General features: G+C 52.1%; 53 protein-coding genes, 3 pseudogenes and 3 riboswitches (2 of these 59 cut by a window edge). Of the genes and pseudogenes, 31 read left to right on the top strand and 25 right to left on the bottom strand.

The features are described 5' to 3' along the window. The 3 genes from JQC72_RS04785 to JQC72_RS04795 all read right to left on the bottom strand — a co-directional run. Positions 1–344, bottom strand: the 5' end (the start) of a protein-coding gene (locus JQC72_RS04785) for a hypothetical protein (RefSeq protein WP_205493350.1). The gene continues 1744 nt to the left of window position 1, outside the view; the window shows 344 of its 2088 coding nt (coding positions 1–344); the start codon lies at positions 342–344; the stop codon falls past the left edge of the window. Between the two features lie 225 nt (positions 345–569). Then, positions 570–932, bottom strand: a complete 363-nt coding sequence (locus tag JQC72_RS04790; protein ID WP_205493353.1) for a hypothetical protein — start codon at positions 930–932, stop codon at positions 570–572. 342 nt (positions 933–1274) lie between these two features. Continuing rightward, positions 1275–2144: a metallophosphoesterase gene (locus JQC72_RS04795; RefSeq protein ID WP_302104506.1), complete on the bottom strand. Its 870-nt coding sequence runs from the start codon at positions 2142–2144 to the stop codon at positions 1275–1277. Between the two features lie 646 nt (positions 2145–2790). Between JQC72_RS04795 and JQC72_RS04800 the strand changes: the two genes are divergently transcribed. The 10 genes from JQC72_RS04800 (at position 2791) to rlmD (ending at position 15376) form a co-directional block, all read left to right on the top strand. Beyond that, positions 2791–4539: a cell wall-binding repeat-containing protein gene (locus tag JQC72_RS04800; protein ID WP_205493355.1), complete on the top strand. Its 1749-nt coding sequence runs from the start codon at positions 2791–2793 to the stop codon at positions 4537–4539. A 226-nt stretch (positions 4540–4765) separates the two neighbouring features. After that, on the top strand, positions 4766–5905 hold the full coding sequence (locus tag JQC72_RS04805) for an HAD family hydrolase (protein WP_302104524.1): 1140 nt from the start codon (positions 4766–4768) through the stop codon (positions 5903–5905). 442 nt (positions 5906–6347) lie between these two features. After that, positions 6348–6965: a superoxide dismutase gene (locus JQC72_RS04810; protein ID WP_205493359.1), complete on the top strand. Its 618-nt coding sequence runs from the start codon at positions 6348–6350 to the stop codon at positions 6963–6965. Positions 6966–7099: 134 nt separating this feature from the next. Continuing rightward, positions 7100–7248: riboswitch (cyclic di-AMP (ydaO/yuaA leader) on the top strand. A gap of 3 nt (positions 7249–7251) precedes the next feature. After that, positions 7252–7980, top strand: coding sequence for a spore cortex-lytic enzyme (sleB, locus tag JQC72_RS04815; protein WP_419179838.1), 729 nt, complete (start codon positions 7252–7254; stop codon positions 7978–7980). Positions 7981–8179: 199 nt separating this feature from the next. Then, on the top strand, positions 8180–8815 hold the full coding sequence (locus JQC72_RS04820; RefSeq protein WP_205493362.1) for an FMN-dependent NADH-azoreductase: 636 nt from the start codon (positions 8180–8182) through the stop codon (positions 8813–8815). A 144-nt stretch (positions 8816–8959) separates the two neighbouring features. Continuing rightward, the gene (locus JQC72_RS04825) at positions 8960–9247 is read left to right on the top strand and encodes an alpha/beta-type small acid-soluble spore protein (protein WP_205493363.1); all 288 of its coding nucleotides are present in this window, start codon (positions 8960–8962) and stop codon (positions 9245–9247) included. A 140-nt stretch (positions 9248–9387) separates the two neighbouring features. After that, entirely contained in the window at positions 9388–10509 is a 1122-nt protein-coding gene (locus JQC72_RS04830; protein ID WP_205493364.1) for an MGDG synthase family glycosyltransferase, read from the top strand. Positions 10510–10575: 66 nt separating this feature from the next. Continuing rightward, positions 10576–11595 carry a fumarylacetoacetate hydrolase family protein gene (locus JQC72_RS04835; protein ID WP_419179839.1) on the top strand — a complete coding sequence of 340 codons (1020 nt, stop codon included), beginning with the start codon at positions 10576–10578 and terminating at the stop codon, positions 11593–11595. Between the two features lie 159 nt (positions 11596–11754). Beyond that, positions 11755–11884: riboswitch (SAM riboswitch) on the top strand. An 80-nt stretch (positions 11885–11964) separates the two neighbouring features. After that, a complete protein-coding gene (locus JQC72_RS04840; RefSeq protein ID WP_205493365.1) occupies positions 11965–13278 on the top strand; it encodes a homoserine dehydrogenase in 1314 nt (437 codons plus the stop codon). Positions 13279–13987: 709 nt separating this feature from the next. Next, positions 13988–15376, top strand: a complete 1389-nt coding sequence (gene rlmD, locus JQC72_RS04845) for a 23S rRNA (uracil(1939)-C(5))-methyltransferase RlmD (RefSeq protein WP_205493366.1) — start codon at positions 13988–13990, stop codon at positions 15374–15376. Between the two features lie 150 nt (positions 15377–15526). Here the strand turns inward: rlmD and JQC72_RS04850 are convergent, their stop codons facing one another. Together JQC72_RS04850 and JQC72_RS04855 are read right to left on the bottom strand one after the other, a co-directional pair. Then, positions 15527–17092 (bottom strand): DNA-binding protein, encoded by a 1566-nt coding sequence (locus tag JQC72_RS04850; protein ID WP_205493370.1) that lies wholly within the window; start codon positions 17090–17092, stop codon positions 15527–15529. A gap of 368 nt (positions 17093–17460) precedes the next feature. Continuing rightward, positions 17461–18810, bottom strand: coding sequence for an Nramp family divalent metal transporter (locus JQC72_RS04855; protein WP_419179840.1), 1350 nt, complete (start codon positions 18808–18810; stop codon positions 17461–17463). 185 nt (positions 18811–18995) lie between these two features. Between JQC72_RS04855 and rnz the strand changes: the two genes are divergently transcribed. Further along, complete coding sequence (rnz, locus tag JQC72_RS04860; protein WP_205493371.1) at positions 18996–19922, top strand: ribonuclease Z; 927 nt, start codon at positions 18996–18998, stop codon at positions 19920–19922. 124 nt (positions 19923–20046) lie between these two features. On the opposite strand, the gene JQC72_RS04865 is transcribed toward rnz, so the two are convergent. Beyond that, on the bottom strand, positions 20047–20379 hold the full coding sequence (locus JQC72_RS04865) for an ASCH domain-containing protein (RefSeq protein ID WP_205493372.1): 333 nt from the start codon (positions 20377–20379) through the stop codon (positions 20047–20049). A gap of 14 nt (positions 20380–20393) precedes the next feature. Further along, the gene (locus tag JQC72_RS04870) at positions 20394–21899 is read right to left on the bottom strand and encodes a carboxypeptidase M32 (protein ID WP_205493373.1); all 1506 of its coding nucleotides are present in this window, start codon (positions 21897–21899) and stop codon (positions 20394–20396) included. A 200-nt stretch (positions 21900–22099) separates the two neighbouring features. On the opposite strand from JQC72_RS04870, the gene JQC72_RS04875 reads away from it, so the two are divergent. The 3 genes from JQC72_RS04875 to JQC72_RS04885 all read left to right on the top strand — a co-directional run bounded on the left by JQC72_RS04875 (position 22100) and on the right by JQC72_RS04885 (position 24729). Next, positions 22100–23704, top strand: a complete 1605-nt coding sequence (locus JQC72_RS04875) for an amidohydrolase (protein ID WP_335342395.1) — start codon at positions 22100–22102, stop codon at positions 23702–23704. A gap of 261 nt (positions 23705–23965) precedes the next feature. Next, the gene (locus JQC72_RS04880) at positions 23966–24385 is read left to right on the top strand and encodes a cell wall hydrolase (RefSeq protein WP_205493374.1); all 420 of its coding nucleotides are present in this window, start codon (positions 23966–23968) and stop codon (positions 24383–24385) included. 17 nt (positions 24386–24402) lie between these two features. Then, positions 24403–24729 carry a spore coat protein GerQ gene (locus JQC72_RS04885; RefSeq protein ID WP_205493376.1) on the top strand — a complete coding sequence of 109 codons (327 nt, stop codon included), beginning with the start codon at positions 24403–24405 and terminating at the stop codon, positions 24727–24729. A gap of 95 nt (positions 24730–24824) precedes the next feature. Here the strand turns inward: JQC72_RS04885 and JQC72_RS04890 are convergent, their stop codons facing one another. Then, positions 24825–25265, bottom strand: coding sequence for a YtoQ family protein (locus tag JQC72_RS04890; protein ID WP_205493377.1), 441 nt, complete (start codon positions 25263–25265; stop codon positions 24825–24827). Between the two features lie 354 nt (positions 25266–25619). Further along, positions 25620–25737, top strand: a riboswitch (SAM riboswitch). Positions 25738–25817: 80 nt separating this feature from the next. On the opposite strand from JQC72_RS04890, the gene JQC72_RS04895 reads away from it, so the two are divergent. From JQC72_RS04895 to JQC72_RS04920, 6 genes are all read left to right on the top strand, one after another. Beyond that, positions 25818–27446: a nitrite/sulfite reductase gene (locus JQC72_RS04895; protein ID WP_205493378.1), complete on the top strand. Its 1629-nt coding sequence runs from the start codon at positions 25818–25820 to the stop codon at positions 27444–27446. Continuing rightward, positions 27443–27721 (top strand): DUF3906 family protein, encoded by a 279-nt coding sequence (locus JQC72_RS04900; RefSeq protein WP_205493379.1) that lies wholly within the window; start codon positions 27443–27445, stop codon positions 27719–27721. Before JQC72_RS04895 ends, JQC72_RS04900 begins: the two co-directional genes overlap by 4 nt. Before the next feature lie 45 nt (positions 27722–27766). Further along, complete coding sequence (locus JQC72_RS04905; RefSeq protein ID WP_205493380.1) at positions 27767–28489, top strand: phosphoadenylyl-sulfate reductase; 723 nt, start codon at positions 27767–27769, stop codon at positions 28487–28489. A 1-nt stretch (position 28490) separates the two neighbouring features. Beyond that, positions 28491–29246 (top strand): sulfite exporter TauE/SafE family protein, encoded by a 756-nt coding sequence (locus tag JQC72_RS04910; RefSeq protein WP_205493381.1) that lies wholly within the window; start codon positions 28491–28493, stop codon positions 29244–29246. 14 nt (positions 29247–29260) lie between these two features. Then, positions 29261–30433, top strand: a complete 1173-nt coding sequence (gene sat / locus JQC72_RS04915) for a sulfate adenylyltransferase (protein ID WP_205493382.1) — start codon at positions 29261–29263, stop codon at positions 30431–30433. Between the two features lie 314 nt (positions 30434–30747). Next, the gene (locus tag JQC72_RS04920; protein ID WP_205493383.1) at positions 30748–31125 is read left to right on the top strand and encodes a hypothetical protein; all 378 of its coding nucleotides are present in this window, start codon (positions 30748–30750) and stop codon (positions 31123–31125) included. A 133-nt stretch (positions 31126–31258) separates the two neighbouring features. Here the strand turns inward: JQC72_RS04920 and JQC72_RS04925 are convergent, their stop codons facing one another. Beyond that, positions 31259–32584: a helix-turn-helix domain-containing protein gene (locus tag JQC72_RS04925; RefSeq protein WP_205493385.1), complete on the bottom strand. Its 1326-nt coding sequence runs from the start codon at positions 32582–32584 to the stop codon at positions 31259–31261. 196 nt (positions 32585–32780) lie between these two features. Continuing rightward, positions 32781–33338 carry a PadR family transcriptional regulator gene (locus tag JQC72_RS04930; protein ID WP_205493387.1) on the bottom strand — a complete coding sequence of 186 codons (558 nt, stop codon included), beginning with the start codon at positions 33336–33338 and terminating at the stop codon, positions 32781–32783. A gap of 168 nt (positions 33339–33506) precedes the next feature. On the opposite strand from JQC72_RS04930, the gene JQC72_RS04935 reads away from it, so the two are divergent. Beyond that, a complete protein-coding gene (locus JQC72_RS04935) occupies positions 33507–33989 on the top strand; it encodes a phenolic acid decarboxylase (RefSeq protein ID WP_205493563.1) in 483 nt (160 codons plus the stop codon). A gap of 206 nt (positions 33990–34195) precedes the next feature. Here the strand turns inward: JQC72_RS04935 and JQC72_RS04940 are convergent, their stop codons facing one another. Then, the gene (locus JQC72_RS04940; protein WP_205493388.1) at positions 34196–34912 is read right to left on the bottom strand and encodes a S1C family serine protease; all 717 of its coding nucleotides are present in this window, start codon (positions 34910–34912) and stop codon (positions 34196–34198) included. A 112-nt stretch (positions 34913–35024) separates the two neighbouring features. Between JQC72_RS04940 and speE the strand changes: the two genes are divergently transcribed. The 3 genes from speE (at position 35025) to JQC72_RS04955 (ending at position 37099) form a co-directional block, all read left to right on the top strand. Then, positions 35025–35903, top strand: coding sequence for a polyamine aminopropyltransferase (gene speE / locus JQC72_RS04945; protein ID WP_205493389.1), 879 nt, complete (start codon positions 35025–35027; stop codon positions 35901–35903). Positions 35904–35966: 63 nt separating this feature from the next. Next, complete coding sequence (locus JQC72_RS04950) at positions 35967–36428, top strand: hypothetical protein (RefSeq protein ID WP_205493390.1); 462 nt, start codon at positions 35967–35969, stop codon at positions 36426–36428. 116 nt (positions 36429–36544) lie between these two features. Further along, positions 36545–37099 carry a biotin transporter BioY gene (locus tag JQC72_RS04955; RefSeq protein WP_335342396.1) on the top strand — a complete coding sequence of 185 codons (555 nt, stop codon included), beginning with the start codon at positions 36545–36547 and terminating at the stop codon, positions 37097–37099. Positions 37100–37124: 25 nt separating this feature from the next. Here JQC72_RS04955 and JQC72_RS04960 read toward each other — a convergent pair whose 3' ends face one another. Next, a complete protein-coding gene (locus JQC72_RS04960; protein WP_205493391.1) occupies positions 37125–37517 on the bottom strand; it encodes a hypothetical protein in 393 nt (130 codons plus the stop codon). An 85-nt stretch (positions 37518–37602) separates the two neighbouring features. On the opposite strand from JQC72_RS04960, the gene JQC72_RS04965 reads away from it, so the two are divergent. Both JQC72_RS04965 and JQC72_RS04970 read left to right on the top strand, forming a co-directional pair. Further along, a complete protein-coding gene (locus JQC72_RS04965; RefSeq protein ID WP_302104508.1) occupies positions 37603–37809 on the top strand; it encodes a YqgQ family protein in 207 nt (68 codons plus the stop codon). Between the two features lie 169 nt (positions 37810–37978). Then, positions 37979–39388 carry an amino acid permease gene (locus JQC72_RS04970; protein ID WP_205493392.1) on the top strand — a complete coding sequence of 470 codons (1410 nt, stop codon included), beginning with the start codon at positions 37979–37981 and terminating at the stop codon, positions 39386–39388. 45 nt (positions 39389–39433) lie between these two features. On the opposite strand, the gene leuD is transcribed toward JQC72_RS04970, so the two are convergent. The 3 genes from leuD to JQC72_RS04985 form a co-directional block, all read right to left on the bottom strand. Continuing rightward, entirely contained in the window at positions 39434–40054 is a 621-nt protein-coding gene (leuD, locus tag JQC72_RS04975; protein ID WP_205493393.1) for a 3-isopropylmalate dehydratase small subunit, read from the bottom strand. After that, positions 40051–41487, bottom strand: coding sequence for a 3-isopropylmalate dehydratase large subunit (gene leuC, locus JQC72_RS04980; RefSeq protein ID WP_205493395.1), 1437 nt, complete (start codon positions 41485–41487; stop codon positions 40051–40053). The genes leuD and leuC overlap by 4 nt, the downstream gene beginning before the upstream one ends. Positions 41488–41828: 341 nt before the next feature. After that, complete coding sequence (locus JQC72_RS04985; RefSeq protein ID WP_205493397.1) at positions 41829–42587, bottom strand: DUF3153 domain-containing protein; 759 nt, start codon at positions 42585–42587, stop codon at positions 41829–41831. A gap of 142 nt (positions 42588–42729) precedes the next feature. Between JQC72_RS04985 and cobT the strand changes: the two genes are divergently transcribed. Then, positions 42730–43803, top strand: a complete 1074-nt coding sequence (gene cobT / locus JQC72_RS04990) for a nicotinate-nucleotide--dimethylbenzimidazole phosphoribosyltransferase (RefSeq protein WP_205493398.1) — start codon at positions 42730–42732, stop codon at positions 43801–43803. A 427-nt stretch (positions 43804–44230) separates the two neighbouring features. Here cobT and JQC72_RS04995 read toward each other — a convergent pair whose 3' ends face one another. The 7 genes and pseudogenes from JQC72_RS04995 to JQC72_RS05020 all read right to left on the bottom strand — a co-directional run bounded on the left by JQC72_RS04995 (position 44231) and on the right by JQC72_RS05020 (position 50317). Beyond that, positions 44231–45175 carry an L-lactate dehydrogenase gene (locus JQC72_RS04995; protein ID WP_205493400.1) on the bottom strand — a complete coding sequence of 315 codons (945 nt, stop codon included), beginning with the start codon at positions 45173–45175 and terminating at the stop codon, positions 44231–44233. A 60-nt stretch (positions 45176–45235) separates the two neighbouring features. After that, entirely contained in the window at positions 45236–46873 is a 1638-nt protein-coding gene (locus tag JQC72_RS05000; protein WP_205493402.1) for a lactate permease LctP family transporter, read from the bottom strand. A 406-nt stretch (positions 46874–47279) separates the two neighbouring features. Continuing rightward, positions 47280–48011: a cytochrome d ubiquinol oxidase subunit II gene (gene cydB, locus JQC72_RS05005; RefSeq protein WP_335342397.1), complete on the bottom strand. Its 732-nt coding sequence runs from the start codon at positions 48009–48011 to the stop codon at positions 47280–47282. Between the two features lie 2 nt (positions 48012–48013). Continuing rightward, positions 48014–48418, bottom strand: coding sequence for a hypothetical protein (locus JQC72_RS05010; protein WP_205493404.1), 405 nt, complete (start codon positions 48416–48418; stop codon positions 48014–48016). Between the two features lie 81 nt (positions 48419–48499). Beyond that, positions 48500–48991, bottom strand: coding sequence for an ATP-binding cassette domain-containing protein (locus tag JQC72_RS05015; protein WP_205493406.1), 492 nt, complete (start codon positions 48989–48991; stop codon positions 48500–48502). Positions 48992–49025: 34 nt separating this feature from the next. After that, positions 49026–49349: pseudogene (locus JQC72_RS16795) on the bottom strand (hypothetical protein); the annotation flags it as partial. Next, complete coding sequence (locus JQC72_RS05020) at positions 49346–50317, bottom strand: ABC transporter ATP-binding protein/permease (RefSeq protein WP_205493408.1); 972 nt, start codon at positions 50315–50317, stop codon at positions 49346–49348. The gene JQC72_RS05020 and the pseudogene JQC72_RS16795, both read right to left, overlap by 4 nt. A 391-nt stretch (positions 50318–50708) precedes the next feature. On the opposite strand from JQC72_RS05020, the gene hpf reads away from it, so the two are divergent. From hpf to JQC72_RS05035, 3 genes are all read left to right on the top strand, one after another. Beyond that, the gene (hpf, locus tag JQC72_RS05025; protein ID WP_205493417.1) at positions 50709–51257 is read left to right on the top strand and encodes a ribosome hibernation-promoting factor, HPF/YfiA family; all 549 of its coding nucleotides are present in this window, start codon (positions 50709–50711) and stop codon (positions 51255–51257) included. Between the two features lie 107 nt (positions 51258–51364). Then, positions 51365–52681, top strand: a complete 1317-nt coding sequence (hcp, locus tag JQC72_RS05030; RefSeq protein ID WP_205493418.1) for a hydroxylamine reductase — start codon at positions 51365–51367, stop codon at positions 52679–52681. Positions 52682–53354: 673 nt separating this feature from the next. Next, positions 53355–53897: a hemerythrin domain-containing protein gene (locus JQC72_RS05035; protein ID WP_302104510.1), complete on the top strand. Its 543-nt coding sequence runs from the start codon at positions 53355–53357 to the stop codon at positions 53895–53897. 296 nt (positions 53898–54193) lie between these two features. Here the strand turns inward: JQC72_RS05035 and JQC72_RS16430 are convergent, their stop codons facing one another. From JQC72_RS16430 to JQC72_RS16800, 3 genes and pseudogenes are all read right to left on the bottom strand, one after another. Further along, positions 54194–54964 carry a cbb3-type cytochrome c oxidase subunit I gene (locus tag JQC72_RS16430; RefSeq protein WP_302104528.1) on the bottom strand — a complete coding sequence of 257 codons (771 nt, stop codon included), beginning with the start codon at positions 54962–54964 and terminating at the stop codon, positions 54194–54196. An 82-nt stretch (positions 54965–55046) separates the two neighbouring features. Further along, positions 55047–55604, bottom strand: a pseudogene (locus JQC72_RS16435) (cbb3-type cytochrome c oxidase subunit I); the annotation flags it as partial. After that, positions 55502–56464, bottom strand: a pseudogene (locus tag JQC72_RS16800) (hypothetical protein). The pseudogenes JQC72_RS16435 and JQC72_RS16800, both read right to left, overlap by 103 nt. A gap of 366 nt (positions 56465–56830) precedes the next feature. Between JQC72_RS16800 and JQC72_RS05045 the strand changes: the two are divergent. Beyond that, a protein-coding gene (locus JQC72_RS05045; protein ID WP_205493419.1) for a zinc-dependent alcohol dehydrogenase family protein crosses the window boundary here: on the top strand, positions 56831–57671 show its 5' portion. The gene runs 200 nt beyond the window's last position; 841 of the gene's 1041 nt are visible here — the first part of the coding sequence; it begins with the start codon at positions 56831–56833; its stop codon lies off the right edge, out of view.

Below are 57671 nucleotides of genomic sequence, written 5' to 3' on the forward strand. Positions count from 1 at the left end.
AAGGGTACCACCCAATACAAAAACAGATAGGGAACCACCACTCCATAAAAAAAGAAGGGAACCCCATAACAGTAGTACTGTGTGTACAAAAGGAATAGTGACAAAACGGTGAAGCACACGATAGTGCCCATTAAAGTCAATACTTTTCCGATCATCTTCATCCAGTAAGCTTGAGAGATCACATAAAACATCTCTTCCGAGTATGATACCGATTCCCTTTTCACCAATGTCAGCCCCAGAACCATGCTGACAAAAATACCGCCCTGAATGATGAATGCGGTAGATTTGAGCGAACCTGCCGGATTACTCAACTCAAGATAGGCTTGAAATTGAATAGCCACCATGATGAGTGACCCGATCAAAAAAACCCATGTCCAAACACTCCGCAGCAAAAGTTGACATTCTACTTTCCAGGAGTTAAGGATTTTTGCCATAAACATCTCCCTGACTTATTTTCTCATAAGGTTATGTAGGCATTCTGTTAAATAAGAGAACCCCCTTTTCCGAAATTAATATAAAATCTAAAAATAGAAAAGGGGATTATAATTTAGTTAAAAATATGACTTATCTTAATCGGTAAGTTTCCCCCAACCGTTACAACCACGTTCATAGGCACCTGCTGGATCGAGATGAACATAGAAATATCCATTTCCAGGATTGATTGATTTATTGAGAGAAGCCCCGGGGCCCAATCTGGTGGAAGATTTCAACTCGTCCGGACCAGTTACAGTATGATAGGCCTCTACATACAAATCGTTGCTGGAACTGGTGTAGTTTGCACCACTAATGGTGTCATATCCGGTCATGTAGTATTCTGCACCATCTGCCCCTGTCATGGAGCTCGTAATAGTGGCAGAGCTGGTAGCAGCCAAGGCTGTATTCCCAAAAAACATTACCCCGGCAATAGCAGAAAAGAAGAGTTTTTTCTTCATTTTCATATTCCCCCTATAATGTGAATTTTTAACTACACAAACATTATTTGGTTGGTGCCGCGGCAAAAATGATTATAGCAAAGTGTTGGATATTTTTCAATATATTCTAATGTTTATTTGTAATAATAAAATGTCTTATTAATTAAAGAGAGATGGATATAATGCGACATAAAAAATACTAAATATTATTGGGGATAGATATTCATAAAACGAAATTATTTTAAATGTTATTAGAAAAATGGATAGTTGTCGCTTAAAACGATTAATTATAGATTATAGCAAAGGGGCAAATATGTAATAGGTAGTGATTTTTAGCTCTTGATTTGATTCAAAGAGGAACCCTTAATAAATATACTTATTCCATCCCCTCCTCAATTCCAACACACTGATCTGCGGGCGGCAGCAGAAGCGAATCGGAAGCAAGGTGGTTCCGACACCGCGGTTGACATACAACTGCATACGATTCAGCCGATACCATCCGTCCACATACTTTTTCGCTCCCGGCGGTGTGATCACATGACCAAGCAGAGGCAGCCGAATTTGCCCGCCATGGCTGTGACCGGACACTTGCAGGTCGACGGGATGGTGCTTCGCTTCATCCGCAACATCCGGACAGTGCGACATCAGGATGGTGCCGGCGTGTGCGGGTACCCCTTCCAAAGCGTTCCGGATATCCGGAAGCGACATCAGCATATCTTCAACACCTGCGAGTACGATCACATCCCCCTCTTTTCGAATCAGGCGGTGTTCGTTTCGCAACACCTCAAAACCGCTCCGTTTCCAGCCGTCAACGATCGCTTCGGGATCGCGGTAATCGTGGTTGCCCAGTACGGCGAATTGGCCGAGTGGGGCACGCATTCGGGACAAATACGGGATCGCCACGGTTATGACATTGGGGTCATCGTCGACCAGATCACCGGTGAACAGAAGCAAATCGGGCCGACAACGCCGGATCGTTTTCACAATGGGGTCCAAATCCTGTGCCATCAGGTGAAATCCGAGATGCAAATCGCTGAACTGCACGATCCGCACCCCATCAAATGCTTGCGGTAAACGGGGAATGCGGATGGACACGTGCACTGCCTCGAGCCAATACGGTTCAATTCCATATCCGTACAGACCCGCGGAACCGGCCAATCCGGTTAATCCCATCGACACCGTCATCAATCGTTTGAGAAATTGCCTTCTGGTCAGCTTGGTGTGAATTTGCATGTTTTTCCCCTTTTCATTCGGCTGGGGGTGTTCGGTCATATGGATCTGGCGGTGATGTTTCCCGGGTAAGAGACGGGCAAAGCCTAACAGAGAGCATAATCCCGCGAAAGCGCTGGAACCCCATCGAGCGCATTTGTTTCTAAGCGAAGCGTATTTTGCCCTTCCTACGCTCCCGGTCCAATACGGAATTACTTCCCGGAAGAGCGCAGGTGAAACAAGCCGGGAAGCAATGCGGACAATATGATTTGCATGCCTCAGGTTGAGAATAGCATGAGTGGTTCTCTTTCACCATTCATTTTTCAACATCCTTCATTGAAGTCACCTGTACTGAGCCCGGACGATAGAAAGTGTCCTTTTCCGTAGAATAAGGTTCACCTCGATCAACAGGACTCAAGCGCAAAAAATATCGCGTTCTCTTAGCAATTACATGCTTGTGATCTGATTGATCCACTCAAATACAACTTACATTCCCCGATGGAAATGAAATTTTACGGATCTATTGATTGCCACAAAAAGGAAATCATGAGCGAATAAAGAGAATGGGGCGCAAAATTCCACGTGAAAGGGTGATCGGTGAAAGCGAGAGTGAGGGGGGCAATCGTCACGCCGTCCAAGCCCGTCATTGATGAAAAAGGAGAGGATCAGATTGCTGAGAAGATGGGGGAAGCTGCTGATTGCTTGTTTGTTGACGGTTTCGTTGGCGATCATGCCGGTGATGGGAACAAATGCCCAGAAAGGTTCAACGACGAAAACAAGCGTACAAAAACAGCATCGATCGACCCAGGAACAGATGAAACAGCGTGCAATGACGCGGTTAAAACAGATGAAAGCCCACGGAATTTTGCGGTTACCGAGTGTTGCGGCGTTGGGGCAAAAAGGAATGAAGTTGGGCAAACAGGGTACCGCGCAGTCAACCGAACCATCCGTAGTGGAATTCAAAGGGCAAGCCACCATGTACGACATCCATTACTTCTACTTCAGTCTCAGCCGGCAAAGCGATATCGAAGTGATCGACGTGGCGGGACAGGAAGTTCCCTACTACCTGGTCAATGCGGATACCCTGCGGTATGTGACGGATACACACGACATGCCCGCGGGCAACTATTATCTGATCACTTTCGGATTGGTGGGTGCTTCCCAACCGTACCATTTCAAATTGAGCGGGGAAGGGTTGATCCCGGAAAATTCGTACCCGGAGCAAGCTCATTTTACCACCCGGTTTCCTTTTGGTGACGCTCATTACACCCGGTTGAATCAGGGAGAGGAAGACCAGGTGCACACGTTGATTGCCCGTGCGGAAGACGGTGCCGGGTACGTCTATTTGAACGATCGGCCGGTCGGAGACAAAAAAACGGGTGATTTCACCATTCAGACAACATTCCGCCTGGGATACAACACATTGACCTATGATGTGTTTCGCAATGGCTCCCGCAACTGGATATCCACCAACTACGAAGTGATCGGCACCGATCTGATCCGATTGGACGGGGCGGACCGTTTTGAGGTGTCGGCCAATATCAGCCGGGAAATCGACAAACGATATGCCGACCCGCAAACAGTATACATCGCAAGCGGTTTGACCTATCCGGACGCGCTATCCGGCGCCCCGTTGGCGACGCGGATGGAAGCTCCGCTGTTGCTGACACAGCCGGATCATCTGCCTGACAAGGTAAAAGCCGAAATCGAGCGACTGAAGCCGAAACATGCCGTGATACTGGGCGGGACGGGTTCCGTGTCCACTCAGGTACGCGGAGAATTGGCCAAGATGGGAATTGTGGCGGAGCGTATTTCGGGTGCAGATCGATTTGAAGTGTCTGCCAACACGGCGGATCGTCTGGTCCGTATGCAGCCGACCGATACGGCCGTTATCGCGTCGGGTACAGTGTTTTCCGATGCGCTGTCCGTTTCCGTGCCCGCAGGTCTCAACGGATATCCGTTGCTGCTGGTGAAACGGGATGCCATCCCCGAAGCGATCAACAAGTTTCTCCAAGCCCATCCGGAGATTCGTCGCTTCATCATCGCGGGCGGTCCAGCCACGGTGGACGACCGCGTCATGGCTGAACTGGACAAACGGGGCGAGGTGGATCGGATTTACGGGGTGGACCGTTACGACGTGTCGGTCAATGTGGTTCGTTATTTCGGCATGTACACCGATTCCGCCGCGTTGGCACGGGGGGACGTGTTTACGGATGCCTTGTCCGGAGCTCCGCTGGCCGCGATGTCCGGCACACCGCTGTTCCTCACTCCTTCCGACCGGTTGCATTCCTATGTGGAAGCTCATTTGAGCGAAGTGAGGTCACAGATCGGGCCGTTGAATTCCGTTTACCTGTTTGGCGGAACGGGTTCCATTTCGACGGCCATCGAGAAAAGGATGCAATGGTATTTGGGGTACTGACCGAACGTATCCGGACAGATGAAAGCCACCCGTCCAGCGACTGGAGGGTGGCTTTTTTTCAGCGAAAAATGTCGGATCATCCTTCCGTTCAGGTTCATTGTGGAAACTGGTGCGGAAGGTTTTCTTTGTTAACTGAATTCATGCAATTAACGGTTGGGCTTTGATGCGATCCTCTGGTAAAGTATAAGGAAGTAGTGAAAAAGAGGAGGAAGAGTCATTGTACCGGATGATCTTGTTTGACGTGGATGGGGTGTTTTTAAGCGAAGACCGATGCTTTGACGCTTCCGCACTCTCCGTGTGGGAGCTGTTGTACAATCCCCTTTATTTGGGATTGCGGGGAGATGTGTTTACCACACAACCTTCCGAGGAAAAAATCCGTCAATTGCGCCAGCTGGTGTTTGACAGCGACAAGGTATTGGATTGGATCAAAACACGGGGAATCAACTCCAACTGGGACATGGTACAGATGACGTTTTCCCTGCAATGGCTACGCTTGTTGAAACAAATTCAGCCTGAGCGGCCGGATTGGGTGGCGGAAGCGATGAGCGGACCCGTCACAGCCGATGTGTTGCGCCGGTTGGGCGGACGGTTGCGTGAAGCGGGCATCGCGTATCAGCCGCAGTTTGATGCATTCATCCCGGCATTGGCCGAGTCGAACGCCACCAAGCAGGAATTGATCGTGTATTTCAACACGTTGGCGAAAGAGTGGTTGGGTGTGGAAACCGAGGCGTTCTCACCCAAAAGCGCGTTGTGGGAGTTGGGCCGCCAAGTGTTCCAAGCATGGTATCTGGGTGATGACCGATACCGGCAGGTGGAAGGCGAGGAACCAGCCACACCGGGCAAAACCGGATTTTTGCATCAGGAAATTCCGCTGGCCGACCCCAAAGAGATCCGACGAGTGCTGGACGGGTTACGGGCAGAGGGCATCGTGCTGGGATTGGGAACCGGCCGGCCGCTGATCGAGACGGAAGTGCCGCTTACCGCGCTCGGATTATATGATGCGTTTGACCCGGATCGAATCGTCACCGCCGACGACGTGATTCAGGCCGAACGGGCGCACCCGGAACATGCCCCGCTCAGCAAACCGCAACCATACACTTATTTAAAAGGGTATTTCGGTCGGAGCACAACGGATGCGGAAGTACTCACCTTCGAGTTGCCGTTGCCCAATGGTGAGGAAGTGCTGATCGTGGGGGATTCGGTGGCCGATTTGTTGGCGGCCCGAAAAATGGGGTGCAAGTTTGCAGCCACGTTGACGGGATTGACCGGAGAGGCCGCGCGGTCCAAATTTGAGGAGTTGGGCGCCGATTATATTGTACGCGATGTGACGGAATTGTCTCGTGTTTTCAGCGAAGCCGGAAAGTAATCCGTGGATGGCTCACTGAGACAGGTTGACCAAGTGGCCCCAGATCCTGTCCTGTCATCTCAGGCGCAATGTTTTCCCATGTGAGCGATGGTCAGGCCCGGCCAAGCGGAGAAGCGGGAAAGCGCAGGGCTTTGTCGCGGAGAATTTCCTTTTGAGCGAAGCCCGCTATGTCGCGGCCTTCTCCTTCGATTCGAAACGGGCAAGACTTGCTTCTCTGCAGGGCGCAGGCGGAGTGAGCCGGCAAATGATGTGTGCCATCTCGAGAAATCGTAGTTCGCGGACTTTATCAACAACTTGGTGGGATTTCAAACGAAAACTTTTCATACATCTAAGTTGACTATCATTCCACGTTTTTTGCATAATAGAATCGGGAAGGATGTAAGTGCCCGTCCTTTTTCGAAGATGAAAAAGGACCAAATCCTACATAATTGGAGGGTGAATCATGGCCAAGCACGAACTGCCTGCACTCCCTTATGCCCATGATGCGTTGGAGCCGTACATCGATGCGCAAACGATGGAAATTCACCATGGCCGGCATCACGCCACGTATGTCAACAACTTGAATGCGGCGTTGGAAGGTCATGCCGCCTTGGCGGAAAAATCGATCGAAGACCTTTTGCGTAACATCGATCAGGTGCCGGAAAGCATTCGTACCGCTGTGCGAAACAACGGGGGCGGTCATGCGAACCACAGCCTGTTCTGGCAAATCATGAGTCCGAACGGTGGCGGCGAACCGAGCGGGGAGTTGGCGAATGCCATCAACCAAACCTTTGGCAGCTTCGATAAGTTCAAAGAAGAATTCACCAAAGCGGCAACCACCCGTTTCGGTAGCGGTTGGGCTTGGCTGATCGTGAAAAAAGACGGTTCTTTGGCTGTGACGAGCACACCGAACCAAGACAGCCCGCTGATGGATGGAGACACGCCGATTTTGGGTCTGGACGTGTGGGAGCACGCCTACTATCTCAAATACCAAAACAAGCGTCCGGAATACATCAAAGCGTTCTGGAACGTGGTCAACTGGGATGAAGTCGCCAAACGGTACCAAGCGGCACGCGGATAAGAAGAATCGACAAAAGCGCGGTGGAATCTTCCGCCGCGCTTTTTTTGTCGTGGAATTTCCAAGGAAATACATACCTTACATTCTAATCATTTTCTATTGAAAGGTATCCATATCCAACTTATAATGGACAACGTGTATCAATACAGCCGAATCTTCGCGTCGGTGTTCGGCGCGGGGTACGGGGGACGCAATCCATGTTGGGGTGAAGCCGCCGTTTCGGCGGCCGGGATCAACTCCTTTCCCGAACCCGTCAGCTAACCTCGGAGGCTTGAAAGGAGGAGAAACAGTGTCTGCTTTGAAAAAGTGGGCGTGGGTGCTCACGGGTGCAGTGGTTGCAGTGATCGTAGCCGCGGTACCGTTTGGAAGCGGTAAGGCGGAAGCGGCTGCACCGACGATGATCCAATACGGCAGTAAAAACGGAGATGTCTGGGACTTGCAATATCGCTTGCAACAGCTGGGGCTGTACCGTGACAAACTGGACGGCATATACGGTTTGAACACGGAAAAAGCGGTTATCAAGTACCAGATTCAGCATAAATTGCGGATCGATGGCATTGCCGGTCCCCAAACGTGGGGATCGTTGAAGCGGCATACCGTGTCCAAAAAGACGGTATCCAAAAAGGTCCACAAACAGCCTCGTCATTCTGTAAATTCTCGCTTTTCGAAAAAAGACATTTCATTGATTGCACGAGCTGTATACAGTGAAGCGCGAGGTGAACCTTACAAAGGGCAAGTGGCTGTCGCTGCCGTGATTTTGAACCGGATTGATTCACCGGAGTTTCCGAAAACAGTAAGCGGTGTGATTTTCCAAGACGGTGCGTTTACGGCGGTACAGGACGGGCAGTTCTGGTTGAATCCCAACAGTACAGCCTATCGCGCTACGATGGATGCGATCCGGGGATGGGACCCGACAAACGGTGCATTGTACTATTTCAACCCGGACACCGCAACTTCTGATTGGATCTGGTCTCGCCCGCAAATCAAAAAAATCGGAAAGCATATTTTCACGAAGTGACGAGGAAAAGCCCGTTCCCTTGGGGGACGGGCTTTTTTTCGTGAGTAAAAACGAGGCTGTACGGAAATATTATGAGAGGAGGTTTTTTCATCATTTTCCGCTTGACAAAAGTAAGTATATAAATGCATAATATCAACGTAACTAAAGTTAGTTCATATTCCGTCATCACTATTCCACAAACGAAAGGAAGGAAACCCACATGGCGACCGTTTTGTACATCACTGCCAACCCCAAACCGGAGGAGCAGTCGTTCAGCTTGCAGGTGGGACGGGCATTTTTGAATGCCTACCGGGAGGCCAATCCCGAAGATACAATCGTCGAGTTGGATGTGTATAAACTGGACATCCCTTTCTTGGACGAAGATGTGTTCAGCGGTTGGGGCAAATTGCAGCAGGGAACCGCGTTTGAGGAATTGTCCGCAGAGGAGCAGAAAAAAGTGGGACGGATCAATGAGATCGTCGATCAGTTTGCGGCAGCGGACAAATACATCATTGTCACCCCGATGTGGAACTTCAGCATTCCTCCGCGGATGAAGGCGTACATCGACTCCATCTGTATCGCGGGCAAAACATTTAAGTACACCGAAAACGGTGCAGTCGGGCTCTTGAAAGGCAAAAAAGCCGTCCATATCCAAGCGCGCGGCGGTATCTACTCCGAAGGTCCGACCAAGGAATTCGAGTTCGGTGACCGTTATATCCGTGCCGTGTTGTCGTTCCTGGGTGTGGATGATGTGGAATCCGTCATTGCCGAAGGCATGTCGCAATTCCCGGACAAAGCCGATGCGATCAAGCAAAAAGCCGTTGAACAAGCGCGTGAGTTGGCCAAACGCTTCTAAGTACAATGAATCGGGAAAATTGCACAACCCCCTCTCAGCCCTCATCAAGAACGACCGACCGCCCAAATGGGCGGTTTTTTCCTTTTATTGTCCGCCACATCATTTGTTCCCCTTGATGGGAAACTATTTGCAGGGGGTGGAAAGATGGCTCGAAAACGACGCAGGCGATTGTTGGTACCCGAGTCACGGCCGGCCTTGGAGCGGTTGAAAGCCCAAGTGATGAGCAGAGAGATGGGTGTGGGACCGCTGTCGCCTGACCAGGTCAAAATGGAAGTGGCCAAGCAAGTAGGCGTGCCCCTCAAACCCGGTGACAACGGAGATTTGAAAACAGCCGATGCCGGCAAAATCGGTGGCACCATCGGCGGCCACATGGTACGGGAAATGGTCAAAATGGCGCAGGAGCAGCTGGCGCGTCAAAGATCCCGGCCCTGACGACGGCCCGATCGGGCCGTCCAATCTGTTTCATCATTGTTAAAGATCGATCAATTTTTGGCGACATATTGATGAGACACGAGACGGAACGGGCCGGTTTTGTCATAATGATAGAGGAGTGGGATTGAGGAGGGCGCCAGATGGAACGTGTGTTGCTACTGTCGATGGGATTTGGTGCCGGGCACAACTCGGCGGCACAAGCATTGTTGCATGTGATGGAAGAGCGAAATGCAAAAGTGATGTATGTCGATTTGCTGGAATGGATTCCGACGAAGGCACATCCTCTCCTCCAAAATGGGTATCACCGTATGTTGAACCGGTTTCCGGCGGTGTATCATTACCTGTATGACTGGACTCATCAGTCCCGTTGGTTTCGTTATGTTTCCGGGGAAGCGATCAAGCGGGCGGGGTGGATGATCCGGCGTCAACTGGCACGGCGGCTGTCCCATTTCCGTCCGACAAGGGTGGTGGCTACTCATCCGTTCGCATTGATGTGGCTGTCTTCCCACTGGCGTCGCATCCCTTCATTCTGCGTGGTGACCGATTATGAACTTCACCCCATTTGGCTGTCGGGTACACCTGATGTGTTGTATACGGCCAGCGGGATCTCGGTTCCTCTACAAGCGCAACGGCGTTTGTGGCAATCTGCCGCCAGGGTCGTCGAGACAGGTATTCCCGTAAGACGGGAATTTCTCCAAAACGTGTCGAAACAAGAGGCCCGACGTTTGTTGGGATTGAGGCCGGATCGTCCGGTGGTGTTGGTGATGGGCGGCGGGGAAGGGATGGGACCCGTTCGCGAAACCGTACAGGAATTGGAGAAAGCAGGTCCCATTTGCCAAGTCGTGGTACTGGCCGGAAAAAATGAAGCCCTGATGGTTGAGCTGACCCGTCATTCTCTGCCACCCCATATTCGCGTTGAGGGATTCCGACCCGATGTCCCCTTGTTCATGGATGCTGCAGACCTGTTGATCACCAAGCCGGGCGGACTGACCATTACGGAAGCGATGGTCAAACGTTTGCCCCTGTTACTGTTGGAGGCATTGCCGGGCCAGGAAGAGGCCAATCGTCGATATTTGCTGCGTCATCGGGTGGCGGAAACGGTCCAGTTCGGCCATTTGCCTCAACAGATGAAGCGCTGGTTGGAGTCTCCGGCCCGCAGGAAACACGTTGCCCGCGTCATGTCGGAACTGGCATCCGGAAATGCGGCCGATCGGATCGCTGATGAAGTTTTGCAACCGGCACGCCACAGGGCGTTGCGATGATCTTCCCGCAAAAGGCTTGCAAGTAGCCGCTTCTGATGCATATGCTGGGAGGAGAGGAGTGGTTGGATGCGTCTGGTGACCTATGTGATCAAAGAAGACGTGTTGAACATTCGGTCGGAAATGTATGGGGATGCCCGGATCGGTTGGGTGCAGGATGGATACGTTTGGGATATCGGTTTTGCCCAGGAATGGGCTATGTTGGAAAAGGGGATTCCGTTTTCTTGTGCGCTTCCGACGGATATGGTCGCGTTCCTGGAAATGGGAGACCAGGGGTTTACATTGTTGCGACAGGTAATCGATGCCTGTCGGGGTACACATCCTGATCAAGCGAAAGTGGAAGGAGAACCGGTGGCATTGTCACTTGCGGAAGTCCGCTTGCTTCCGCCGGTGCCCAGACCGCCCAGCTTTCGCGATTTCTACGCGTTTGAACAACATGTCAAAGCGGCGCGGGCGCGACGCGGCCTCAGTATGATCCCGGAGTGGTATCATTTTCCTGTTTTTTATTTTTCCAATCATCAGACCATATTGGGACACGAGCAACCTGTACCCCGACCGAGCGGCACACAATGTTTGGATTATGAGTTGGAAGTGGCGTGCATCATCGGGAAAAAGGGACACAACATCTCCCGGGAATCGGCGAGGGAGTATATCGCGGGACTGTGTATCCTCAACGATTGGAGCGCACGGGATATTCAGCTTGAGGAAATGAAAGTCGGTTTGGGACCGGCCAAAGGGAAAGATTTTGCCACTTCGTTGGGACCGTGGTTGGTTACCCCGGATGAGCTGGAAGACCGAAGAAACGGTGACCATTGGGATTTGGCGATGACTGCCCGTGTCAACGGGGTCGAGTTGTCCCGCGGCAATCTCCGGGATCTGCACTTTTCCTTTGCCGAGATGATTGAGCGGGCTTCTCAGGATGTTTTTTTGTATCCTGGAGACGTAATCGGGTCCGGCACGGTTGGAACCGGGTGTATTTTGGAGCTGGGTACGGAAGTGCATCCCTGGTTGGAGCCGGGTGACATGGTAGAACTGGAAGTAGAGCGTTTGGGCGTGCTTCGCAACCGCATCGTGGAGCGGCGTGATTGATGTCCGGTTTCCCGTGGAACCGGACATTTTTCTACTCGGTACGGACAAATTTCGCCGAAATGACGATGCCTGTCTGATATTGTTCAAAAAAAAGGGTTTGACAAACGTATTTTTTTTGTTGGATAATAGGGACTAATTAAATAGGGATCAACCACTGACTCGTTATCGAGAGAGGCGGAGGGACTGGCCCGATGAAGCCCGGCAACCATGTTCGTCCCCTGCGTTGTAGGCAGGGTACGGGCATAAGGTGCCAATTCCTGCAGTGCCTTCGGGTGCTGAGAGATAAGGAGCAGGGTGGCGTGGATACATGTCCCCCTCTTCTTATCTTTAAGAAGAGGGTTTTGAAATTTTAAAGGGGGGAGCAGGGCGATGAAGCGTGTCAATGTTGCGTTATTGGGACTGGGAACGGTGGGAACGGGAACATATAAAATGCTCCAGTCCAATCAAGACGTGATTGCACGCAAAACGGGCACGCTGTTTGAAGTGCGCCGCATTCTGGTGCGGGATCTGACCAAGAAACGAAAGGTGGAAGGCGTGGGACATCTCCTGACCACCCGCTTTGAGGATGTATTGGACGCGGGGGTGCAGGTAGTGATTGAAGCGATGGGCGGAATCGAACCCACGCGCACCTATGTGGTGAAAGCAATAGAAGCGGGATGTCACGTTGTGACAGCCAATAAAGAGCTGATCGCCAAACACGGGGTGGAGCTGGAGCAGCTGGCGCGTGAAAAGGGCGTTCAATTGTTGTATGAAGCCAGTGTGGGCGGCGGAATCCCCGTTTTGGGCACCTTGCAGCATCTGCTCAAAGCCAACCGCATTCACAAGGTTTCCGGGATTGTTAACGGTACCTGCAATTATATTCTGACGCAAATGGCCGAACATGGGCGTTCGTTTGATTCCGTTCTTGCAGAGGCGCAGGAAAAAGGATACGCTGAAGCCGATCCGACCGCAGACGTCGAAGGTTTTGATTCGGCTCACAAACTGGCGATTCTCTGCCGGTTGGCTTTCGGGGTGGATGTGAAGGTGGAAGACATCCCGAGAAAAGGGATCACGGACATCACGGTTGCCGAATTGGAGATCGCCCGTCGTTTGGGATATTCCATCAAATTGCTCGCCCAAGCGGAACAATACGGTGAAGAAGGACCGGTTGCATTGCAAGTCGCGCCCACCTTGGTGCCGCTATCCCATCCGCTTTCCGGCGTTCGCGGCGTATACAACGCCATCCATGTGGAAGGTGATGTCGTGCAAGATGTGACGCTGGTGGGTCAAGGTGCGGGCGAACAACCCACAGGCAGTGCGGTGGTGGAAGATTTGTGCAATGTGTACCGCCTGCCTGTTTTGCGAGCCGCCTCTCTTCGTCGCCCGATGATTTTGCCGGCAGGTGAAGAAAGTGGTCTCCAGTTCCTCCTGATCGAAACGGAGGATGTATTGCCTGCCGACACGGCGGACAAGTGGAAGGCGGATCTCCTCGATACGGGCATCCAAGTGTTGGATGCGCTCATCTATCCGGATCATGGCCGGAGCCATGCCGCTTTCCTCGTTCGCAACTGGGAGCCGCGGCTGGTTTCAGTCCTGCCTGCGGAATGGGAAGTGTCCGTCAAACGGATCATCACCCGCCCGGTGTTGGCGGCTTCCGTCTCGCAAGAAGAAACAGAAATGGTGGGTGTGGGTTCCGTCAGCTGATGTGGGCGGCGACGCTCGCATCAGGCTGCGATTTCGGGAGCGGGCCTGATATTTTCGTCTGAAGCGTTCCGTTCGTACCGTAAGGGATGTTGTTCCCGATGAGCGAAGCCCCAGGCCCTGACTGAGCAGAAGACCCGGGAAACGCCAGATCGCGGACAGTTTCCCCAAGCGTACGCTGTCCGCGTCGCGATGCCTGGGTCGTAGCGGTCCTGTCTGCTTTCCTGCAGATGAAGTGATCCGGGCAAACAATGTGGACGGTATTCATCAGACACACCCTGGTACAGACCCGTGAAATTTGACATGATGACCGCCTTCCTGCCTTTTGCGGGAAGGCGGTTTTTGGTGTCCGGGAAATTCGGGTACAATGAGGGGGGGATTGTGAAACCGTGGGAAGAAATATTTTCGAACCGGGAAAGCAATGGGAGCGCATGATCCGAACTCTTATTTAGGGCGTGTCTGGTCATTCCGTAAGGGAGCAATGTTTTCCCGGACGAGCGACTGACCAAGCCCTGACTGAGCGAAGACTCGGGAAGCGCAGGATTGAAATCGCGGGCAATTTCCTCAAAGCGAAGCGTACTTTGCCCGCGTCCTGCGCTGACCGGGTCGGAGCGGTCATCATCTGCATCCCTGCAGGGCGCAGGTGGAGCGAGCCGGGAAAGCACTGTGGATAACACCAGATACACTCTAGTCGGGTAGGAAGGTATGAAGCATGACAAAGAACGAAACGATGATTCGCCTGAAAAAGGGGGAAACCATCCGGCTTCCCATTCGCCGTTTGGGCATCAACGGAGAGGGAGTCGGATTTTATCAAAAACAAGTGGTGTTTGTCGACGGGGCCATTCCGGGTGAAGTGGTAGTGGCCCGTGTGGAAAGCGTGGAACGACGGTTTGCCAAAGCCCGTCTGCTTCGGATTCGGAAACGCTCTCCTCACCGAATTCAACCGCCATGTCCCGTTTATGCCGATTGCGGGGGGTGCCAACTGCAGCATATTGATTATCCGATGCAGTTGAAGTTGAAAAAGGAATTGGTGGAAGAAGCGTTTGTCCGTTACACTTCCTTGCGGGAATTGCCGATCGAAGAGACGGTGGGGATGGACGAACCGTGGCAATATCGCAACAAGGCCCAACTGCCGGTGCAGTTACGGGGGAAAAAGGTGGTGATGGGCATGTATTCGGCCCGTTCCCACCGGTTGGTCGACATGAGGGAGTGCGGGGTACAACACCCAGAGACCAACCGCATTCTGGAAACAGCGCGTAAAACGGTGGAAGAGATTGGCATCCCCATTTACGATGAAAAGAAACATACGGGTGTGTTGCGCCATTTGGTGGCCCGCTTCGGGTTTCGGACAGGAGAAGCCCAATTGGTGCTGGTGTGCCGTACCGACGAATTGCCGCAAGAGCGAGAGCTGGTGGAGCGTCTGGTTCGTCGCTTGCCGCAGGTGAAGAGCATCGTGCTCAACATCAACCCGAAACGCACCTCTCTTGTCTTTGGAGAGAAAAACCGCATTTTGTGGGGTAAGGAAACGGTGGATGAGCGACTGAATGAAAATGTGTACGCGCTGTCGGCTACGGCGTTTTTCCAGCTCAACCCGATTCAGACCGTGAAATTGTACGACTTGGTAAAGGAAGCCGCCGAGCTGACGGGAAAAGAAACCGTCATCGACGCCTATTGCGGGGTAGGGACCATCGGTTTGTGGTTGGCGGATCGTGCCGCACGCATCATCGGGATGGACACGATTCCGTCAGCGGTCGAAGATGCCCGGTGCAACGCGAAACGGAACGGGATCGACCACGCCGAGTATCACATAGGTCAGGCGGAAGACTTGTTGCCCCGTTGGGTGAAAGCGGGGCTGCGGCCCGATGTGGTCGTGGTCGACCCGCCGCGGACCGGTCTGGGTCAGCCGTTAATCGACATGTTGCGGGAAGTGCGCGTGCCGCGGCTGGTGTACGTCTCCTGCAATCCGTCCACGCTGGCCAAGGATTGCGCACAGTTGCTGCAAGGGGGGTACGAACTGGAGCGGTTGGTCCCGGTCGATATGTTCCCGCAGACCGCCCACGTGGAAACGGTGTGTACTTTGTCTGCCACCAAAGAAAGGTGATCCGCAGTGGACATTCATAGTTGGTTATGGTGAAAAGTGATCGCAGTCGCCCGTCCGAGTGACTTCGGGAGGTATTCGTAAGGGTAGACAAGCGGCCCGTATGGATGTGACTTTCCAATACGGGCCGCTTGTCTACTTTTTATCGGTTTTTCAACGGATCTCCAGCTTCTCCGTCCACCGGATATCTCCATCCTGTTTTAACCGAATATATGCCGTGCCTTTGGCACCCGGGTCGATTTGTGCGGTCAATGTGATTTCGGCATGTCCTTTGCTGTCCGATTTCAGTTGGAACGGGGCGCTGTAACCGTAAGCACTCGGCCAGGAACCGTCAGCGTTGCGGAACTTGGCCACTTGTTTCCCGCCTTCCAAATAGAGGCCGAGTCGGTATCCTTCGACGGTGCTGCCAGGCTGCAAACCGTCAGCCGTCACACGGATAGACACCGTTTGCCCGGCGGGAATCGGGTTGGGATGTTCTGCTATGTAGCGGATATCCCCGGAAGGTGGAGAGGGTTTCCCCGAATCAGATGCACCGTAGGAGCCCGGTTTGAAGGTGGAGGGGTCCCACCATTTGTATCCGTCGGCGGGCGGCGCCCACGGCTCCTTCTCCGGTTCAGTGCTCTTGGCCGGTTGTTCCCATTCATACAAACGGGTCGGTTGATCCAGTTTCAAACCCGGTACTTCCGAAAGCAGGGTGTAGGATTCCTTTTTGGCCAACCAATTCACCAGATTGACCAACAACACGGCATCGTCTTGTTCGTGGAAACCGTCATGCGTCTTTTTGGGTGCACCTGTCTCTTCGTTGCGGTATTTGGGTGTGTCGTCTTCCACGGGAGACGAGTCGCCGATAAAAGCAGCTTTTCCTTTCCCCGCTTTGGCGATGGCCACCATCGGACCTTCGGGGATACCGCCTCCATTGTAGACGCCTTGGTCGACGGCATGACTCCATTTGGCGTTGGTGCGGGGCAAATAAACGATCCCCTTCGCTTTTTGCGGATCGAGAATGGCGACAGTTGATCCGGCATGCATCGCAAAGGTTTGCACGCCGTTGGTGATCCCGAATGCTTGATCCGGCGGAACGATCTGGTTGGCCGTTACATCCCCGATCGCATTGTAGCGGAAACGGACGCCGAAATGCCGGGCCAACCAGTCGGAACTGACGACATTCTGCATCGGGGGAGAGGCGGCTTCTTCCGGATTCATCCCTTTTGTCGGACTGTTCCAGGCGCCGCGTCGGTAACCGTTGAATGCTTCGGAGGGATCCCAACGGTTTTTGTTTCGGTCGGCATTGTAATGATCGGAGATGAACAAAATGCTGCCGCCGTTTTGGACATATTGCCACATGGCATTCTGCTCCGATTGTTTGTAGGGGTTATTGGCTTCTCCGATGACGAAAACGTCGTATGGTCGCAAGTCGTCGTAGGTGATCGGCTCCTTTTTGCGCAGTTCTTTCACTTCATAGCCTTCATCCGCCAATGCCTGGGCGAAGTCGGAAAAACCCCCGTCGATGACCCAGTCAGCCGATCCGGCTGTTTGTTCATGCGTGTTGTCAAACAACACTTTCTTCCCGTTCGGCTTGTCGGGTACGATCACGGGGGCTTCATCCCTGGGTTTCACCTGTGGTTGGTGGCTGCATCCGGTGGCCATCAGCATCCAGGGAATGAACAAGGCCAGCAGGAACGCGGTGGAAACGATGTTCGCCATTTTGCTTTTGAGCATGAAGGCACCTCCGGGATGGGGATAATCCCATTTTATCACATTTTTTGGAATTCTTCACGTACTTCTTGTCCATCCGGTGGATGCTCAGCCGCAAAAAAATCCCGCGCTTCAGCCGATTGATGGGGCCGAAACGCGGGAGGACAGGGGAACCTCCCAAAATACATTTTGTCTACATCCAAAGAAAAATCAGTGTTTTTCCGTGATCGTTCCAGGTCTGCTTGATCATCCTATCAGACACGTTTCCCGGGTGAAGGAAGACTGCACCTTCTTGCGGAGAACCGAAAAGCGCAGGAAATTCTCCGCAGGCCATTTCCTTTGAAGTGACGTTCCTTTGCCTGCGCCTGCACTTCCGGTACTGCGTTGAAGCATTACGCCACCATTGTCGAATACAACAGATATGCGTTCAACCCCGCGATGACGAATGCGATCGTCCACGCAACGACTTTCAACCATGTCGGGTTGGCGAACTCACCCATCTTCGTCTTGTCACTGGTAAACTGAACAAGCGGAAATACGGCGAAAGAAAGTTGCAGGGACAGGATCACCTGACTCAGGATCAACAGTTGCATCGTTCCGTTTTCCCCGTACATGGCGGTGACGATGACGGCCGGTACAATGGCGATCAGACGCGTGATCAGCCGGCGCAACCATGGGGCAAGACGGATATTCAGAAATCCTTCCATGACGATCTGTCCGGCTAATGTACCGGTCAGTGTGGAGTTTTGTCCCGAAGCCAATAGCGCCACCCCGAACAGCACACTGGCGATGGAAGTGCCCAAGAGCGGTGTGAGCAGGTGATATGCCTGCTCGATCCCGGCCACTTCCACATTGCCGGAACGGTGGAATGTCGCTGCGGACAAAATCAGAATCGATGCGTTGATCAAAAGTGCAAAAAACAGTGCCACCGTGGAGTCGATTGTCGCGTACTTGATTGCTTCCCGCTTGCCTTCCGGTGTTTGGTCAAAACGACGTGTCTGGACGATCGACGAGTGCAGATACAAGTTGTGCGGCATGACCGTGGCGCCGAGAATGCCAATGGCGATGTACAGCATTTCCGGGTTTTGGATGATTTGAGGATTCGGAACGAATCCTTTCGCCACACCCATCCAGTCCGGTTTGGCCATTACCAGTTCCACCGCAAAGCAAATGCCGATGACGACCAACAATGAAATGACGATCGATTCGATGTAACGGAATCCTTTACTCTGCAGAAACAGGATGAGCAGTACATCCAGCACGGTAATCAATACACCGTACAGAAGAGGAATCCCAAACAGCAGATTCAATGCGATCGCCGCTCCGATCACTTCCGCCAGATCGCAGGCGGCGATGGCCAACTCGCACAAGATCCACAAGGAGATGGCCACCGGTTTGCTGTAGTGGTCCCGACATGCCTGGGCCAAGTCGCGCCCGGTCACAATGCCCAGTTTTCCGGCCAAGGATTGCAGGATCATCGCCATCACATTGGACAGCAAAATGACGGCCAACAGGGTGTAGTTGAACAATGATCCCCCTGCGATATCGGTAGCCCAGTTTCCGGGGTCCATATATCCGACCGCCACCAGATAACCGGGACCGGCAAACGCAAGGAATTTTCGGAGCCACGATCCCTTTTTCGGGATGGGTAAAGAACGGTATACTTCAGGTAATGACGGCTGTTGTCGCGCCCGGCGCCATCCTTCGGCACCGGGAGTGGTTTGTGGTGCTGTCATGGCCATGATCCGATCACCTCTTTCTCTCAACTAACAAAGATGGTTGAAAGCGATTTTTTTGCACTAGGTCAACTTTTGTCGAAAAAAATATAGGTCCAATCTCATTTCACCATAATATTAGTCATGGGCAATAAAGTTGCCCTGATCTAAATTATATATGATTCTTCGTTCGCTGGGAAGGGGGAAGGTGGATGGAATTGTTTTTTCTGGGTACGGGAGCCGGTGTCCCGGCCAAGGAGCGCAATGTGTCGGCAACGGCTTTGAAATGGACGGAGCGAAAAGGAAGAACATGGCTGTTTGATTGTGGGGAAGCGACACAACATCAAATCCTTCATTCACCGGTGAAGTTGGGGAAAGTGGATCACATCTGGATTACCCATCTGCACGGGGATCATCTTTTCGGACTGCCGGGGGTGCTGGGGAGCCGATCGTTTCAGGAGGCGGATACCCCTCTGACCCTGTTCGGTCCGGAAGGATTGCGCCGATTCGTGGATACGGTACTGACTGTCAGTCGGACACATTTACGATATGAATTGAAAGTAAGGGAGGTGACACCCGGCGTTGTTTATGAGGATGAATACGTACGGGTGATCTGTGCGGAATTGGACCATGGCATCCCTTGTTTCGGCTATCGCATTGAGGAAAAGGACCGCCCGGGTTCGTTGCGGGCGGACTTGTTGCAGGCATGGGGTGTTCCGCCGGGTCCGTTATACCGCTGGCTGAAAGCGGGACAGGATGTGCGGTTGCCCGACGGTCGCATGATACGGGCAAGAGAGGTGTTGGGACCGCCCAAACGGGGCCGGGTTGTGTCGATTCTGGGTGACACCCGTCCGACGGAAGCGGCGGTTCGGCTGGCAGCAGGGGCGGATGTACTGGTACATGAAGCCACGTATCGGACCCGGGAAGCGACCCTGGCAGCAATGCACGGACATGCCACCACGGTGGATGCTGCACGTACGGCCGAACGTGCGGGTGTCCGCACACTGCTCCTCAACCATATCAGTCCGCGATACGGTGTTGAGGACGAACCGGCATTGCTGGCCGAAGCCAGGGCCATCTTCCCGGAGACATACGTCGCCCGGGACGGTTGGTGCTATCCGGTCATCTCACGCGATTGAACAGATGAAATGACCGCCGTCGCCGGGAAAAGGTTTTTTCCAACAGCAACCTCTGAACTTAAAGCCGCAGGAGCGCATTCTCACCCATGCCACCAAGAAACAGAGGGGAGAGAGATGACGCCCGTCAGGTGACGGGACTCCACTCGTGCACCCAAACCTCCATGGAGGGAACCCAACGCATACCCGGGTGTAACGAGAGGATATACTCTCGGTAGGCGTCCAGATCGGGGAATCCTTCTGAACGGGCGTCGGTGTCCGTCATCTCCCCCAGTTTTTGACGATATACGGCGGTGATGGAAAATCGTTGTCCCCGCAATTCGAGGGTTTCACCGGGATCGGCGTAGCGGCCGTTGCGTCTGGCCGCATGTTTGTCACCGCTCAGCACTTTTTCAACATCCGCCTCGCGCGTGACCAGCCGATCGATGGAGCATGTTTTGGGCGGCAAGGGCCGGATCATCCCGGACACTCCTTTCAAAGGTCATACAGTTCCGTGTACTTTTTCGTCAAATAGTCCATGTACGGCTCGATGGACAGCGGTTCACCCGTCACTCGCCGTACCAACTCGTCTGCCGTGTATTTTTTGCCGTGTTGGTAAATGTTTTCCTTCAACCATTGATGCAGCGTGCCGAATTCACCTCGGGCGATCTCTTCTTCGATGTGGGGATTCGCCCGTTTGGCGGCAGCGTAAAACTGTCCGCTTAAAATATTGCCCAGCGTGTAACATTGGAATGCACCGCCGATCGTATCCGCATACCAATGAACATCCTGCATGACGCCCAAACTGTCTGTCTCCGGCACGATCCCCAAGTCGCTCCGGTATCGTTCGCGCCACGCTTCCGGCAAATCGCGGACGGCCAACTGTCCTTCCAGCATGGCCAGCTCCAGATCGAACCGCAGAATCACATGCAGGTTATAGGTGACTTCGTCGGCATCCGTTCGGATCAGCGAACGTTCCACCTTGTTGATGGCACGGTAAAATGTCTCTTCGTCCACGTGACCCAGCTGGGAAGGAAACACCTTCTGCAGACGCGGGTAAAAATGGCGCCAGAAGGGGCGGCTCCGGCCAACGATATTTTCCCACAGGCGGGACTGGCTTTCGTGAACACCGGAGGAGGTGCCGCTGGCCAAGGGCGTTCCTTCGTATTTTTCCGAGATGCCCAATTCATACATCGCGTGTCCGGCCTCGTGAATCGTGCTGAACAGGGCTTCGGTCAGGTCGTTTTCTTTCACGCGCGTGGTGATTCGCACATCTCCCAATGAAAATTTGGTCATGAAAGGGTGGGGCGATTTGTCTTGACGACCCCGACGGAAATCAAATCCCAGCTGACGAATCACGAGTTCGCCGAATGCCAGTTGATCCCGCTCCGGAAAGTGTTGGCGGACGCAGGTGTCGTCGACGGACTCTTGCTCCGTGATCGCCTGTACGAGCGGGACGAGCCGTTCGCGGAGTTCCCCGAACAACGCTCGAATCTTCTTTGCTGTCATCCCTTCGTCCACATAATCGATCAGCGGGTCGGCGATGTGTTCGTAACCAGGGAAAAAGCTGGCCAGTTCCCGGCTGTACTCCAGCGTTTTTTCCAAATAGGGGCGGACCATGGAAAAGTCGTTGGCCGCTTTGGCCTTTACCCACACGTTGTACGTGGTGGCCGTGTGGTTGGAGAATTTGGCGATGAAAGAAGCGGGAACCTTGACGGCCCGTTCATATTCCCGACGGGCGACGCGAATCAGGCTGGCATCGTCGGAATCGGGAGGAAGGCTTTGCTCATACGGCTTCAAATCGTCCAACAACTGACCCAAACGGTCGTCGGTCAATTTTTCATGCGCCAATTGGTGCAACGTGGCGATCTGCCGTCCCCGCGCTTCGGCGCCTCCTTCGGGCATGTAGGTCGATTGATCCCATGACAGTAAGGCGGCCGCCGCATGCAGATCGTTGATCTCCGTCAACCTCTTTTTCAGTTCTTGCAAACGTGCGTCCATTTTGTCTCTCCTTTTCTTTCTCGTGTCATGCAATCAGACCAAAATGTTACAATGATACGGGAAATGACAAAAGATTATGTATGGGATACGAAACCGTGACGGGAATCATTCCTGAATATACCCGCTACTCCTCATTTTAACATGAGATTGACAAGGTGAATATAACCGTTTGGACTCATCAGCGCAAGGGGGAGGGAGAAGTGGAAAAAACACTGTTTTTACATGGTCATGTGATCACCATGGATGCGGGTCGGGAATCGGCGGAAGCTGTCTACGTGGAAAACGGGCGGATTGTGGATGTGGGAACCAGCCAAGATTTGCTGTTGCATTGGGGAAGAGCGGATGTGCGTTGCGTCGATTGGCAGGGGGCGACGGTATATCCCGGTTGGGTGGACAGCCATGTGCATCTGGCGGCGTACGGGATGCTGCGTCATCGGTTGGATCTGAGCGGAACGAGGAGCAAAGGGGAGATGCTTTGTCTGTTGCGTGAAATCGCGGCGCGCACACCCGCGGGGGAGTGGATCGTGGGAATCAATTGGGATGAAAACAGATGGGTGGAAAAGGAAGTGCCGCATCGGGAGGAACTGGATACCGTTTCCTTGCGTCATCCCATTTTTTTGACCCGCATCTGTCATCATGCACATGTGGCCAACACAACTGCATTCCAAGTCGCAGGTGTGGGATTGGAGCCGGATGATCCGAAGGAAGGAAAGTACGGGCGGGATCTGAACGGCAAGGTAAACGGGATGATCTATGAGAACGCGTCACGCCCGTTCTTCGCGGCCATACCGGAACCGACGGCCCAACAAAAGCGTGCCTATATCCGTGAGGCGGTGAAAGAAGCATTGGCCCTCGGGTTGACCGCGGCCCACACGGAAGATTTGCGCGTGATGGGCAGTGTGTGTGAACTGTTTCGGGAATATCGCGGTCTGGCTGAAGCGGGGATATGGTTCCGGTCGCATCATTTGCTTTATCATCCTCACCTGGATGAAGCGGTGGAACTGGGGCTTCGAGCAGGGACGGGGGATGAATGGACCGACGTGGGCGCGGTCAAACTCTTCGCCGATGGTGCGATCGGAGCACGGACTGCCTGGTTGTCGGAACCATATGCGGATGCGCCGGAGACCGCAGGCGCACCGGTTCATTCGGATGCCGAATTGGCGGAATGGGTGAGCCGGGCACGCGAAGCCGGTTTTCCCGTCGCCGTTCATGCGATTGGAGACAGGGCGGTCGAACAGGCGCTCGATACTTGGAAGCGGCATCCCTCCCCGGGGGAAACGCGATATCGGGATCGTTTGATCCACGTCCAGGTGTTACGGCCCGACTTGTTGGCGCGCATGAGCGGATTGCTGATCGTGGCGGACATCCAACCCCGGTTTGTGGCCAGCGATTTTCCCTGGGTGCGGGAGCGTTTGGGAGCGGAACGCCTCTCGTATGCCTATGCGTGGAAGTCTCTGCTCCATTCGGGCGTGGTGTGTGCCGGAGGGAGCGATGCACCGATCGAACCCTTGAATCCGTTGCTGGGCATCCACGCCGCGGTCACCCGTCGTCATCCGGAGGAGACTGCACACCCGGGGTACGGACCCGAACAAAGACTCACCGTAACGGAAGCGTTGCGTCTGTGGACGGTGGGAAGCGCGTTTGCCGAAGGAAAAGAAAGGGAACGAGGGTCGGTCAAACCGGGGAAATGGGCCGATTTTACCGTGTTGGACCGTACACTTTCCGACGCGGAACCGGATGAGATCCTGAAGGCGCGGGTGGTCATGACCGTGGTAAACGGAAAGGTGGCATACCGGGCGGAATAGGGATGCATGGTGGCAAAGCGTGAGATTGCTGACAAAGTGGTCTGCCATTGTGTTTTTGCGTGAGCCGTTTTCCTTTGGCAAGATCAAAGGCCGATCGTGGGAAAAGGCCACCCTTTGGAGGAACAGGTCCGATTTTCCCGTGAAGCGACTTGGCCGTCGCTACGGAGCGGAGACGGGAAAACGGAACCCGCAGACTTCGTCCACAACCTGAATTGTTCTTTTTGCCCCCGCCTTCACATAGAATAGCCGCGAGGTGATTCCATGCCGGTTCGAGCCACCAGTGAAGAAGTGAAATTGTTGGCGCGTTTGATGCGGGCGGAGGCGGAAGGGGATGGTCAGATGGCGATGTTGTTGGTCGGCAACGTCGGGGTCAACAGGGTGGTTGGCGATTGTCTGGATTTTGAGGGGCTCCGGTCGATCAGGGCGATGGTGTTCCAATCGCCCGGCGGGTTTGAAGCCGTGCAGAGGCCGTACTTCTATCAAGCGGCAAGAAGTCGTGACATTCGTCTGGCTCGCAGGGTCATCCGGGGCGAGCGATACGATCCGGCTTCCAATGCGCTGTGGTTTTTCAAACCGGTCGGTCCATGTCCCCCGCGATGGTTCAACCAGCCCCATAGCGGGAGGTACAAAAGTCATTGCTTTTACATCCCCTTACCCGCATCGTGTCCGGATGTATATTGAGAAAAGGAGGAGCACAGGTGTATTGGCCTTATTACTATCCACACGGAAACGGTTCCCTGTCGGTTCAAGGATGGGATGACGCGTCGGTAACACAGCAAAGACGGCGTGTGTATTCGGAAGACCTGCTCCACCGCAACATCGGGAAAACAGTGACGGTGTATCTTACTTTTGAAAACAATCCCCAGTGGCCTGCGAAAAAAACCACCGGCACGCTGCGCGGCGTCGGCAGGGATTTCATCGTGGTTCGCGACAGGCAAACCGGCAAGGATCACATGTTTCTCAACATCAATATCGATTATGTGGTGTTTGATGATCGGCCCGCCGCTTTGGCCGGTGAATCTTAAACGGCAAAAAAGCCGGCCCGATCAACAGGTGGAGCCGACTTGGATGAAGCGGTGTCCGTTTCCGGTACTGCCAGGGGAAACGGATTTTTTTTTGCTTACTCCAAAACGTAAGCCAGTGCATCCAACGCTTGGTCTACTGTTTCCACGGTCACTTGCGCCCTTTGGGACAGCTCTTTCAACGGATGATGCAGGCTTTCGGGGCGAACCAAAATGAGCGGTTTTCCCATCTGGATGGCCATGGCCGCGTCCATCGCCGTGTTCCATTGCCGGTATTTCTCACCAAACAGCGCAATCACCACATCCGCTTTCTGCATCCAGATTCGTGTCCGCAGATTGTTCAGTTCGGACGCAGCATGATCGCGGTATACCGCGTTGGGCTGTTTTCCTTTGATGAGTTCGCCGATCGCGTCTGAGCGGTCATGATCTTCCTGCGGCCCTTTAAAGATGATCGGCAGGCCGCGCTCTTCCGCTTTTTTTCGCAATTGTTCGCGCCAATCGTCATGAATTTGCCCCGCGAGATAAACCAGCAGTTCCAATTTCCATCTCCTCCTTTTGAGGTCGTGTCTTGATTCCTATCGTGTGCATCGCTTCCCCTGTGCCCAGCAAATCAAGGCGATTTGAAACTGTGGGCGCAGCATGCGGCCCACCTGATGATGGCCGGACACACCCATGATGCCTTGGGGCAGATCCTCTTCCATTGTATCAAAAAGCGACAAACATGCAGTGGACGGCTTCGGTGCGCTTGGGGTTTTCTCACAGATAGGCAGTTCCTATTAAAAAAATTTTTTTGAAAACGGGTTGACAATAGCGACAAATCGGAGTATCATGACAACAAATCAGTTTAGTTTACTAATCTGAGTGGTTAACTCGGTTTTGGCAATATACCTGCTTTCCCATCCAGAGAGGTGGAGGGACTCGGCCCTGTGAAGCCTCGGCAACCAGTTTCGACCCTCGGGGCGGAACCCGGTGCCAATTCCGGAGAGAACCGCGGGTTCTCGAAGATGGGGAGAAAAAAGGCGTTATCGAGAAAAAACCGCCCCTTTTCTCCCGTCGGGAAAAGGGGTTTTTTCATCAAAGGGGGAGCGATCATGGCGCAACAGCAACAATGGAAATGGGCGAAAGATATCGATCGTCTGAACGAAGTGGAAAAACTGAAACTGGAAAAAGACGGTTTGGATGTCATTCCCGATATCGAGAAATACGCCCAAACCGGGTTTGAGTCAATACCCGAAGAGGAATTTGCCCGCTTCAAATGGGCGGGATTGTACCTGCAACGACCCAAATCTGACGGTTATTTCATGATGCGGGTGCGGATTCCGACGGGCGTGCTGAACTCTCGGCAAGTGCGCGTGCTGGCCGAAGTTGCCCGCGATTACGGCCGGGGTCTCATCGATGTGACCACACGGCAGGCGGTGCAGTATCACTGGCTTCGGATTGAGAATATCCCGGATATTTTCCGCCGGTTGAACGAAGTGGGTTTGTACTCTTACGAGGCATGTGGAGACTGTCCGCGCAATATTGTCGGTAACCCGTTGGCGGGAATCGATCCGTATGAGCTGATCGATACGCGTCCGATCGTTTCCGAACTGGAGAAGACTTTCTTGCTGAACAAGGAATTTTCCAATTTGCCCAGGAAATACAAAATTTCCGTATCCGCCAACATTCACAATGCGGGGCACGCACAAATCAACGATGTCGCCTTCACGCCTGCGATCAAGGAGATCGACGGAGAACGGGTAGTCGGATTCCACGTGTGGGTGGGCGGCGGATTGTCCAACCGGCCGCATCTGGCGCAGCAGTTGGATCTGTTTGTGCGCCCGGAACAAGTGGTGGATGTGGCGGTCGGAATCACCAAAGTGTTCCGGGATTACGGTTACCGTGAAAAACGGCATCGTGCCCGTCTGAAGTTCCTGGTTGCCGACTGGGGACCGGAGAAATTTTTGCAAGTGTTGACCGAACTGATCGGCCCTTATCCCTCCCGCGGGGAAGATCAGTTGAAGGAGTGGAACGGCGGGTATTTCACGGGTGTGCATCCGCAAAAACAGGAAGGGCTTTGCTACGTGGGACTCAATATTCCCGTCGGCCGGACGTCCGCAGAAGAGTTTTTCCAACTGGCCGATCTTGCGGACAAATACGGCTCGGGTTCCGTGCGCACGGTAAACACGCAAAACGTGATCATCCCCGACGTACCGCGGGACCGGGTGGACGATCTGTTGAAAGAACCGTTGCTGGAGCGGCTGACACCCTATCCGAAAACATTTGTCGGACATGCCGTTTCCTGCACCGGTAACGAATTCTGCAACTTGGCGTTGACCGAAACCAAGAAGTTGATGCACCGGACGGTGGAGTATCTGGATTCCCGCATTGACCTCGACGTGCCGATCCGCCTGCATGTGAACGGTTGTCCCAACTCCTGCGGCCAGCAACAAATCGCCGATATCGGGCTGTTGGGCGGCAAACTGAAAACTTCGGCAGGCATGGTGGAGGCATACACCGTGTCGGTTGGCGGACATCTGAACGGGAAAGGCCGTTTCAACACCCAGCTCAAGGGGCGTGTGGAAGCAAATGATGTTCCGCGCGTGTTGGAATCGTTGGTGCTCTTTTACAAAAATGAACGGCAACCCGGTGAATCGTTTTCCGAATTCGTGGACCGCGTAGGGGTGGCCGCATTCCAGGAGCGACTGGACGAAGCACTGGCCAAGGCGGGAACGCAATGAGTGTTCATAAGACGAATCATCGGAAGGATCGTCAGGAACCCTCCCTGTTTCTGTACCGGTTGTCGGTTGTGACGGAAGAAGGGGAAACGCATACGATTGTGATCCTGGCGGAAGACGACGAAACGGCCTTTAGCACGGCGGAAAAAGAATGGGAACGTCATTTTCTCGTTCCACCCAAGGTGGCGGAATGGGCGTTGGAGGAAAAGCGCAGGGCAAAAACGGGGAGCGGATACGTTATCAGTGGAAATGTGTCGGAAAATGGGTTTGATGTGTGACCAATTGCGTGCGGAATGAATATGCATTGTGCAGGAGGGAACATCATGGGCAATCAAACTGTACAGACGGAAGAGAAAGTATGGTCACCGGAAGCGTGCAAAGCGGCGGCTGAGGAATTACGGAATGCACATCCTTCGGATATCCTGGCATGGGCTGTTCAGCAGTTCGGTCCGGCGGATTTGACGTTGGCGTGCAGCTTCGGTTATGAAGACGTGGCGCTCGTGGACATGTTGGTCAAATTGAACCCCGATGTCGACATTTTCTACTTGGACACCAGTCTCTTGTTCCGGGAAACCTATGAAACCCGGGATCGTCTGGCGGAGAAGTATCAAAAGGATTTCATCCGCGTTTCCACTGATCTTTCGCTGGAACAACAGGCGCGGGAATGGGGAGATCAGTTGTGGGCGCGCGATCCCAACCAGTGTTGTTATCTGCGGAAAGTGGCGCCGCTTGAAAAGCAGTTGAAATCCTACCGTGCGTGGATTACCGGCATCCGGCGGGAGCAGTCGCCCACGCGTGCCAACGCCGAAGTGGTGGAATGGGACGGCAAGTTCCAATTGGTCAAGATCAATCCGTTGGCCTTTTGGACTTCCGAGCAAGTGTGGTCATACATCAAAGAAAACGAGGTGCCATACAATCCGCTTCATGACCGCCAATATCCCAGTATCGGCTGTGAACCTTGTACCCGACCGGTCAAACCGGGAGAAGATCCGCGAGCCGGTCGCTGGGCGGGATTCATGAAGACGGAGTGCGGATTGCATAAGTAAAATGTTGGAGATCGGTATTATTTTCACGGGTTTTTTGGTGGGCACGTTGGTGGGGCTGACAGGAATGGGCGGGGGGTTGCTCATGACCCCGCTCCTCATTTTGCTGTACGGCTTTTCGCCCACGATGGCCGTAGGAACGGATTTGGTCTATTCCGCCGTGACCAAGGCGGTCGGTACGCTGCAGCACATCCGTCAAAGTACTTGGCACAAGCAGATGGTGTTTCAATTGTTGAAAGGAAGCGTGCCGGGTGGAATACTGGGGGTTTTGGTCATCCGCGTATTGGATCATTTCTCCCTTTCCGTGGAAAATGTGCTGGGTCATCTGTTGGGCATCACGTTTATCTTGGTGTCACTGTCGATGGGCTGGCGGTTGATTCAAAAGCGCCGCCAGGACCGTACAATCCGCTCATTGTGGCGGATGCCGGTTGGCGTGATGGGATTTGTGGGCGGTTTTCTCGTCGGCCTGACATCCGTGGGAAGCGGGTCGATGTTTATGGCCTTTTTGCTTGCCACGACAAGGCTTCCTGCTCCGATGATGGTGGGGACCGACGTGGTTCATGCTTTCTTTCTGACGCTGACCACGGGCGTTGTGCATGCATCTTTCGGTCATGTGGACTGGCCGTTTGTGATGTATCTGTTGATCGGGTCCATCCCAGGCATTCTCATCGGCGGCCGGTTGACGCTGAAATTGCCCGATTTCGCGTTGCGGATCGGGTTGATCGTAGTGTTGTTTTTGACAGGTGTCAAGTTGGTATGAGAGGAGTGGAAAAAATGGGGGAAACCATCGCACCGCATGGCGGCGTGTTGATTGATCGCGTTGTCGTCGGTGAAGAAAAAGAAGAATGGATTCAACGGGCGGAGAAGTTGCCGAAGATCGAAGTGACCGGGGTGACACTGTCCGATCTGGAGTGTATCGCGACCGGTATTTTCTCACCGCTGACCGGTTTCTTGAATGAAGAGGATTACCTTTCCGTACGGGATACAATGCGGTTGACGGACGGTACAGTGTGGAGTCTGCCGATTACGCTTCCGTTGCCGGATGAGATGCAAAAAACGGTGAAACCGGGTGACACGGTGGCGCTTGCCCATCAAGGCGTCGTGTATGCCGTGATGGAAGTGGAGTCCGTCTATGATGTCGACCAGAAAAAAGAGGCGCGCGAGGTGTTCCGGACCGAAGATGAGCAACACCCGGGTGTGGCCCGACTGTACCGTTCACCGGCGGTTTACGCGGGCGGCCCGATACGGTTGCTGCGCCGACCCGATCACGGTCCATTCGCTCAATATTTTCATGATCCCCGTGCTGTCCGAGCCGCTTTCCAAGAACGCGGCTGGCAGCGGGTGGTCGGGTTTCAAACGCGGAATCCCGTGCATCGGGCTCATGAATACATCCAGAAGGCGGCGCTGGAGACAGTGGATGGTTTGTTCCTCAATCCATTGGTGGGTGAGACCAAGTCGGATGATATTCCGGCGGATGTACGCATTCGCAGTTACGAAGTGATTCTCAACGAATATTATCCCAAGGATCGGGTGTATTTTGCGGCATTTCCGGCGGCCATGCGTTATGCCGGACCCCGTGAGGCGATTTTCCACGCCATTGCCCGCAAAAATTTCGGTTGCACCCATTTTATCGTGGGGCGCGATCATGCTGGTGTAGGCGATTATTACGGCACGTACGACGCGCAAAAAATTTTCCGCGAGTTCCGGCCCGAAGAACTGGGGATTACGCCGCTGTTTTTTGAACACAGTTTCTATTGTAAACGGTGCGGTGGAATGGCCTCCTACAAAACATGTCCCCACGATAAGGAGCATCATGTCATCCTGTCGGGGACCAAAGTACGGCAAATGCTGAAAGAGGGAATTATGCCGCCACCCGAGTTTTCCCGACCGGAAGTGGTTCAAGTACTGATCGAAGGCATGCGGGAAAAGGAACGTGTTGCGCAGTAGCAGACCAACTCGCGCGAGGCTGTTGATCAGGGTGTGTCTGGTCATTCCGGCAGGAGGATCTATTTTCGGTCAGGCGATGACCCAACCCTGCGGTGCTTCGATTTGAAAATGCGAGAATCCAATCTGCAGGGAGCGGTGAAAGAGGAGTGAGAGAGAACGGCGCACCCGAAATCACGAGTGAGATAACTTTGTCATCAATCTGCCCGTCCGGATGGACGGGTTTTTTGTTCGTCAAAACGTATCCAAACCATTCTATGCTATAATTTTGTATATGCATGTATGTATGGGATGATATGCAAGGAGGATGGAACCGGATGACTCAACCATCGCTGCAACGGGCGATCGATGCAGATCTGAAGGCCAAGTCGGAAGAACTCGCCGAACAATACGGGATGGACTTATCCGAGTTTCTTGCTTATTGTACATATGATCGTGTCAACCACGGCGAGTTGGAACGGATGAGGGAGCTGCTCGAAAAATTCCGCCAAACGATATTCGATGTAGTCAATGAGGCGGAGACGCTGGCTGATCTCCCGAACAAAGAATTATTCATCGCCGCGGTCGACGGCGCATTCAATGCTTTCCAATTCATATTACCCGGTGAGTTGGGAAAGATGCTCCAACAATCTGTTGTCGAGTATCAAAAACGGCAATCGGAAGAGGCCGTTGGGGAGAAGCAAACAACAGAGTGAGACTGGATACATAGACTGAGGGAAGGGGCCTGATCCGGCGAGCGGCCTTTGAGCTTTGGCAATACAAGCACGAGAAAAAGTTCACCCGGATAACCGTAGAAACCCCGGAGTCTTTGCACTTCCGGGGTGTTGATTATGACCGATAAGGTGTGGTGATTTCCCGCAACGCTTTTTCCGCGCGATACAGCTCCTCCAAGCAGGAGCGGAACCAATCGGGATCCCCTTCTCTCAAGCATTGCGCCTGATGGAACAGTGCGTCCCGTTCCCTTTTTCGATCGCCGTTTTTTCGTGCCCATTTCACAGCTTCGCGGTAATGATCAACCGCTTCCTTCGTTTCCTTCCGCAGACGGTAATAATTCCCCATGGCCATCAGAGCGTCTGCATACACCGGCGAATAGGGGTGTTGACGTCCCAATTTGAGCGCCTGTTCAAGTTGCTCCCTCGTTTGCTCCCATTTTTGCCGTGCCATGTACAACAATCCCAACTGAGTATAGGCTTTCAGGATCATCTGTTGATCACGAAGACGGTTTTTTAACCGGAGGGCGAGGCAATAACAAAGTTCGGCATTTTCCCAATCCCGGTTTTGAAAATATACGTTTCCGAGCAAAGTCCATAAATAAAACGCACGATCATACTGATGATTCAAACGTGCAATTTCCAGTCCCTCAAGAGCGCATGAAATCGCATCATCCGACAGGCGTTGTCGAAGAAGCAATTCCGTCCGCAATTCGTAAGTTTTCAAAACGGTGGGAACGTGATGAATCCGGGGCAGGTCATGCCACAGGGTTTCCACGGTTTGAAACGCTTCACCGGTCCGGCCCAACCGATCCAGGCATGCAGCCTTGTTGACCAAAAGCAGGTAGCGGAGCTGGCTTCGTTCGCCGTCTTGATGGAAAGCAGACAAACCGTTCTCAAAATATTGCAATGCCTGCTCATAACGGTGCTGGTTGAAATAGACCGCCCCCAGCTCACAAAAGGCGGCTGCTTCCAAGTTGTATTTTTGTTGCTCGGGTTGTTGCCCGGTCAGCCGGATCGCATTGAACAGCAACCGTTCAGCTCTGCGCAAGTGACCCTTGGTTATATAGCACTTTCCCTTGAGGTAATATACGGCCGCGGCCAAATCATGGGTATCGTCCAATGACAATTCGTCGATTCGTTTCAATGCTTCATCGGCATGTCCGAGATCGTGCAATGTTTCGATGGAGGTAAGGCGGAATCGCAGGCGTTCCAGTTCGTGGCGTTCTTCCTGGATCAATTTGGGTAATGCATCCAGGTCCAAATCCAACTTGGAGAGCAGGTAACGGATTTTATCGGGATGAACGTGCGGAATGCCGCGCTCGATATTGCTGATCGTAGCAGGGGAAATGTTGTCGTCGGCCAGATCTTCCAAGCGCAGTCCGCGCTTCTTTCGTATTTTTCTTATTACATCACCGATTTTGTCTATTTGTAGGGACTGCAATCCGATTTCTCCTCCTATCTCTTCCTCTGTACTAATCCCCATGGTACAACAGGCATACTTTCCAGGGAAAGAGACAGAAGAAATTACCAACCACCATTTGGAATTTTTGGTTGGTGTTTGATGGTCCGATAGCAGGACAAGCGCCCGATCAGAGGGGAAGAAATCTAGAGGGGTTGGCTGGGAGGTGTGCGGCTGTTTATGATTCAGGCACTTCTTCCAACCATTTCAGAGCTTTTTCCAACCATGCAATATATCCTTTTTCCCGTTCCATTGCCCTCGTCAGTACCAAATAGTGACCAAAATGGGGGGAACGCGCAACGGGATCTGTCATTTTCTTTTGTAACTCATCAAATCTTTTTTCCAGAAAGGCCAGTTTCTCTTTGCGCTTGTTAAACTGATCCCGAAAGAGGTCCTTCGCTTCATTCGGTGACATGGAAGACACGAAATAAGCCTTCAACATAAATTCATCCTTGACTGCGGGAATGGGACCGAAATGGGTCAACCATTCGTGCAACTCTTGCTTTCCATCGGGTGTAATCGAGTAGATTTTTTTCTCCAATTTGCTTCCCTGAATGACGGTTTGGTATTGAATCAGCCCTTCGTCCGTCAGTTTTTTGAGTTCGGGATAAATCTGACTATGCTTGGCACTCCAAAATTGTCCGATTTCTCCTTCCTTAAATTGGTTGGCAATATCATAGCCACTTAATTCTCCTTTATCCAATAAACCCAAGATGGCGTATTTCAGTACACGCATCAAATCAACCCCCACTCATCCATCGATTGACATGATTATATCACATGTACTATATTTTATACATGTCAATATTGACATGTATAAAACAACATATATGACGTATGGATCTCCCGATCAAATCCAAAAGGAGTGATGATCATGACTTCGAAATGCCAATCTGATGACGAATTGAAGGGGATGATCGGCAAACATTTGATCTACACCTATGATAACGGTTGGCAATATGAGTTTTATGTGAAGAACGCCGATACGATCGACTACCGGATTCACAGCGGAATGGTCGGTGGCCGTTGGGTGAAAGATCAGAAAGTGCACATGGTCAAACTGGCGGATCATGTGTTCAAGCTTTCGTGGCATGAGCCGACGGGAACCAGCGTCAGCCTTGCGGTGAACTTGAGTGACAGAAAACTGCACGGCGTCATCTTTTTCCCGCGTTGGATCATCGAGGCGCCGGAAAAAACGGTTTGCTATCAGAACGAGCATCTGGACCTGATGCGTCAGTATCGTGATGCGGGGCCGACCTATCCTGTCGAGGTAGTGGATGAATTTGCCACCATTACGTTTGTCGAGGATTGTGGCCCTGATCGGGAGGACGTGATCGATTGCCCGCCGAGTGAGCTGCCGGCAGGCTACGCGAGCCGAAGAAACTGAGCAAGTGAGATGACCGGTGAATCGGTGATGCGTACGTTCATGAAACCACTTCATGGTCATGTACGCAGCAACCCCCCTCTGCATGTGAGGGGGGTTCATGAGATGACAAAACAGGGCTTCCCCTTTTCTGCTCCAGTAAATAAAAAAAGAATGGGGATCGAGAGAATCAAAATCGATTACTTCGATCTTTTTGCGTACAGACGACATTAACTCATATATTTTCGGATCCACGGCTTGATATCGTCGATCGGAATCGCAAAACCGATGCTCTGCGACGGATAAATGATCAAGGTGTTGATACCGATGACTTCACCCTGGATGTTGATGAGCGGACCACCGCTGTTTCCCGGATTGATGGCCGCGTCCGTTTGAATGACGTTCCCGTAATAGCGGTTGGCTACCTGCAGTGGCCGGTTTTTTCCGCTGATGACCCCCACGGTGACGGTGTGATCCAGTCCCAGCGGGTTACCGATTGCAATCACCCACTCCCCCACTTCCACAGTTTCGGCACTCCCCAAACGAAGCGGCTTCAACGGATAGGGCGTTTGTACCTTGATCACCGCCAGATCGCGTTCTTCGTCGGACCAGACTCTCCGAGCTGGTAGAGAGCGTGTGTTTCCGTCCAATTTGACCGCGATTTTGTCGGCGTCCCGAATGACGTGTTCATTGGTGACCAAATAGCCGTCGGGGTGAATGACAAACCCCGTTCCGAAATGACGGGGAGGAGGATCGCCGGAGACGGAGGACCACCCCGGAATCAGCATACTCAGGATATGCTCTTCCAGATTACGCGGTTTCTCTTCGGTGATGATCGATACGATGCCTTTGCGCACCCGTTTGACCACTTTTACAAAATAATTGGCCGGGTGCGCCGCCGAAGAGGCGATCGGTTCCGTACGATGCAGTCGGATTTTGCGTTGCATGCATTCCAGCTCCTGTTCGTCCACTTTCCGGTGGATTGTGGTATATAATATGAACAGGCAGGGCTGAAGTGCAGGGGCAAATCCCCATTTTTCTTGAGATGAGGAGGAAGCGATGAAACAGACAGGATGGAAAGGTTATGTGGATTGGAATGGAGAAATGTGGCTGGCCGACTCCGAAGAAAAAGACGGTTTCAGCTCGATTTGGAAGGTGAAGCAAGTCCTGCACAAGGAGCAATCCGAATTCCAGGAAGTGTCGGTGATTGAAACGGTGGGATTCGGCCGTGCCTTGGTGCTGGACGGCATCATTCAGACAACGGAGCGGGACGCCTATATCTATAATGAGATGATCACACACGTGCCGTTGGCAACCCATCCCCAACCCAAGACGGTGTGCATCATCGGTGGCGGGGACTGTGGGGCGGCCAGGGAAGTTGTCAAGTATCCGACGGTGGAACGTGTGGACATGGTGGAGATCGATCCCAAAGTGGTGGAAGTCAGCAGGAAATACTTGCCTGCCGTGGCCGGGGAAGGAGAACCGGACCCGCGCATCCGTTTTGTCTATGACGATGGAGCCGCCTTTATCCGTTCGCACAAGGAAGAATACGATGTCATCATTGTTGATTCATCCGATCCGGTTGGGCCGGCTGCGGTATTGTTCGAAGAGCCGTTTTATCGTGATGTGTACACCGCGTTGAAACCGGACGGGTTGATGGTGTGCCAGAGCGAATCGCCGGTTTTCTATCCTCATGTCTTGAAACGCGTCCGGGATACGCTGCAATCGATGTATCCGGTGGTCCGTACGTATTTGGCAACAGTACCGACGTATCCGGGCGGAATCTGGAGCTTCACGCTGGCGTCCAAACAGGCTGATCCGTTGCAAAGCCCACCTGATCGGCTGCGTGATGAGGACACGAAATATGTTAACCGGGATATTTTCCGCAGTTGTTTCGTTCTGCCGAACGACGTCCGGAAATTTGTGCAGACGGGTTGATCATATCCATCCTCCCCTGTCTATATACATGAAGCAGACGGTACAGGCAGGGGAGGAAGATTGATGAACAATCGGTGGAAGCGATGGTTTCGCTCTGTGCTGACTTATCTGATTATCGCTGTGGCGACGGTCTTGTTGATGATCTATTACGAACAGGTCCAAACCAAGAACTATATTGACGATTACCAGCAATTGGGCGGCAGCAAAGTGATCAATGACATTTCGGATACCTACAAGCTGATCATCGAGCACTACTCCAACTACAAGTTGAACCGGGAATTGAAGATCAAAATCGTCGACAGGCTGAATCGGTTGAGTGCCCAACTGCAGGAAGTGGACGAGCGGATCAACACGCGGGAAATAGACCGTCGGGTGGACTTTTCGTTTGTTTACCATGACATCAAATTGGTGAATCTTGCCTTGTCCGATGCGTCCAAAGACGATGTCGTGCCGGTCATCGTCTTGCATGCGATGGAAGGGTTGGGAGATTTGAAAAGGGAGATCACCTATATTCGCTACCATTGATAAGGGCGTCGGAGGAGAAATGTAAACCTATTAATTCCAGTCGGTTGACATTGGTCAACGGCTTTTTTTATGCTTAAAATCGTGCAAACGATCTTGGAATGTCGAGGTGTTCAACCGTGTCCAAACGTGTGTTGACCGTTCGTAATATGGCGTTGGCAGCGATGTTTACCGCCCTGCTGGCCATCAGCGGACAAATCCGCATTCCGCTGGAACTCGTTCCAATCACTTTGCAGACGTTGGTGGTGATGTTGACCGGTTCCCTTCTGGGAGCACGAATCGGCGCGATCAGCATGATCGTGTTCATTCTGCTGGTCGCATTCGGTGCTCCGATTTTGTCCGGCGGTGCTGGCGGATTGGGGGCTCTTCTTGGTCCGACCGGCGGATATGTGCTCAGCTGGCCTTTGGCCGTGTGGGTGATCGGTTGGTTGACGGAGCGTGCGCCGCGATTGCGGGTGTGGAATCTCACCTTGATTCACCTGCTGGGCGGCGTGTTGCTGGTATATGCGGCAGGGGTGGCATGGTTGGCGCATGTGATCGGTTTGGGATGGAAAGCGGCTGTTTTACAAGGGGTGTTGCCGTTTATCGCCGGGGATGTCGCCAAGGCGGTGGTGGCCTCATTTGTCACATTGGGCGTGATTCGTGCATATCCGGCGATTCGGCCCCGCAAATAAAAACGTCCGCCAGAAGACGGACGTATCAGACCTGAAGCGGCAGCGTCGTAAAGCCGGCATAACGTTCGACCAATGGTATAAAGCGTTTATCCAGAGGTACAATGAGGTCGGTGGCACCTCGGTCGTATTTGCCGTTCCGGTTGATTACCCGCAATTGCTTCACTGTGATTTTGTAGTAATGGGTGGAAAAATCGGCGTCGACGATCGTGTCGCCGGCCTTTTCTTTTGTTTGGCGGTAAGCAGTCAAGCGAAACGGCACCATCCCGATGATGTCTTCCAAGCGTACTTGGTACGAGGTATGCGGTTTTTGAAAGATCAGTTCCTTGGTCGTAATCGTGCATCCAAAATCATAGCGTTTTTGAGAAAGGAGGAGTTCCCCCTCCATTTTTTTGATATTTATAAAATTAGAGTGTCGCAATGAATTCACACCCTTTAAGATCGTGTTTCGATCTTTCTTATTGTACCATATATCGGTGAAGAGTGCAGTGAAAGGGGGAAAACGGATGGAGGCATTCATCCGGACAATGACCGATGTGCGAGCATTGCTGAAACGGTTCGGAACCATCATTTATACGGGGGACGAATTGGGAGATCTGGATTTGATGGAAGACGAGCTGGCCGAATTGCACCACTGGGGGATGATCGAAACGTCGGAATACATGGCCGCCCTCAGGGTCATCCGTCGGCGCAGATCGGAGCTGACAGGGTAAAAGGGTATAAGTATGCAAATATTTTGTATCTGTGGAGATGTATTTCTTTTTTTAAGTCAATTATGGTATTATGTCTCTAGATTTGATCAAATTGTGTCATCATAATTATGCAAAGCATACACCGCATGATCGCGTTTCCATATTTATTCATCAGCAAGGGGGTTGCCAAATGAATCCGTGGTTGCGGAAAAAATCCATCGAGCAGTTACAAGCGGATGGATTGAAAGAAACCGGTCTCAAGCGTGTGTTGGGGCTGGGCACGCTGACCGCCATCGGGCTTGGCGGCATCATCGGTGTGGGCATCTTCGTGTTGACGGGAGTGGCGGCGGCCAAGCATGCCGGTCCGGCGGTGTTGCTTTCCTTTATTATCGCCGGTTTGGCCAGTGCGGCAGCGGCATTGTGCTACGCGGAGTTTTCCGGATTGATACCCGTTTCTGGAAGCGCTTACACCTACAGTTACGCTGTGTTGGGTGAGTTCGCCGCTTGGATGATCGGATGGGACCTGTTGTTGGAGTACTCACTGGTGGTGTCTGTCGTCGCCATCGGTTGGTCCGGTTATCTGCAGTCCATATTGGAGCAAATCGGCATTCATTTGCCGGTATGGGCCAAGGGTGCGCCCGGTACGGGTGAGGGACACGTGGTGGATCTTTTGGCGGCACTGGTGAGCTTGGTGATTGCCGGTCTGCTTACCATCGGTCTGGAGTGGGGTTCCCGGTTCAACTCACTCATGGTGGCCATCAAAATCGGGATCATCCTGGTGATCATTGGCGTCGGCAGCTTCTATGTCAATCCGGATAACTGGACCCCGTTTATGCCGTTCGGTTTTGACGGCGTGTTGCAGGGCGCGGCGCTCGTCTTCTTCGCGGTATTCGGTTACGATACGTTGACAACAGCCGCGGAAGAAGCGAAAAACCCGCAACGGGATCTGCCGCGGGCAGTGGTTTTGTCTTTGGTGATCGCCATGATTCTGTATGTGGGAATGTCGCTCGTTTTGACGGGTATTGCATATTATACGACTTTGAACAATCCGGCGCCGGTGTCAAAAGCCTTCACAGACCTCGGATTGAAATGGATTCCGGCAATCATTTCGGCCGCAGCCGTGGCGGGGATCACCAGCGTGTTGTTCTCCTTCATGCTGGCGGCAGCCCGCGTGTGGTTTGCCATGAGTCGTGACGGTCTGCTGCCGAAATGGTTCTCCGGTATCCATCCGAAGTTTCGCACACCGCATCGTCCAACGCTGGTCATTGGCGTAGTGACGGCGTTGGTGGCCGGATTTACGCCGATTGCCCAAGTGGCGGAGCTGGTGAACATCGGGACCTTGTCGGCGTTCATTCTGATCTGCGCTTCGATTATGGTTCTGCGGGTGAAACGCCCTGATCTGGAGCGTTCATTCCGCACACCGTTGGTCCCGTTTGTGCCTTTGATCGGCATTTTGTTCTCCGCCTGGTTAATCATCAGCTTGCCGCCCATCACCTGGATCCGATTTTTGGTGTGGCTCGCAATCGGTATCGTTTTGTACCTGGTCTACGGGATGAGAAAAAGCGTATTGGCACAGCAATCGAGACAAGAAACGAAATAACTTGTGCATGACGAAGGGGCGCCGAAAAGCGCCCCTGGTTTCATGTCAACGGGAGACGGCCGAGCTGACCCGGTAATATGCGGGCAATGTTTCCTCGTAACGTGCAATCTGCTCTTCATATTGCAGCGTCATATCGATGTCGTCCAAGCCGTTGATCAGACAGTGACGTCGATATTCGTCCACCTGGAACGGGATGGAAAGGCCGTCTTCATCCGTTACGACACATTTCTCCAGATCGACCGTGAGTGAATACCCTTCTTTGGCTTCCGTACGTTGGAAGAGTTCCTCCACGTTCTCTTCTGACAATTTCACCGGCAACATCCCGTTTTTGAAACAATTGTTGTAAAAGATATCGGCGAAAGACGGGGCGATGACCACGCGGAATCCATAGTCCAAAAGTGCCCACGGCGCATGTTCACGCGAAGAGCCGCAACCGAAGTTGTTTCGCGCGAGCAGAATGGATGCCCCTTGATATCGCGGCTGGTTCAGCACGAAGTCCGATCGCGGTTGTCCGTCATCGTCAAAACGCCAGTCGTAAAACAAGAATTGCCCGAATCCGGTCCGTTCGATCCGTTTGAGAAACTGTTTGGGGATGATCTGGTCGGTATCTACATTGGCCTGATCCAGGGGTGCCACGATTCCCGTATGCCGAATGAGCGGTTTCATTGGGTTACCTCCTTTTGTCGGATATTTTCAGTTTCCCATTCCCTGATATCAACGAAATGCCCGGCGATCGCTGCTGCAGCGGCCATCATCGGGCTGACCAAGTGAGTGCGTCCGCCCCGGCCCTGCCTTCCTTCAAAGTTGCGGTTGGAGGTGGAGGCACAGCGTTCGCCCGGTTGCAGTACGTCGGGGTTCATCGCCAAGCACATGCTGCATCCCGCTTCACGCCATTCAAACCCGGCCTCGGTGAAAATCCTGTCCAACCCTTCCGCCTCGGCTTGCCGCTTTACTTGTTGTGATCCCGGCACCACCATCGCGTGAACGTGCGGAGCCACTTTTTTTCCTTTGACCACGCTGGCGGCGGCGCGCAGATCCTCGATTCGGGAGTTGGTACAGGAGCCGATGAACACTCGGTCGATCCGAATGTCGGTGATGGGTGTCCCCGGTTTGAGTCCCATGTATTCCAAAGCGCGACGTGCTGATTTGCGCTCTGTTTCCGTGGGGAAAGAGTCCGGGTCCGGTACCGCGCCGGTAACATCGACCCCCATGCCGGGACTGGTTCCCCAAGTGACTTGCGGTGCAATGGTGCTGGCGTCGATTTCGACCCTGCGATCGTAAACGGCACCTTCATCGGTTCGCAACTCTTTCCACTCCGCCACGGCCCGTTCCCAATCTTCCCCTTTGGGGGCCAGGGGTTTGTCTTTCAGATAGGCGAACGTCGTTTCATCGGGGGCAATCATGCCGGCGCGCGCTCCCGCCTCGATGGACATGTTGCAGACAGTCATCCGTTCTTCCATGGTCAACGCACGGATGGCTTCACCGGTGTATTCAATGACCGTTCCTGTCGCACCGTCGGTACCGATGCGGGCGATGATGGCCAGGATCAGGTCTTTGGCGGTTACGCCGGGTTGCAGTTTACCCTTGACATGGATCTCCATCGTCAACGGTTTCGCTTGAGGCAGGCACTGTGTAGCCAGCACATGCTCCACTTCGCTGGTCCCAATCCCGAATGCCAGTGCGCCGAAAGCGCCGTGGGTGGACGTATGACTGTCCCCGCAGACGATGGTTTTGCCGGGGAGTGTCAGCCCCAGCTCGGGCCCGATCACATGGACGATTCCTTGTTGCGGGCTGTGTAAATCATAAAGGGAGATACCGAACTCCTGGCAGTTTTTGGCCAGTGTCTCCATTTGTTTGGCGGAAATGGGATCGGTGACGGGAAGCGAGCGGTCGGTTGTGGGCACATTGTGATCCATCGTGGCTACGGTCAAGTCGGGTCTTCTCACTTTCCGACCGGACAAGCGCAATCCCTCAAACGCCTGTGGTGACGTGACCTCGTGGATCAGATGAAGATCGATGTACAACAGCGCGGGTTTGCCCGGTTCCTGGTGAATCACATGTCGATCCCATACTTTTTCGAACAGTGTTCGTGGCTTCATAACCTGACACCTCATTTCGTGAAAAGTGTGGATAAAGTCAGCGGGACACGTTCTTCCCCTGCCCGTTGTCGTGACGGGACAATCAATCCGCGGGAAAACGGTCCCTGTCGATCGAATGTTTGACTGCTGATATTGTTCCTATTTTAACAAAGTTTCTCACAATGGCAAGCGCTGATATGGGTTGTTCACGATTTGTTGAAAAAAACGCTTTTCATAGGCAAAAAAAGGAAAACGCCTCCCGACCAGACGTTTGTGTGAAGGCGGGAAGCGGTTTTTCCTTGGTGAAACTTTCTGACTCATGAATGATCCGGACACATGAAAAAGGCTTGTCTTCCTCAAGGTCACGATATATTGGAACCGTTGTTGACAGTCGGTGGATGATGACGCTTTTTGCGAACACGCCACACGATCAACAAAATCACGGCGATGAGGATGATGGCGCCCCAGCCCAACGGATTGGGAAACTCCGCTTCCATAAAGATGGGGTTGTCTTGTCCCGGCTTCAGGTTCCACGTCAAGGTTTTTCCGCCGTCGGTGACATTGTCCGCATTGTGGTTGTCCGGTGCGATGGGCAACGTCAGCATCAATTTCAAATGCAGGAGTTCACCCAGCGATTCACCCAGAAACGAGCCACCCAGATCTTTCATCGAGCGCAGATCGACATGGGTGTCGACACGGAATTTCAGTGTGAAAAACCCCGGATCAAAGTCAAAAACGGGTTGGCCGGAACGGCCGTTCTGCGGTGCGGCATCGGTGGAAACGGCCGCCAAACTGGCGGACGGTTGATTGGGCAACAAGTCTTTGAACATATTTTGATCCGGCGGTTCTTTCAATACGTTGTCCACGCGCTTTTCGGCCACCCAGCCTGTTTGGTCCCCTTCATTCACCGTTTTGACCTGGTATCCTTTTTGTTGGAGACGGTCTTTGATCGGGGCCATCTGTTCGGCCAACAACGGGTTGGACAGCAGTTTCAGCTGATAAACACCGGAACCGTCGGAATTAACAGTGATGTGCATGGTGGCGTTCACACAACCGGTCAACAGCATGATGCACACAATCGTCACCATCATCCATACGTAGCGCGAGCGTTTTGGTTTCATCGCTTCCTCCCTTTCTCGCTGATTCCGAAGTCTGTACAATAGAAAAAGACCGTGAACATGAACATCTTAACATAAAAACGGACCAACCAAAGGGTAACCGTGTCAGGATTCGCAAAAATCTCAGAAAAGGAGCAAAAAGAAAATGCAACAGCTGAATCGATCCGATCGCCGGCAATTGGAGTCGCTGACGAAACTGATACCGGTTCCGGACGGGACATTGGAGCAACAAGCGAGAAACCATATCGACCAATTGACCAAACCGCCGGGTAGTTTGGGCTTGTTGGAGGAGATGGCGATCCGCTTGGCGGGCATCACGGGTGAACAGATTCCCGACATGAACAAAAAAGCGATCGTCGTCTGTTGTGGAGACCACGGTGTGGTGGAAGAGGGGGTAACGGCCTATCCCTCCGAAGTGACGGAGAAAATGATGGCCAACTTCGCGGCGGGAGGAGCGGCGATCAATGTGATCGCCCGGCAGACCGGGGCAGATGTCTATGTGGTGGACGTGGGCAGTCGGGCGAGGTCGGTTCCCGACGGCGTCATCGACTGCAAGATACGTCCGGGTACGGACAATATGGCATCCGGCCCCGCCATGTCACGCGATGAAGCGGTTCGGGCGATGATGGCGGGTGTGGATGTGGCCAGACGATTGAAACAGGAAGGCGTCCGCGTCATTGGTGTGGGGGAAATGGGTATTGGTAATACAACACCGGCCACAGCCATTGCTGCGGTAATGACTGGCAGTCCGGTCAACCGGTTGACGGGACGCGGCGCCGGAGTGGACGACGCGGGAATGCAACGAAAGATCTGTGTCATCGAGCAGGCGATTCGCGTCAACCGGCCGGATGCGCAAGACCCCGTGGATGTGTTGGCCAAAGTGGGCGGGTTGGAGATTGCCGCGATGGCGGGGGTGATGTTGGGAGGAGCGCTGGAGCGCATGCCGGTCGTGATCGACGGGCTCATTTCCACCTCTGCCGCGATGATCGCCGCCGGTTTGACCGAACGGGTGAAGCCGTATTTGTTTGCCTCCCATTTGTCTGAGGAGCCGGCACATCGCATCCTGTTGGAGAAGTTGGGATTAACGCCGCTGGTTCACGCCCGGATGCGACTGGGAGAGGGAACCGGTGCGGCGCTGTTGTTTCCGTTGATGGAGACAGCCGTGGCATTGATGCGGGAGATGGCCACCTTTGCCGATTTGGGTTTGGAGGGACCTTAATCCGCTTATGCGGTGACCTTTGTCGATAAAGCGAGCGTTTGGAAAATAGCGAATCGAGGACAACCCTTTCCCGGGAGTGACTTCAACAGTGGGAAACGATCGGACAAAGGGTTCTCAAATATGAGGGGATGTTGGAAGGATTCACGCGGCCGAAGCACCGGAAGCACTCCATTGGTCGCCGTGGGCTTTTCGCTTCATCCAGGTGGCAGCCCACATCCATCCACGATGGCTTTGCCCAGGCCCGGGTGATTTTCGTTTCACGAGATTTTGCCGGCACAGCAGTTTGAAGTGTTTTCGCACTTCTCGACTCCATTGCATCCAAATGCTGTCGGACGCCAGAGGGACAAAGCCCACCAGCGTCCGACATTCGCTCTCATCCCAACCCTGAAGAGCTTGGTTTCGCTTTTTTGCTATTTGGAAGCGGTGCTTAGAATACTTTTTTCAATACTTGTCCTAACACTTCTGCCGAATGATGCAGTTTTTCCAGTTCTTGCTCTTGCAAATTCAACTCGATCACTTCGCGTATGCCGGAACGATTCACAACGGCGGGTACACCGATATAAATATCCTTTAGCCCATATTCGCCACGGAGCAGGGTGGAAACAGTGAGCACTGAATTTTCATCGTTTAAGATGGCGCGAGTTAAACGGGCCAGTCCCATCGCAATTCCATAGTAGGTGGCTCCTTTGCGTTCAATGATATGGTAGGCTGCATCACGTACATTGACAAATATTTGATCCAACTCTTCCTGGTTCGGACCATTTCCTTCCCTTAAATAGTCCGAAATCGGACGGGTTCCAATATGGGCATGACTCCACACGGGCAATTCCGTATCCCCATGTTCCCCGATGATATAGGCATGTACATTCTGTGGATTCACTTGATACGCTTCACCGAGCAGATAGCGCAAGCGAGCCGTATCAAGGATGGTACCTGATCCAATCACACGATGAGCGGGCATCCCGGAATATTTCCATGTCGCATAAGAGAGGATATCAACCGGGTTTGTCGCAACCAAGAACAATCCATCAAAACCGCTTTTCATCACTTCGCTGATAATGGATTGAAAGATTTTCGCGTTTTTATCCACCAGATCGAGACGGGTTTCTCCGGGCTGCTGGTTGGCACCGGCAGTGATCACCACAAGATCCGCATCTTGACAATCGTGATAATCCCCGGCCCAGATGCGCATCGGCGAACCAAATGGCAAGGCGTGATTCAGATCCATCGCGTCCCCTTCCGCTTTTTTCTTGTTAATGTCAATCAACACCAATTCGTTGGCCAAACCTTGGTTCAGTACCGCATATGCGTAGCTCGATCCAACAAAACCGGTTCCGATTAAGGCGATTTTGGTCCCTTTCGACACTTTCATCAGGGGACAACTCCTTTCGTTCTTCATATGATTGGGCTGACTTTGACTTTCCACCATACCTCACAGGAGAAAGCGGAAAACATAGGCCAATAGATAGGTAAAGCTACAGGTGATGAACAGGAAAGCCAAACTGTATTTCAAAGTGAAGCGGAACAGACTGGATTCATTACCGGATTGACCAACTGCTGCCGTAGCGATCGCCACCGATTGCGGACTGAGTAATTTCCCCATCACCCCCCCACTGGTATTGGCGGCGACGAGCAAGGCCGGCGATGTCCCAATCTGTTGCGCCGTCACCAGTTGCAGGTGAGCAAACAGAGCGTTGTTGGCGACAACCGAACCGGTCAGAAATACCCCGATCCAACCCAGAACAGGTGAGAAGAATGGGAATAACTTGCCGGTTTTCGACAAAGCCAAGCCCAAGGTAGACGAAATGCCCGAGTAGTTGGCAAGATAAGCAAAAGCGAGTACGAATCCGATGGTGACAATGGGTTTCCACAGTTCAAGCAATGTTTCTTTGATCAATTGCCATGTTGTTCTCATGTCAACGCGGAACAAGAGAAGTGTCAGGATGACGGAGATCAGGATCGCTGTGCCTGTCGAAGACAGCCAGTCCAGTTTGAATACCGCATCATATGGTGTCAGCTCCTTGGCAATCGGTGGAGCAATCAACACATGTTGATGAAGTCCGGGAATTTTCACCTTGGTTACAAGAAATTCCAAAGGACCTCCTGGTTCGAATAAATGTTTAAAAGCTTTGCTGCTCCAAATGCTGACTATGATCGTCAAGATGTAAAACGGAGACCATGCTTTGATGACCTGTCCCATTGTCAGACGCTTGGAGCGGACAGGTTGTACACCATTGTCAAGATGGAAGATGTTTTTCGGTTTCCAGAACTTCGAAAACAGCGTCAGAGCACCCATGCTGATGAGAGAGGAAGTAATGTTGGCCAACTCGGGTCCGATCAAAGTGACGGTCAGGTATTGTGTCACTGCATACGATCCACCGACAACGAGCAGAGCGGGAAATACTTCTCTGACCCCGCGAAATCCATCCAAAATCCAAATCATCAAAAACGGCACGAGAAAGGAAATAATAGGTAATTGAATCCCCAGAATGTTAGACAACACGATTTTATCGATACCGGAGACTTGACCGGCCACAATGACCGGAATCCCCATTGCCCCAAAAGCTCCGGATGCGGCGTTGGCAATCAGGCAAAGCGAAGCTGCTTGCAATGGTTGAAAGCCCAGTTCGACGAGCAATGCGGCAGAGATGGCAATCGGAACCCCAAATCCCGCCGCGCCTTCGAGAAATGCGTTAAACGAAAATCCAATCAGCAAAAGTTGCAACCGTTGATCGTCGGTGATTGAGATGATGCTGGATCGAATCACATCGAAATTCCCCGTTTTTACCGTGATTTTATACAGTAAGACAGCTGTAACGACGATCCAGGCGATTGGCCACAAACTGTAGGCAAAACCAAAACCGACAGCTCCCAGCGTCATGGAAAACGGCATGCGGTAAACGAAGACAGCAATCACAAAGGCGATGAGCATTGTATAGAAAGCGGCGATATATCCTTTTAGACGCAAGATTGTTAAAGATATCACAAAGAAGACGATCGGAATGGCAGATACGAATGCTGACAGCCATAACTGGCGAAGAGGATCATAGGTTTGTGTCCACATGTCCATAGGGAACACCCCTTAGAGTAGAGCGAAGAATGAGCTCATCCATTCACTGCGATGTTGTATTGGTCGGTTTCATTATACTCCCCGTCGTAAATAAATGGAATGAACAATTTGTGAATGATTTCACTTAAAGTCATGATAGATAATACGGAAAATTCAATTAACAGCATTGATTCCTCATAAATAAAGGGGTTGTGCGAGGTTGGATGAAAAGGACGGGACGGATATTTTGTGATTAAATGAACAAATTGGTTCGTGTGCATGAAGCGCTGGCACATTCAAAATGACATCGGTACCTTTCCCACAAGAGTTTGGCTTGATCCGGTGTGCCCCGGTTTGCACAAGAATAAGGACCCTTTCAGGGTCCGCTTGTCGGGATGATGGTGGGATTACAGATATTCGATTCATCCTAATAATCCAGGTGACCACCTGGACACAGACGGTGTCGAAACACCCAATACGTCCAAGCTTGGTACGCCAAGACAAACGGTAACACAAAAACAGTGATGATCGTCATCACGCGCAACGAATAGGGTCCCGATGCAGCATTGTAGATCGTGAGACTCCAGTGGGGGTTGAGCGAGCTGATCATGACGCGCGGAAACAGATGGAGAAAAACCGTGACCGATGAGAAAACGATTGTCAGGCTGGTCATTAAAAACGCCCATCCGTCGCGTTTGGCGTAAATGAAAAAGGGCACCGACAATAAGGTCATGGCAGCCAGCACAGGCACTCCACCGGGGTCGATGCCGGTTTTGCTGAACAGGTCAGTATTGTAGAAACTTAAGATGGCAAACAGGAACATTACCAGACTGGTGAGCGCCCCGATTCTCCTGGCGGTTTCCCGTGCCCTTTCCTGCATCTCGCCTGATGTGCGAAGGGAGATGTACAGCGCCCCGCTTAACGTTGAAAGCAGCAGCAAACTGAACCCGCCCATGATGGTGAATGGCGTAATCAGGCTCCAGAAAGTACCGACATAGTTCATGTTGGCGTCGATGGGCACACCACGTATAAAGTTGGCGATCGCTACACCCCACAAAAAAGGCGGCAGCACACTTCCCGTAAACAGAAGCCAGTCCCAGGTGGTACGCCAACGCGGGTTACTGATTTTACTGCGAAACTCAAAAGCCACTGCACGCACAATCAGCGCCACCAATAGCAGGAAAACATCATCGGTACCAACGGCTCAATGCGCCGGTACAGCCACACACGGATCTGCCGGAGGATACGAAAGGTCAAGTCGTGTGAGAAATATCGTTCAGCGTAACGGAACACGGCACGGGACAACCCAAAAAATCGAACCCCTACAATGGGCATCCACAGCAACAAAATGGTGGCAGGGTGAAGAGCAGCTTTGGCAATCAGGTAACCGGAGGTTGCCATCAGCCCAATGTTTGTTCCTACAGTACAAAAGCGAAGCAGGATTGACAGGGTAAAGCGCCAGGGAAATGGCCGTTGGAATTGAAACAAACGGACGATCACCCTCCAGAGCGACAACTGTATTTGTCTATTTTTCGGTGTTATCCCCTGTATCACCGGTCTGCTCACGCTTCTTCACCTCCTGCATATGCGGTGCGTAATCGCCGATACATTCCCTGAACAGCCATCAGTTCCGTGTGGCTCCCTTGTTCAACAATCTTTCCGCCTTCCATTACAACGATCCCGATCCGCCCTCTTCACCGTGCTCAAACGATGAGCAACCACAATCACCGTACGCCCCGCAAGAAGCCGCGCGATCCCTTCCTGCATCGTACATTCGGTTTGCGGGTCAAGGTGGGCGGTAGGTTCATCGAGCAGCACCAGCGGAGCGTCCTTGAGCAAAGCCCGTGCCACCGCCAATCTTTGGATCTGCCCCCCGCTTAAACCGTATCCGCCTTCGCCCAAGGGAGTGTTGTACCCTTGGGGTAAAGAGACAATCCAATCATGTGCCCTTGCCGTACGCGCAGCCGAAATAATCTCCTCCGTGGAAGCGTTGGGACGAGCCAGCAAATTATCCATAACGGTGCCGGCAAAGAGATGCGTGTGTTGACGTAAAACCGCCATTCGTCTTCGCCATTCCTTGATCGGCCAGTCGCTTAACGCTTGACCATTGATACGGATCTCCCCAGCCGTTGGGCGCAAAAAACCCTGCAATAGGGTCGAGGAGGGTGCTTTTGCCCGCTCCACTGGGCCCGACCAGCGCCAGTGTTTCACCAGGGTGAACAGTTAGATTGATATCATGTAATATTGGCGGTAATCCGGGATCATATGAAAAAGTGACATTGACGAATTCAATTGTGAACGGATCATTCCGCGATCTAGGATGGTTTGGTATCCGTGGTGCCTTCTTTGGCCCGTGTTCGGGTTGCAAATCCCTGTGGAGATCTTCATCAGCAGATACACGACTTACACGCACATCCTTTTGGAGCTTCCAACCATCCTGTACCAGGCCGGGCGGGTTGGCTTCGAGAATCTCGAATATTCTTCCGGCGGCCGTCACTCCGTTGAGACCTGCGTGAAACTCACTGCCCCCAGTGCCCGGAGGGGCTGAAAAAATTCAGGTGTCAACAACAGGATCAAAAAAGCGGTGAAAAAGGGCATACGATCAGAAACCAAGCGTAAGCCGAGGGTAACGGCGACAACCGCCGTGCTCAGTGTGGCGAATAATTCCAGTAAAAACGAAGACAAAAAAGCAATTCGAAGGGTACGCATCGTCGCCAGTCGATAGGCTTCACTGGCTCTGCCCATCCACTCTGCCCGAGCTCGACTGCGTCCGAAAATCTTCAGCGTGGTCAAGCCCTCCAGGACATCAAGAAACCGTGCAGCAAGCAAGCTCAATTGTTGCCATTGACGTGCGCTGGCCGATTCCGCCGCTTTGCCGATCAAAATCATAAAGAATACGATCAATGGTGCTGCCACCGCAAGAATGAACGCCGTTAAACTGTCGCGTGTCAGCAAGAAACCGAAAATGGCCAACGGCATCAATGCCGACAGTGCCATTTGCGGAAGATATCGGGATAAAAAGCTTTCCAACTGTTCAATCCCGGTCATCGCCGTGTTGACCAACTCGCCCCGTTGCTCTTGGGCTGCCCAAATTGGCCCAAGACGCAACAGATGTGCGATCAGCCGGCGACGCAAATCCGTTTTCACGCGCACGGCCAGATGCGCGGCGACCGCCTGATCCAGCCAAGTGAGAACGCCGCGGGTGGTGATGAGCCCGAATAAGATCCAAAGCCAGGGACTGACCTGATGCAATGGAGTGTGCTCCAAGAACACAGCGTTGACAACGTGGGCCAGATAATAGGCCTGAAGGATCAACAGCATTCCGTTTGTCAACCCCACTCCCACGGTGACGGCCAGAAGCACGCGAACCACCCGCATCTGTTGTACAAGTCGTTTGATATGTATACGAATTTCCTTCAATTGTCGAAGCCCCTCCACCCGCCGAATCAACGGCGGCAGAATCATCATTGGCCCTACTGATCATTTTGCCGTTCAAACAGTGGTCATATACCATGAGGATTTTCCATTGGGACTTCAAGTAATTTGTTGTGTCTTTTGTGCCATCGGAGTTGTGATACCAATTTGTCATGATACGAGTCAAGTGATAAAACGTTTACCGTAATGCTGACTTTCTGTGAACACTCCTTTTTTGTGAAATTTATCACAATCACTTCGATCCATATGGCTTATGCTAATTGAGACAGACAACATTCCATTTCGCGTTGGGAGTGTGAAACCTTCATAGAAATCGGACCGGCATCATGACATCGGGTTTGCAGGGGTGTCATCTGGACATCGAGATTCATGGCAACACGTTTAGTAATGAAAGTATCAAGCGAAAAGGGGGATTCGCTTCGTGAATTATGTCATTCGCGGCAACAACCTTGAAGTGACGGAAGCTTTGCGGAATTTTATCGAAAAAAAGATCAGCCGTCTGGAAAAGTATTTTGACACCCCGCCTTCCGCCGATGCGCACATCGCCCTCAGCGTGATCCACGATGATCACAAGGTGGAAGTGACGATTCCCCTTCAAGGCGTGCTGGTTCGCGCCGAGGAAAAAAGCGCCGACATGTATACTTCGATCGATCTGGTCGTGGAAAAATTGGAGCGCCAGATCCGGAAGTACAAAACCAGGATCAACCGCAAACCCCGTCAGGAGGGAAGCCTCCGTTCGCAGCTTGTTGAAAACGGAAACACCTCCACCGCTTTGGTGGATGATGAAGAAGAACCCGTTGTGGTTCGCACAAAGCGTTTTCACCTGAAACCGATGGATGTGGAAGAAGCCATCATGCAAATGGAACTGCTCGGACACCACTTCTTTGTGTTCTCCAATGCAGAGACGGATGAAGTGAACGTGGTATATCGCAGAAAAGACGGGCGTTACGGTTTAATCGAACCCGAGTGAGGTGCAAATAGAGGGTAATTTGGTTTCAGAATTTATGTGGCTGACACAGCGTTACTGCTCTAGCTAGGATGAATTCACGCGAGAATGTGAGAAGGAGGAAGGAAAGTATGTTTTGTCATCAATGCGAGCAGACACCAATGGGTGGATGTAAAATCATCGGAGTTTGTGGAAAAAACGAAGTGATCGCCAGTTTGCAAGATATTTTGGTTTTTGGGTTAAAAGGAATCGCTGCATATCGTACACATGCTTATCAGCTTGGATATACGGACCCGTTTGTAGATGCTACCACACATGAAGCACTTTATATGACACTGACCAATTCCAACTTTAATGAGCAAGAGCATTTTGAGATGGCGATGAAAGTTGGGCAAGCAGCGATCCGGGTTATGGAATTGCTGGATCGAGCTCATACAGAACGCTTTGGGATTCCACAGCCCGTTCGTGTTAGTCAAAATAAGATAGAAGGAAAAGCAATTTTGGTAACAGGGCACAATTTGCTTGCACTTGAAAAATTATTGGAGCAAACGATGGATAAAGGGATCAACATATATACACATTCAGAAATGTTACCGGCACATGGTTATCCTAAACTGAAAAAGTATCCTCATTTGAAAGGGAACATCGGAAAATCATGGTTTGATCAAAGGAGGCTTTTTGAAAGGTTCCCAGGCGCGATTTTGGCAACAACGAACTGTGTCATGCCCATTAAAGGTACGTATGCAGACCGCTTCTTCTCTTATGATGTAGCTGGGCTTGAAGGAGTACAAAAAATTGAAAATGATGATTTTACACCATTGATCAAGCGTGCTTTAGAGCTTCCGGAAGTGAATATAGAGTCTGATCAAGAACTCGTTACAGGCTTCCACCATGAGACCGTGCTAGGAATGGCACCGGAAGTGATCCAGGCTGTGAAAAATGGAAAAATTAAGCGCTTCTTTGTCATTGCAGGTTGTGACGCTCCGGGGAAAGGTGGTGAATATTATCGGAAATTAGCCACATCCTTGCCACCAGAAACGGTTATTCTAACCACTTCTTGCGGCAAGTTCCGCTTTAACGATGTAGATTACGGAGTAGTACCAGGTACGGATATTCCACGCTATATTGATTTGGGGCAATGCAATAATTCGATTTCCACTGTGAAGATTGCGGCTGCACTAGCTGAAGCATTTGGATGTGAGGTAAACGAACTGCCAGTCAGTATCGTGTTATCTTGGTTTGAGCAAAAAGCGGTTGCCATCCTATTGGGGTTGTTCAGCCTGGGTATTCAAGATATCCGTATTGGACCAAAAGCTCCTGAGTTTATTTCACCAGGTGTGTTGCAAGTATTGCAAGAGAGATTCGGCTTAAAATTGATTGGTGATGTACAAACAGATATGCAAGCCATGTTAACGGAGAGCTCAGCACATCTGACCATCTCATCTTAAAAGGGAGCGCTACAGGATTTGGCCGTTTATAAAGAGCGAGCGGGAAAACCCAGCCCTTTAGGGTTGGGATGAAAGCGAGCGTCGGACGCGGGAGGGCCTCAGCTCTCGCAAGTCCGACAGAATTTTAGCACAATCGAGCCTAGAAGTACGAAAACACTTAAAATACTATGCGAGCGCAAACTCAATAAACTAACATTACCCAGGCTTGGACGAAGCCATCGTGGATGGATGTGGGTTGCCACGCCAGATGAAGCGAGAAGGCCTCTGGTGCTTTAGCCGTGCGGAGCAAGTCACGTTTGGTTTCATACAGAAGGATGTGGCCGAGAAGGCCAAGGGCTCTTGACAATGTTGGATCTCACTTGGTGCAAGTGGGATCTTATATTTTTACATCAGTATCCTCACAAATGTAGGCCATCGTGTGATGGGAAACACAGTGGACACCTTGGAAGGCAGAGTGTATGGGGAAAAGGGAGACCTAGGACGAAACAGGCGGTTCATCATGAACAGGGAGAATAGGCATTGCTGACAGTGCCTTGTTTGCTTGGTACTGGGTTGATCCATTCTTAAACCTGATTCATCCCTGTTGTGATGTTTGTCATAATACGAAAACACAAATTCAGTTACCATAACATCAAGCTACAGCATCAAACGAAACGGACCAGGAGGAAAGAACATGAATGATATGCCTTTTCATTGCGGCCAGAGGGTCGGAGAGGACATTCCTTTGTGTCCTGCTCTGACCCGACTGAAGCAAGAACATATTCCGTTAAGGGAACAAATGGAGCAATTGTATCAATCGGCAGAAGGAGTCGGAGACGATACTCACATTGCAGACTGGCAAGGTGCATTGCATGAATTGAGGGAGAAAGCCGTTCGTTTTGAGCGGGAATTGCACGCTCATTCTGAACGGGAAGAAAAGTATTTATTTCCGATGATGGCTTCATACATCGGCAGGGAATCAGGACCACTGATGGTAATGGAATATGAGCATCAAAAAGGAAAGGAATATCTGCAAACCTTTATCGCAAAGATTGATCAGGCGACCGCGCCCGTTGATACAGAAAAGGCAAAGAAAATCGGCTTATTTATGATTCAAGCCTACAATATCTTGTCACAGCACTTTATGAAAGAAGAAAATGTTTTGTTCCCCATGGCAGAACAGTTGCTTTCGTCTGAAGAAAAAGATCTTCTGGCGAAAAAAATGCAAACCGTATAGTCTTTGAAGAATTTTATGGTCTGTTTTCCTGCCATGATTGCCACCGAAACAGAGTGAAGAATCCATGAAGAACCAAGCCAAAAAAAACAAAAGGTGGTTTCTCCTTGAAGCAGCGAAGAAACCACTTATTTTTTTTGAAATACTGCACTTAGATAACGCTTAAATAGACATGCAAACAGGCTCAGATGAGGTGTCCATACCCCCCTTGTCCACGCACGGACATTGGACATGATGGTGATGAAGCTTTTCTAACCGAGCCCAATCCAACATTTTGCGTGTATACATTGATACAATGCTTATTTTGCATGTGTCTCGCCTTTCCCGGCGTAAGGCAGTCGTTCACCGGTGAGCGACCAGCCGGTTTTTGGACCGAGGATGAACCAGCCAAGCATGAGAGCGCCAATTGCAAAAATGGTGTCAACGATCACCCGCAGCCATACGAAGTTGTGAATGATCCCCCGCGACATGAATTCAGCCGAACGTGCATACCACATACCGTGTTCCACGCTTGCCCATGTCTGCATCAGACCAATCGGGAGCAGACTGAGCAGTACCATCAGCGCCAGTCCGATATTGATGGCCCAGAACGAGAAAGCGAGAGCCTTTGTTTTCCACACGTGTTGTTTGGTCAATCCCCGTAAGCAAAACAGCATGAGCCCGATTCCCAACATGCCGTATACTCCGAACAGCGCCGTATGTCCATGCACGGGTGTGGTGTTAAGCCCTTGCATGTAGTAAAGGGCGATCGGAGGATTGATGAAGAATCCGAACAATCCGGCCCCCACAAGGTTCCAAAAAGCAACGGAGATAAAATAGTAAATCGGCCACTTGTACGCCGTCATCCAGGGACGGGCACGGGAAAGGGTCAAATTCTCATACGCTTCGAAGCCGATCAGTACCAACGGAACCACCTCCAGCGCGCTGAAAGTGGCGCCGAATGCCAAAACCCCGATCGGCGTTCCGCTGAAGTACAAGTGGTGGAACGTACCGATAATCCCTCCGAACAAAAAGATGATCGTGGAAAAAAGAACCGAAGTGGTGGCTGTGGATATCCGCAGCAATCCCATACGCGTGAACAGGAACGCGATCACCGGTTGCAAATACTTCAAAAAACCCTTCCACCCACAGGTGCACCACCCACCAACGCCAGTACTCGGCAATGGCCAGATGCGTATGCTGTCCCCACATGAGTCCCGGAATATAAAACACCGGAATCGCGGTGGAAGCGATCAAAAACAGGATGAGCAGATGCCTGTCGTCTTTTGCCTTTCTCAGCGCGGGCCAAATCGCCCGTACCATCAGGAACAGCCAGAGGAAAAGTCCGACAGTCAGGAACAACTGCCAAAATCGTCCAAGATCCGTATACTCATACCCCTGGTGCCCAAACCAGAAGTTTGTGTCCAACCCAAGACGTTGCCGGACCGCAAGCCACTGACCGGCCATGGAACCGACAACGATGATCAGCAAACACACAAAGAGAAAATTGACGAAAAAACGTTGGTATTTTGGTTCGCGACCGGAGACTGCCGGAGCCACAAACAACCCGGTTGCGATCCAGGCGGTTGCAATCCAAAAGATTCCCAATTGGGTGTGCCACGTACGTGTTACAGAATAGGGCAGCCATTCTGCCAGCGGTATTCCGTAGAAACCGCTACCTTCCACCTGGTAATGGGCCGTACCGCTCCCAGCCCAACCTGAATCACCCACAAAGTAGCGACGACCCAGAAATACTTGAGTGTCGCCTTCATGGAAGGGGTGGGTGACAAGGCAAGCAACGGATCTTTTTCAGGATAGGTCTCTTCCGATTCGATGTGTTTTTGCTTGGCATAATACCAGACCAGAGCGCCAATGCCGGCCAGCAGCAGAACAAAACTGACTACAGACCAGATCACCATGGAACCGGTGGCCACATTGCCGATCAAAGGTTCATGGGGCCAGTTGTTCGTGTAAGTGATGTCGCTGCCCGGACGATTGGTGGCGCACGCCCAGGTTGACCAGAAGAAAAAAGCGTTTAGGGCTTTCATCCGCTCCGGATCTTTGATTGTTTCGCGGGGGATGGCATACTTGTCACGCAAATCATCCAGTTTCGGATCATTGCCAAATAAGGCAGCGTAATGTCGGCTGATGGCTGCATATGCCTGCGCACGCAGGGGGGAGATCACCAAATCGCCCGTTTTCGGCTTGGTTCTGATTTCTTTTTTCAATCTGGCGTGTAGCATCGCTTTGTTTTCATCATTCAGCGCGTCGTAAGATTTTCCGAATTAATCCGACGCATATTTGTTGAGAAACCACATGCATTCCCGATGCAGCCAGTCGGCGTTCCAGTCCGGCGCCACGTATGCGCCATGTCCCCAGATCGTTCCCACTTCCTGTCCGCCTATTGACTGCCAAACGTTTTGCCCATCTTTGATTTCTTTGTCGGTAAACAGTACGGTACCCGTACTGGTCAGCACACGTTTTGGAATGGGAGGCATCGTTTGATAAATCTCTCCCCCGTAATACCCCAGAATGGCAAATGAAATGACGAATACAAGTGTCAAGCTGACCCAAAGTCTTCTAAGACTCATGATTACAGGCCCCTACCAATTTTTGTCTTCATTGACACGGATAGTTTAAACTACGCCATTGTTCTTTATTCGAAAGTTGTATGAATTCAACTGATAGGGTATAAGCTTTGCCCCGTAAACCTTCAACTTCAACCAGAAGGATATTTGTTTATTGGGGGTACGTGTCCCAAAAATACGGCTGTATTTAAAAATTGGTTAGACAGAAGAGCAAATTGGCATATTAACCATAGACAGTCATCGTTCGATTCGTTCAAGAAAGGAGTCCGATATAAGACGGAGATTGATCCCCATCAGATTCGGACGGACGACCTTAAATTGGGTAGCTTGAAAGGCAACTTCGCGACAAAAATGAGGGGGCACAGAATAATGAAAGCGCTTGTATTCCGTGGTCCGGGAAAGTTTGAGTGGGTAGAGAAGGAAAAACCGACGATTCAAGATCCGACGGATGCCATCGTCAGAATAACCAAAACGACGATTTGCGGCACGGATTTGCATATCTTGGGCGGGGATGTACCAGCGGTTACCGATGGCCGAACCCTGGGACACGAAGGGGTTGGAGTAGTAGAAGAAGTCGGATCGGGTGTCAACAATTTCAAACCCGGCGACAGCGTGCTGATTTCTTGTGTCACTTCCTGTGGAAGATGTGATTATTGCAAAAAAGCGATGTACGCCCACTGTGAAAACGGCGGTTGGATTTTGGGGCACCTGATTGACGGTACCCAGGCGGAATACGTCCGGGTCCCGTATGCTGATACGAGCTTGTACCACATACCTCCGGGAACCGATGAGGAAGCACTGGTGATGTTAAGCGACATTTTCCCGACGAGTTTGGAAATCGGGGTGATCAACGGCGAAGTTCAGCCGGGGGATGTCATTGCTATTGTCGGGGCCGGACCGGTCGGGATGGCAGCACTCTTGACCGCGCAACTTTATTCACCGGCGGAGATTATCATGGTCGACCTTGATGATCATCGTTTGGAGATGTCCAAAAAGTTCGGGGCTACCAAGACAGTGAACAGCTCAAAGGGAACTGCGGTCGAGCAAGTGATGGAACTAACGGATGGCAAGGGTGTCGATGTAGCGATTGAGGCCGTCGGTTTTCCGGTAACTTTCGACATCTGTCAGCAAATCCTGAAGCCGGGAGGAAGGCTGGCCAACGTCGGTGTACACGGCAAGCCTGTCGAATTGCACCTGGAACAGTTGTGGA

Source organism: Polycladomyces zharkentensis, from assembly GCF_016938855.1.
GTDB lineage: Bacteria > Bacillota > Bacilli > Thermoactinomycetales > JIR-001 > Polycladomyces > Polycladomyces zharkentensis.

Excerpts from the sequence above, each read along its gene's own strand:
- JQC72_RS04965 (WP_302104508.1), top strand. The coding sequence starts at position 37,603 with ATGGAGGCATTCATCCGGACAATGACCGATGTGCGAGCATTGCTGAAA.
- JQC72_RS05000 (WP_205493402.1), bottom strand. The coding sequence starts at position 46,873 with ATGGACATGTGGACACAAACCTATGATCCTCTTCGCCAGTTATGGCTG.
- speE (WP_205493389.1), top strand. The coding sequence starts at position 35,025 with ATGAAACAGACAGGATGGAAAGGTTATGTGGATTGGAATGGAGAAATG.
- rlmD (WP_205493366.1), top strand. The coding sequence starts at position 13,988 with ATGACAAAGAACGAAACGATGATTCGCCTGAAAAAGGGGGAAACCATC.
- JQC72_RS05035 (WP_302104510.1), top strand. The coding sequence starts at position 53,355 with ATGAATGATATGCCTTTTCATTGCGGCCAGAGGGTCGGAGAGGACATT.
- JQC72_RS04825 (WP_205493363.1), top strand. The coding sequence starts at position 8,960 with ATGGCTCGAAAACGACGCAGGCGATTGTTGGTACCCGAGTCACGGCCG.
- JQC72_RS05020 (WP_205493408.1), bottom strand. The coding sequence starts at position 50,317 with ATGATTCTGCCGCCGTTGATTCGGCGGGTGGAGGGGCTTCGACAATTG.
- leuC (WP_205493395.1), bottom strand. The coding sequence starts at position 41,487 with ATGAAGCCACGAACACTGTTCGAAAAAGTATGGGATCGACATGTGATT.
- rnz (WP_205493371.1), top strand. The coding sequence starts at position 18,996 with ATGGAATTGTTTTTTCTGGGTACGGGAGCCGGTGTCCCGGCCAAGGAG.
- JQC72_RS04910 (WP_205493381.1), top strand. The coding sequence starts at position 28,491 with ATGTTGGAGATCGGTATTATTTTCACGGGTTTTTTGGTGGGCACGTTG.
- JQC72_RS04880 (WP_205493374.1), top strand. The coding sequence starts at position 23,966 with ATGCCGGTTCGAGCCACCAGTGAAGAAGTGAAATTGTTGGCGCGTTTG.
- leuD (WP_205493393.1), bottom strand. The coding sequence starts at position 40,054 with ATGAAACCGCTCATTCGGCATACGGGAATCGTGGCACCCCTGGATCAG.
- JQC72_RS04995 (WP_205493400.1), bottom strand. The coding sequence starts at position 45,175 with ATGAAAGTGTCGAAAGGGACCAAAATCGCCTTAATCGGAACCGGTTTT.
- JQC72_RS04940 (WP_205493388.1), bottom strand. The coding sequence starts at position 34,912 with ATGCAACGCAAAATCCGACTGCATCGTACGGAACCGATCGCCTCTTCG.
- JQC72_RS04865 (WP_205493372.1), bottom strand. The coding sequence starts at position 20,379 with ATGATCCGGCCCTTGCCGCCCAAAACATGCTCCATCGATCGGCTGGTC.
- JQC72_RS04840 (WP_205493365.1), top strand. The coding sequence starts at position 11,965 with ATGAAGCGTGTCAATGTTGCGTTATTGGGACTGGGAACGGTGGGAACG.
- JQC72_RS04820 (WP_205493362.1), top strand. The coding sequence starts at position 8,180 with ATGGCGACCGTTTTGTACATCACTGCCAACCCCAAACCGGAGGAGCAG.
- JQC72_RS16430 (WP_302104528.1), bottom strand. The coding sequence starts at position 54,964 with ATGGGATTGCTGCGGATATCCACAGCCACCACTTCGGTTCTTTTTTCC.
- JQC72_RS04790 (WP_205493353.1), bottom strand. The coding sequence starts at position 932 with ATGAAGAAAAAACTCTTCTTTTCTGCTATTGCCGGGGTAATGTTTTTT.
- JQC72_RS04950 (WP_205493390.1), top strand. The coding sequence starts at position 35,967 with ATGAACAATCGGTGGAAGCGATGGTTTCGCTCTGTGCTGACTTATCTG.
- JQC72_RS04930 (WP_205493387.1), bottom strand. The coding sequence starts at position 33,338 with ATGCGTGTACTGAAATACGCCATCTTGGGTTTATTGGATAAAGGAGAA.
- JQC72_RS04805 (WP_302104524.1), top strand. The coding sequence starts at position 4,766 with ATGATCTTGTTTGACGTGGATGGGGTGTTTTTAAGCGAAGACCGATGC.
- hcp (WP_205493418.1), top strand. The coding sequence starts at position 51,365 with ATGTTTTGTCATCAATGCGAGCAGACACCAATGGGTGGATGTAAAATC.
- sat (WP_205493382.1), top strand. The coding sequence starts at position 29,261 with ATGGGGGAAACCATCGCACCGCATGGCGGCGTGTTGATTGATCGCGTT.
- JQC72_RS04830 (WP_205493364.1), top strand. The coding sequence starts at position 9,388 with ATGGAACGTGTGTTGCTACTGTCGATGGGATTTGGTGCCGGGCACAAC.
- JQC72_RS04970 (WP_205493392.1), top strand. The coding sequence starts at position 37,979 with ATGAATCCGTGGTTGCGGAAAAAATCCATCGAGCAGTTACAAGCGGAT.
- JQC72_RS04905 (WP_205493380.1), top strand. The coding sequence starts at position 27,767 with ATGGGCAATCAAACTGTACAGACGGAAGAGAAAGTATGGTCACCGGAA.
- JQC72_RS04895 (WP_205493378.1), top strand. The coding sequence starts at position 25,818 with ATGGCGCAACAGCAACAATGGAAATGGGCGAAAGATATCGATCGTCTG.
- JQC72_RS04985 (WP_205493397.1), bottom strand. The coding sequence starts at position 42,587 with ATGAAACCAAAACGCTCGCGCTACGTATGGATGATGGTGACGATTGTG.
- JQC72_RS04810 (WP_205493359.1), top strand. The coding sequence starts at position 6,348 with ATGGCCAAGCACGAACTGCCTGCACTCCCTTATGCCCATGATGCGTTG.
- JQC72_RS04835 (WP_419179839.1), top strand. The coding sequence starts at position 10,576 with ATGCGTCTGGTGACCTATGTGATCAAAGAAGACGTGTTGAACATTCGG.
- JQC72_RS04920 (WP_205493383.1), top strand. The coding sequence starts at position 30,748 with ATGACTCAACCATCGCTGCAACGGGCGATCGATGCAGATCTGAAGGCC.
- JQC72_RS04795 (WP_302104506.1), bottom strand. The coding sequence starts at position 2,144 with ATGCAAATTCACACCAAGCTGACCAGAAGGCAATTTCTCAAACGATTG.
- JQC72_RS04900 (WP_205493379.1), top strand. The coding sequence starts at position 27,443 with ATGAGTGTTCATAAGACGAATCATCGGAAGGATCGTCAGGAACCCTCC.
- JQC72_RS04850 (WP_205493370.1), bottom strand. The coding sequence starts at position 17,092 with ATGCTCAAAAGCAAAATGGCGAACATCGTTTCCACCGCGTTCCTGCTG.
- cobT (WP_205493398.1), top strand. The coding sequence starts at position 42,730 with ATGCAACAGCTGAATCGATCCGATCGCCGGCAATTGGAGTCGCTGACG.
- JQC72_RS04870 (WP_205493373.1), bottom strand. The coding sequence starts at position 21,899 with ATGGACGCACGTTTGCAAGAACTGAAAAAGAGGTTGACGGAGATCAAC.
- JQC72_RS04855 (WP_419179840.1), bottom strand. The coding sequence starts at position 18,810 with ATGGCCATGACAGCACCACAAACCACTCCCGGTGCCGAAGGATGGCGC.